Below are 57671 nucleotides of genomic sequence, written 5' to 3'. Positions count from 1 at the left end.
CGCGCTGTGCGGGTGCGCCATCGCGTGCGTCGCCGGGATGCTGGCGTGGTGGTCGCGGAACACGCCGGGCGTCGGTGGCGTCGAGCCGCCGTCGGGCGTCGGCATCGGCCTCGTGCTGGGCTGGATCGCGGTCTTCGTGCTCACGTTCCACTGGTCCCGCGTCGTGTGGGCGCGGAGCTCTTACCAGCTCGCGCTCGAGGACGAGCGGCGCCGGCAGGCCGCCGAGCAGGAGGCCTACGCCGCAGCGCTGTACCGCAAGAACCCGCACGAGGACTGATCCGGCCGGCCCCGACCGGACTCAGCGGTCGGTGACGGCACTCTCCGCGGCGGCGGCCCACTCGCGCCACTGCGCAGCCTGATCGCGCAACTTCGCGGCGTCGCGGTCCTTTCCGCGTTCGGCCGCCTTGCGTGCCTGGTCCTCGAGTTGCGCTGCGCGATCGGCGAATTGCGCCGCCCGCGCCAGTGCCTCGGGATCGGTCCGTTGCCACTGAGCGTCCTCGGCGTCGCGGATGCGCTTCTCCAGGGCCCGCGCGCGGGCCTCCAGGCTGTGCATCTGATCGCGCGGGACCTTGCCCAGTTCGTCCCACTGATCGCGGAACGACCGGAACTCGCGGCGGGCCGCGTCGAGATCGGCGGCCGGGTCGATGGCCTTCTCGGCGGCATTGAGCAGGGCGACCTTGGCGGTCGCGTTCGCGGAGAATTCCGCGTCGCGTTCCGACGACGCCGCGTTGCGGGCGCCGAAGAAGACGTCCTGTGCGGCCTTGAACCGCTGCCAGAGGGCCTCGTCGGTGTCCCGCGGGGCGCGGCCGGCCGCCTTCCACTCACCGAGCAGTTCCCGGAACTTGGCCGACGTCGGACCCCAGTCGGTGGAGCCGGACAGCTCCTCGGCGCGGGCGATGAGTGCTTCCTTGCGTTCCTTCGCACCGGCGCGCTCGCGGTCGAGTTCGGCGAAGTGCGCACCTCGCCGGCGATTGAAGGCGTCGCGCGCTTTGGCGTACCGCTTCCACAGCGCGTCGTCGGTCTTGCGGTCGACGCCCTTGATGGACTTCCACTCGTCGAGGATCTCGCGCAGCCGGTCGCCCGCGCTCTTCCAGTTGGTCGCGTCGGCGCCGATCTGCTCGGCCTCGGCGGCGAGGACCTCCTTGCGCGCGATGGCCTCCGACCGGGTCTTCTCGCGCTCGGCGCGGATGGTCTCGGCGACCTCGTCGGCGCTGCCGACGATGGCCTCGAGGCGGCGCTGCAGCGCGGCGACGTCACCGATCACATGCGCGTTGGGCAACTCGTCGAGCAGGTGTTTGGCGGCTTGCTGGGCCTTACGCGGGTCTCCCGAGCGGGCGGTGAGCCGTTCCTCGAGGATCTCGACCTCGGTGGCGAGGTCGTCGAACCGGCGTCCGAAGTGCGCAAGCCCCTCCTCGACTGTGCCGGCCTGCCACGAACCGATCTCGCGTTCGCCCTCGTCGGTCTTGAGCCACACGACACCCGACTCGTCGATACGACCGAAGCGGTGCGGATCGCCGGTGACGAGATGCGTGACGACCGGTTCGGACGCGATGCCGGGGCGGGGTCCGGGCTTGGGCCGGGGTCCCGGCTTGGGTCCCGGCTTCGGTGTGTCCTGCCCGGCGGGTGCCTGCTGGGGTTCGGAAGCCGATTCGGTCGGGTTGCTCATGTGCACGTGTCCTGCCGCTCAGTGGTGCCGCGCGTCACGGCTGCCGGTCGCTGGAGTCGGTTCTCGCCGGGCATCCTACGCCCGCGATCGCCGACAAGTACCGTTCCATTCAAGCAGTTCAGGCCCGTCGATGTGGCGTCCGTGCCGAGTTGGTGGGTCGCGGCGCGGGGTAACCGGCGCCGGGAGCGGAGCGAGCGGGCCGAATGTCACCGGCGCCGGGAGCGGAGCGAGCGGGCCGAATGTCACCGGCGCCGGGAGCGGAGCGAGCGGGCCTCGTGTTGTCGACTAGCGTCGTGGTGTGCTTGCGGCCGTCGTCTTCGTTCCGAGTGCCCCGCTGCTCGTTCCTGAGTTGGCCGGACCGGCCGCCTCCGACACCGAGCCGGTGCGGCGCGCAGCTCTCGACGCGGTCGCGGGCGCGCTCGGCATCGACCGCTGGGTGGCGGTCGGAACCGCCGACGGGTCGACCGCGGGCCTCGTGGGCGAGCCCCTGCGCGGCACCTTCGCGCGCTTCGGCGTGGACGTCCCGGTCACGATCGACTCCGCGATCACCGATGTTGCTATCGCCGATGTCGCGGTCACCGACCCGCTGCCCCGGATGAGTCTGTCGGCGCTGATCGCCGGGTGGATCGCCGAGCGGATGTCGCTGGGTCCGCTGAGCGTGTGCAGCGTCGGTTCGGCCACGCCGCCCGCGGAGTGCGTCGCCCTGGGTACCCGGCTGGCCGCCCGTCTCGACGAGGGCTCGGACGCCGTCGGGGTCCTGGTGGTGGGGGACGGGTCGACGGCGCTGACCGACAAGGCCCCGGGCGGGGGCCGCCGGGAATCGGCGGTGGCGCTGAACGACACGATCGCGGCCGCACTCGGATCGGCGGACACGGACACGCTGGTGGCACTCGACCCTGCGAAGTGCGATGCCGAGGGCGTCGGCGGCCGGGTCGCGTGGCAGGTGGCGGCCGGCCTCGTCGGCGACCGGTCGGTCCGGGCGGTGCCCGACTTCGCCGACGCGCCCTTCGGCGTCGGTTACGTGGTCGCGACCTGGACCGTCGACGACGGCGAGCACGCCCGATGACCGCGCCGCCCACCCCGATCGCTGTTGTCGGACCCACTGCCGGCGGCAAATCCGATCTGGCCCTCGACCTCGCCGAACGGCTCGGCGGCGAGATCGTCAACATCGACGCCATGCAGCAGTACCGCGGCATGGACGTCGGGACGGCCAAGCTCCCGCCCGACGAACGCCGCGGCATCCCGCACCACCAGCTCGACGTGCTCGACGTGACCGAGGTGGCGACCGTCGCGCGCTATCAGCAGGCCGCGCGGGCCGACGTCGACCGGTTGCGCGCCGCGGGTCGGGTCCCGGTGATCGTCGGCGGATCGATGATGTACGTCCAGGGACTCCTCGACGACTGGCAGTTCCCGGCCACCGACCCGGAGGTCCGCCGGCGTTACGAGGACCTGCTCGACGAGCGCGGAGTGGGCGAGATGCACCGGCTGCTCGCGGAGGTCGACCCGGCCGCGGCGTCGACCATCCTGGCCACCGACGGTCGCCGCATCGTGCGGGCGCTGGAGGTGGTCGAGCTGACCGGTGCGCCCTTCGCCGCGTCGCAGCCCACCATCGGCGAACCGCGCTGGGGCACGCTCATCCTCGCCCTCGACCGGGACACCGATGAACTCGACGACCGGATCCGCCGTCGTACGAGAGCGATGTTCGAGCAGGGCCTCGTCGAGGAGGTGGAGGACCTCTGTTCCCGCGGCCTGCGAGAGGGACGCACCGCGTCGCAGGCGATCGGTTACAAACAGGTCCTCGCGGCGCTCGACGGCGGGTACGACCTCGCGCAGGCCGAGGAGCTGACCTTCATCGGCACCCGGCGCTATGTCCGTCGTCAGCGCTCGTGGTTCCGCCGCGATCACCGGGCGCAGTGGCTCGATGCCGCTGCACCCGATCTGCTCGACCGAGCGCTGCGCATCGTCGACGCCCATTCCCCGTAGGCTGTGATCCGTGACTTCCGCCCCGCAGAGCAGTGCGAGCGACGGCCTGCACTTCGTCAAGGGTCATGGCACCCAGAACGACTTCGTGGTCCTCGCCGACCCCGACGCCGAGATCGCGCTCGACGCCGCGACGGTCGCGGCGCTGTGCGACCGGCAACGGGGGATCGGCGCCGACGGATTGCTGCGCGTCGCCCTCTCCGGCGCCCTCGTCTCGACCGGTGTCCTCGACGCCCTGCCCAACGACGTGTCGGCCGACGACTGGTTCATGGATTACCGCAACGGCGACGGTTCGATCGCGGAGATGTGCGGCAACGGGGTACGCGTCTTCGCCCACTACGTCCGGGCGTCGGGACTCGTCGACACCGACACGTTCTCCGTCGGTTCCCGTGCGGGTGCCCGCGGCGTCACCATCCACTCCTTCGACGCCGTGCACGCCGAGGTCACGGTGGAGATGGGTCCGGCGCGGCTCGACGGGTCGTCGGTGGTCCGCATCGGTGACGACATCTACCCCGGCGCGATGGTCGACGTGGGCAACCCCCACCTGGCGTGCGTCGTCGCGGACATGACCGCGGCCGACCTCGACGCGGTCGACTTCTCCGCCGGCGTGATCATCGAGGCCGCCGACTTCCCGCACGGCGCGAACGTCGAGCTGCTGACCCCACCCGCGGAAGGGCCCGACGGCAGCCTGACCGCGCGGATGCGGGTGTTCGAACGGGGCGTCGGGGAGACGCGCAGCTGCGGAACCGGCCTGGTCGCGGCGGCGCGTGCCGCTCTCGACGCCCGCGGCGCGGACACCGGCGAGCTGCGCATCGGCATCCCCGGCGGTGAGGTCACCGTGACGATCCGTCCCGATGGCTCGACCCTGCGCGGGCCGTCGATGCTGGTCGCCGACGGGGTGCTGCGGCCCGGCTGGGCGCGCTGAGCTCGATATTCGCGTGCTCGGCCCGGGCCGGTCGTGAGACCATGGTTCCCGTATGACCGAATCAGAAGCACAGATCATGTCCGCGGCCGATCTCGGGATCCGCGACACCGCGGATCCCACCACCGGCGAACTCCAACTGTCCGAGCGCGCCTCACTGCAGCGCATCGCGGGACTCTCCACCGAACTCACCGACGTCACCGAGGTCGAGTACCGGCAGCTACGACTCGAACGCGTGGTCCTGGTCGGCGTGTGGACCGAGGGCAGCGCGGCTGCCGCGAAGGCCAACATGACCGAGCTGGCCGCCCTCGCCGAGACGGCCGGTTCACAGATCCTGGACGCGGTGATCCAGCGTCGCTCCAAACCCGATCCCGCCACCTACATCGGCAGTGGCAAGGCCGAGGAATTGCGCGAGATCGTCCTCGCGACCGGCGCCGACACCGTCGTCTGCGACGGTGAGCTCACCCCCGCCCAGCTCAATGCGCTGGAGAAGGTGGTGAAGGTGAAGGTCATCGACCGCACCGCGCTGATCCTCGACATCTTCGCCCAGCACGCGACCTCTCGCGAGGGCAAGGCGCAGGTCTCCCTCGCGCAGATGGAGTACATGCTCCCGCGTCTGCGCGGCTGGGGTGAATCGATGTCCCGGCAGGCCGGTGGCCGGGCGGGCAGCAACGGCGGTGTGGGCCTGCGCGGTCCCGGTGAGACCAAGATCGAGACCGACCGTCGCCGGATCCGGGAGCGGATGGCCAAGCTGCGGCGCGAGATACGCGGCATGAAGAAGGCGCGGACGACGAAACGTGCTGCGCGCAAGAGTGGTTCGATCCCGACGATCACCGTCGCCGGTTACACCAACGCGGGCAAGTCCAGCCTGGTCAACGCGATGACCGGCGCCGGTGTCCTCGTGCAGGACGCGTTGTTCGCGACCCTGGACCCGACCACCAGGCGGGCGACGCTCGACGACGGCCGCGCGGTCGTCTTCACCGACACGGTCGGGTTCGTGCGGCATCTGCCCACCCAGCTCGTCGAGGCGTTCCGCTCGACGCTCGAGGAGGTCGTCGACGCCGATCTGCTGCTGCACGTCGTGGACGGTGCGGACGCCTTCCCGATGGAACAGATCTCGGCCGTCCGTCAGGTCATCAACGAGATCGTCGCCGAAGAGGGCGTCACCGCGCCGCCGGAGTTGTTGGTCATCAACAAGATCGACGCCATCGACGGCAACCGCCTCACCGAGTTGCGTGGCGCGCTCGGTCCGGATGCGGTGTTCATCTCCGCCCGAACCGGTGAGGGACTGCCCGAACTCTTCGGGCGGGTGCGCGAGTTCGTCGGTCGCGAGGACGTCGAGATGACCATCGAGGTGCCGTTCGACCGGGGTGATGTCGTGTCTCGCGTCCACAGCGAGGGCGAGGTCATCTCGTCGGAGCACACCGAGACCGGTACCACGATGAAGGTCCGCGTCCCGGCCGCTTTCGCGGGCGAGATCGCGGACCTCCGGATCTGAGCGCTTCGCCGGCTGTACGGACCCAGTCGGCTGTACGGACCTAGTCGGCGTCGAGATCCTTCTCGACGAGACCGACGATGGTGTCGAGTGCGGCCTGGTCGTCGGCCGTCACGACCACGCGGGTGCCCTTCTCGGCCCCGAGCGTCATGATCATCAGCGCCGACCCCGCGTCCACCGGGTCACCGCCCTCGAGGCCCAGCGTCACCGGGCTGCCGGTCTCGGCGACCGCCTCGGCGATGATCGTGGCGGGGCGGGCGTGCAGTCCGACTGCGGAGCCGACGGTGGCGGTGGTGCTGGGCATGGGAACTCCTTCGAGTGTTGTCGTGCGATCTGTGGTGGTTGTCGGGCGATTCGGTGCCGGGGACCGCCCCGGATGTCAGGTGGTCGTGTGATCGGGTGTCAGACGGCGACCGCCTCGAGTTCCTCGAAGGCGACGGCGTCGCGACTGCGATGGACCTGCTTGGCCGCGACCACCAGGACGGCGGACAGCACCGTACCGGCGACCAGCGCGACGAGGAACAGGACCCAGTTGTTCATGGCGAAGAAGACGAAGATGCCGCCGTGCGGGGCGCGCAGTTCGACGCCGAAGGCCATGATCAGCGCACCGCTGAGGGCACCACCGGCCATCATCGACGGGATGACCCGGAAGGGGTCGACCGCGGCGAACGGGATGGCACCTTCGGAGATGAACGACGCCCCGAGGAGCCATGCGGCCTTGCCGTTCTCACGCTCCGGTTCGGTGAACAGGCCCGGACGGACGACGGTGGCGAGAGCCAGGGCGAGCGGGGGCACCATGCCGGCACACATGACCGCAGCCATGATCTGGAACTGCGCGGGTCCGGCAGTCGCCGCGTCGGCGATCCCGGCGGTGGCGAACAGGTACGCGCTCTTGTTGACCGGTCCGCCGAGGTCGAAGCACATCATCAGGCCGAGCACGATGCCGAGGGCGATGGCCGATCCGCCGGACATGCTCTCGAGGCCGCTGTTCATCTGCTCGGTCAGCCAGGCGAGCGGTTTGCCGAGGACCATGTAGAGCAGTCCGCCGACGATCATGCTGCCGAACAGCGGGATGACCACGACCGGCATGAGACCACGAGCCCACCGGGGCACCGGGGTCCGCGCGATCCACAGGCACACCACGCCGGCGATGAGACCGCCGATCAGCGCGCCGATGAAGCTGGCGCCCACGGCGAGCGAGACGATGCCGGCCACGAAACCGGGTGCGATACCGGGGCGGTCGGCGATCGCGAACGAGATGTAGCCCGCGAGGACCGGTACGGCCAGACCCATCACGCCCGATCCGATCGCGAAGCTCACCGCGCCCAAGTATTGCAGCAGCCCGCCCGCCGGCAGATCCCAGAGGCTGTTGTTCAGGGCGATGAACGCGCCGTCGCTGAGGGTGCCGCCGTCGTCCAGGTTCGTGTTGGCGACCTCGTAGCCGGCGAGCAGGAAGCCGAGCGCGATGAGCAGTCCGCCCGCCGCGACGAACGGGATCATGTAGCTCACACCGGTCATGAGTGCCTGGCGTGTACGGCCGGCGAGACCGATGCCCGACTTCGACGAGTCGGCCGCGTCCGCGTCCGCGCCGTCGCCGGTGACGCGCGCCGCGTTCGGGTCGCGCCCCGCCGCGACCGCCTCGGCGATCATGGCGTCCGGTTCGTTGATGGCGCGCTTCACCCCGGATGCGATGACGGGTTTGCCGCGGAACCGGTTGCGATCCTTGACCCCGACGTCCGTGGCGAAGATGACGGCGTCGGCCGAGGCGATCACGTCCGGGTCGAAGGCCGTGGTCGCCGAGGACCCCTGGGTCTCCACCGCGAACTCGACGCCGGCCCGCTCGGCGGCGTACTTCAGGGCGTCGGCCGCCATGTAGGTGTGGGCGATGCCGGTCGGGCATGCGGTGATCGCGACGATGCGCGGCGTGGCCGGTCCCGGGTCCGCGATCCGGTCAGAGTCCGGGTGGGCCGGCGCACCTTCGGATTTCGTGGTCGACGTCAGCGGTGCTGCCGCGGCGGCCGGGGCAGTGGTCGACGGGGCAGTGGTCGACGGGGTGGCGGTCGGCGCGGCTGTGCTCGCGGCCGGCGGCGCGGGGTCGATGGCCTCGTTGACCAATTCGATGACCCGCTCCTCGTTCTCGGCCGCGCGGAGCGAGGCCACGAAGTCGGGCCGGACGAGTGAGCGCGCCAGCGAGCTGAGGAGCTTCATGTGCGCACTGGCACCCCCCTCGGGGGCGGCGATGAGGAAGACCAGGTCGGCCGGCCCGTCCGGTGCGCCGAAGTCGACCTTGCGGGACAGCCGCGCCATGGCGAGACTGGCCGCGGTCACCGACGCGGTACGGGCGTGCGGGATGGCGATGCCGCCGGGAAGTCCGGTGGCGGACTTGGCTTCTCGGTCCAGTGCGGCCCGCGCGAGGTCGGCGGGATCGGTGGTCCGGCCGGCCGCGGCGAGGGCGTCGGCGAGCGTGGTGATGACGGCGGCGGGATCGCCGCCGGCGTCGACGTCGAGACTCACCGTCTGCGCGGTGATGATCTGCTCGGTCATGGCATGTCCTTCGGTGGAAAGGGTGGGGTCGGTGCTGGGTGGGTCGATGGTGGATGGAGTCGGTGCTGGATGGGTGCGGTGTTGGATGGATGTGGGGACCCGCCGGGACGGTGCCGTCAGGTCATGCGCGCGGCTCCCGACAGTTCGGTCACCCGCACGCCGGGGAGGTCGAGGTGGTCGGGCGTGGGGGCCTGGGTGCCGGCGAGCGATGCGGCCGCCGCGCCGTACGCCACGGCCGACCGGAGGCAGTCGGCGGGCGCGGCCCCGGTGCTCTGCGCGATGAGGTAGCCGGCCAGTGACGAGTCGCCGGCGCCGACGGTGCTGCGCGGGACGATCGGCGGCGGGGTCGCCGACCACACGCCGGACGCGGTGACCAACACGGCCCCGACGGCGCCGAGGGTGGCGAGGACGTTGCCCCCGATCTGCTCGGCGATGGTCGCAGCGGCGTCGATGACCGGTCCGAGATCGTTGCGCGCGAGCGCTTCTCGGAGCTGTCCGGGGTCGGCGCCGGTCAGTTCGGCGAGCTCGTCCTCGTTGGGCTTGATCAGGTCGACGCGACCGGTGACGCTGGCACGGAGGGGTGCGCCCGAGGTGTCCACCGCGACCCGGCAGCCGGCGAGGACGAGGTCGTCGGCGATCGAGCGGTACCAGTCGTCGGGGACGCCGGGAGGCAGCGAACCGCAGAGGGTGACCCACTGCGCGGAGCCGGCGTGCTCACGGATCAGCCCGACGAGCGCCTCGCGATCCGCGCCCGTCAAGGTGACGCCCGGTGCGTTGATCTTGGTGGTCGTCCCGTCGGATTCGGCGATGGTGATGTTGGACCGGACCTCGCCGTCGACCGGCACGGCGTCGTAGGGGAGTGCGAGGTCGTCGAGTGCGGCCCGCAGCGGGTCGCCCGGTCGCGCCGGGAGCAGTGCGCGGGTGGCCAGGCCGGCGGCCGCGACGACCCGGGCCACGTTGACGCCCTTGCCGCCCGGCTCGGTGCGGACCACGCCGGCGCGCTGCACCTCGCCGCGGGCGAGCGGTGCGCCGAGTTCGAGGGTGCGGTCGAGGCTCGGGTTGGCGGTGACGGTGACGATCATGCGATCACGACCTCGACGCCGCGCGCGGACAGGGCCGCCGAATAGGCCGGGTCGATCCCGGAGTCGGTGATGAGGACGTCGACGTCGTCGAGTCCGGCGAAGGAGGTGAGGTCCTCCCGGTCCATCTTCGAGCTGTCGGCGAGGACCACGACGCGTTGTGCGGCCGCGACCATCGCCGCCTTGACTGCGGCCTCGTCGGGGTCGGGTGTCGACAACCCGTGGGCCTCGCTCAGCCCGTTCGTCCCGATGAAAGCGGTGGTCACGCGCAGTCGGCGAAGCGCGTCCACGGTCTCGACGCCCACGGTCGCCTGGGTGAGACCGCGTACGCGTCCGCCGAGGGCGTGCAGACCGTCGGGATGGGTGCCCGCGAGCAGGCCGGCGATGGGCAGGCTGTTGGTGAACAGGGTGAGCCTCCGATCGGGTGCGGTCGCCTCGGCCGCACGGTAGGTGGTGGTGCCGGCGTCGAAGAGCACCGAACCGCCGTCGGGCGGCAGGAACCGGATGGCCGCGCGGCCGATCGCGGTCTTCTGCTCGATCTGGCTCGACTCCCGTTCGTCGATCCCGAGCTCGCCGAGGGTGCGCATGATCTCGGCGCGTACGGCGCCGCCGTGGACCCGCTGGAGATGTCCGGCGCGTTCCAGTACCGCGAGATCGCGTCGGACGGTCTCGCTGGTGACGTCGAATTTCTCGGCGAGCGCGGCCACGGATGCCCGCCCCGCGAGGCGCACCTCGTCGACGATCGCCTGTTGTCTCTCCTCGGCGTACACACGGCTCCGATCTCCGGTTTCGACCACCCCGCTTGTTGAGGCGTGTGGGATTGGATGTTGTAGTAATTGTGTTTACGCCTGTTTGTGTTGACAAGTCAAGCACTTTTTGTAACGGTGGTCACATCGATAGTCGAGTGAGAGGCAAGACGATGGCGCAGATCCTGACGGGAACCCCGGTGGTCGGCGGGTTGGCCCACGGTCCCGCGCTGTGGCCGGGCGAGCGACCCGACCACTCGCCGGAGAAGCTCGGCGTCGGTGTGGAGATCGCCGAGGAACGGCGCGCCGACGAGGTCACGCGCTTCGCCACCGCGTCCGGCGCCGTCGCCGCGCGGCTGCGCACGCGCGCGTCGCAGAACACCGGGGTGACGGCCGAGGTGCTCGCCGCGACGGCGGGCCTGGCCGAGGACCGCGGCTGGATCGGTGCCGCGACCGCGCTCATCGGCAAGGGCGCTCCCGCCGAGGCCGCTGCCGTCGCGGCCACCGAACAGTTCGCGGCGGTGTTCACCAAACTCGGCGGACTGATGGCCGAGCGGGTCACCGATCTCAACGACGTGCGCGACCGGGTCCTCGCCGAACTGCTCGGCCTACCCGAACCCGGTGTGCCCACCCCGGAGGTGCCGTCGGTCCTGCTCGCCGACGACCTCGCGCCCGCCGACACCGCGGGCCTCGACCCCACGAGCACCATCGCCCTCGTCACCCGCCTCGGCGGACCGACCAGCCACACCGCGATCATCGCGCGCCAGCTGGGGATCCCGTGCGTGGTGGCGGTGGCCGACCTGGATGAGATCGAGCCCGGCACAACCGTTCTCGTCGACGGCAGCACCGGGCGGATCGAGGTGGAGCCCGATGTCGAGGCGGCCCGGGCTCGCGTCGACGAGGATCGGCGTCATGCCGCACTCGTCGCCGGCTGGACCGGTCCGGGGCAGACCGCCGACGGGGTGGCCGTGGCGGTGCTCGCCAACGTCGCCGACGGGTCGTCGGCACGCGCCGCGGCCGGGTACCCCGTCGAGGGCGTCGGGCTCTTCCGCACCGAACTCGCGTTCCTCGAGCGTGCCGACGAACCGTCGGTGGACGAGCAGGCCGCGATCTACCGGGAGGTGCTCGATGCGTTCGACGGGCAGAAGGTGGTCATCCGCACCCTCGACGCCGGGTCCGACAAACCGCTCCGGTTCGTGACCCATCCCGACGAATCGAACCCAGCGCTCGGCGTGCGGGGCGATCGGATCGCGCTGGCGCACCCCGAGATCCGCGCGCATCAGCTCGACGCGATCGCGCAGGCCGCGTCGGGGTCGGCCGTCGCGCCGTGGGTCATGGCGCCGATGATCGCCTCGCCGGCGGAGGCGCGCACGTTCGCCGCCGAGGTCCGCGGCCGTGGTCTGGTCGCCGGGGTGATGATCGAGGTGCCCGCGGCGGCGATCCTGGGCGAAGCCGTCCTCGCCGAGGTGGACTTCGTGTCCATCGGCACCAACGATCTGACCCAGTACACGATGGCGGCCGACCGGATGTCGGCCGATCTCGCCGGACTGACCGACCCGTGGCAACCGGCGGTGTTGAGCCTCATCGCGGGTGTCGCGGAAGCGGGCGCACGTCAGGGAAAGCCGGTCGGGGTGTGCGGCGAGGCCGCCGCCGATCCGAACCTCGCCTGCGTGCTCGTCGGTCTCGGGGTCACCTCGCTGTCCAGCGCGCCGGCTGCTGCCGCGGCCGTGGGGGCCCGGCTCGGCGAGGTGTCCGCACCGGACTGCCGGGCCGCCGCCGAGGCCGCCCTGGCCACCTCGGATCCCGCCGCGGCGCGCGAGGCTGCCGCGGCGGTGCTCGACGGTTCGGTCGGTGGAGAGGTCAGACTCGCCGCATCACGGTGACGACCTTGCCGAGGATGACGGCATCGTTGCCCGGGATCGGATCGAACAGTTCGTTGTGCGGCATGAGCCAGACGTTGGGGCCCTGACGCTTGAAGGTCTTCACGGTGGCCTCGCCGTCGATCATGGCCGCGACGATGTCGCCGTTGTCGGCGACGTTCTGCTGCCGGACCACGACCCAGTCGCCGTCGCAGATCGCGGCGTCGATCATCGACTCGCCGACGACGCGCAACAGGAAGAGCGATCCCTCGCCGACCAGCTCACGGGGCAGCGGGAAGACGTCCTCGACGGCCTCCTCGGCCAGGATCGGACCGCCGGCCGCGATACGGCCGAGAACCGGCACGAAGGTCGGCTCGGGCAGCTGACCGGCCGACGGGGTGTCCGGCGACGGGGTGTCACTCGGGGCGATGTTGACCGCACGGGGACGGTTCGCGTCGCGCTTGAGCAGCCCCTTGCGTTCCAGCGTCCGCAACTGATGGGCCACCGACGACGTCGAGGCCAGGCCGACCTCGTCGCCGATCTCCCGGATGCTCGGCGGATAACCGCGCTCGCGCACCGAGCGGCGGATCACCTCCAGGACCCCGGCCTGTCGCGGGGTGAGTGAGGCCTCGGCGGCGGCGGCGTCGAACGGGGCCTCGTCGTCGGCGCCCTGCGCTCGGCCGCGCCTATCGCCGGTGTCACTCATGTTCGGTTCCTCTCGTCTTCGGAACGTGCTGGTAGATGGCTTGCACCGGGTCCGAGCCTAGCCGAGTGCGACCGGCACCTCAAACATTTGTTCGATGTGTCGCGAGACTTTGTCGGGACGTCGTGCTACAAATTCGAACATCAGTGCATCGAACATCTGATCGATGTTCGAACACCGACCGTCACACCCCGCACGATCCCAGACACCCGAACACCGGAGGGCACCATGCGCACCGCCACTCTCGTCGCTCCCGTCCGCACCGACCGTCCCGACGCTGTCCGGCCCCCCACCGACCGCGCCGATGGGGTCCGGACGCGCGCCCCGCTGTCCGACGGCGGCCGCCCGGTAGACAACCGGCCGGCCGGCACCCGACCGCGGGGTGCGTCGCCGGTGACCCCGCGGGTCGGCGGCACCCACTGTGGCTCTCCGGTCGGGGTGCGCGGGCGTGGCCCGGTCGGACCCGACGCGGCGGTGTTCCGTCGCCGCCGCACCGCGGTCGCGCTCCTCGCCGGCGTCGGGCTGGCGTTCGTCGTGTGGGTGTTCGGTGTCGTCGGCCAGAACTACTCGGACTCGCTGACCCCGTCCGTCGTGAGTGCCGAGGTCGTCCATGTGCGCTCGGGGGACTCGCTCAGCTCGATCGCCGGCCGGGTGGCACCCGAGATGCCGCGCGAGGTCGTGATCGACGAGATCGTCGCGATGAACGATCTCGGCTCGAGCGCGCTGCAGGTGGGCCAGCCCCTGCTCACCCCCCGGTACCGCTGAGGCCGGACGGTATCCTCGATGTCACAGGGGCCGGCCGACAAGCGGCGGGGCGCACGCTTCGGGTGCGTTCCAGCGTCCCGCGACCTGCGTGAGGACACGATGCGCTGCCCCTTCTGCAAGAACGACGACACCAAGGTCATCGACTCGCGTGTCGCAGATGAAGGGCAGGCCATCCGCCGCCGTCGCTCCTGTGTGGAGTGCGGTCGCCGGTTCTCGACCGTGGAGAGCGCCGTGCTCGCGGTGGTCAAACGCAACGGCGTGACCGAACCGTTCAGCCGGGAGAAGGTCATGCGCGGCGTGCGGCGAGCCTGTCAGGGCCGCCACGTCGCCGAGGACGCACTCGCGCAACTCGCCCAGCAGGTCGAGGACACGGTGCGCGCCAGTGGATCGGCCGAGATCCCCAGCAACGAGGTCGGACTCGCCATCCTGGGCCCGCTCCGCGATCTCGACGAGGTGGCGTATCTGCGTTTCGCCTCGGTGTACCGGTCGTTCGACTCGGTGGAGGACTTCCAGCGTGAGATCGACGACCTGAAGGCGGCATCGGGTTCCGGGAGCGCGCTCGCCGAACCCGTGTCAGCCGAGTCGGTCCAGAGCTCGTAGGACCCGTTTCTCCGACACCGGGAACGCGGTACCGAGACGCTGGGCGAACAGCCCCACGCGCAACTCCTCGACGAGCCACTGTGCTTCGTCGTCGACCGCCGCCCGCCGGTGCTCGGGTACCTGTTCGAGACGCTGGGTCCACCGTTCGACGACGCGATCGACGGCGGCCACCCCGGCCAGGTCGCGTGCCGCGGATGCGGGTAGTGCCTCCAGACGTGCCTGCGCGCCGTCGAGATAGCGCGGCAGATTCTCCAGGTGGCGTCGCGCGGTGGCCGCCACGAATCCGTCGAACACGAGGTGGGCGACCTGTTCGGCGACGTCGTCGGCAGCCAGCGAACCGGCGTGCCGGTCGATCGCCGCCCGCAGCGGGGCCATCCGTTCGAGGGCCGCGACGGCCAGCGAGAAGTAGTCCGGTGCGGCCGCGGCGACCCGTGGCCGGATCTGTTCGAGCAGCGCCGAGAAGGACTGCGGTGAGCGAACCGCGGCGAGCTCTGCGTCGTCGATGTCGGCGACCGTGTCCCGGGTCGCCCGGCGGGTGCAGTCGGCGAGCAGTGCCTCGATGGTCGAGTACGGGCTCTGGCTCAGGGCGAGTCGGTCGACCGGACTCAGCGAGCCGGCGATCCGCTTGTGCAGCGGAGGTATCGCGAGGTCGAGGAGGGCGACGATCCCTCGTCGCAGGAGGCGGTCTCGTGTCTCGGGGCTCGCCGCATCGACGACGACGACGCCCCGCGCGTGGCCCTTCGCATCGGAGACCACGTCGATCGTCGGGTACCGGGTCAGCCGCTGCCCCGCGACATCGACCGTGGTCTGCTCGGCGAGCGAGCCGATCCCGTCTGCGGTCCAGGTCCGATACAGGGTGCGCGACACCGTCTTCGGCGCCGCGGGCGTTCCGGTCTGCTGAAGTTCGGGCAACGAGTCGGCGCGGGAGACGATCCGCCCGGAGTCGTCGGCCACCGCGAAATGCATGCGCAGGTGCGGCGGTACCCGGTCGGTGTCGAAATCGCCCGCGGTCACCCGCATCCCGGTGATCGCGGAGAGCTCGCGGGCCAGCCCGGTGGTGAGCGGCTCCTTGCGCGGGGTGAGCCGGCCGAGCGCGAGTTCGGCGAATCGCTGCGCGGGCGACATGCTCTTGCGGAGCTGTTTCGGCAGCGACTTGACCAGTGCGGTGGCCAGTTCGGCGCGCATGCCCGGGACCGACCAGTCGAAGCCGGCCGGTCGGACATGGGGTAGCAGTGCCTGCGGGATCACGACGGTGACGCCGTCGTCGGGTGCGCCCGGTTCGAACCGGTAGCGCAGTTCGAGTCGGGTGTCGCCCTGCTGCCAGGCGCCGGGATAGTCCGTCGGGGCGACGTCGGTGCCTCCCGTGACGTCCTCGGGGCGCAGATCCAGCAGATCCGGTTCGGCCCGGCGGGCCTTCTTCCACCAGGTGTCGAAGTGCCGAGCGGAGGTGACGTCGGCCGGTAGCCGCTGGTCGTAGAACTCGAAGAGCTGGTCCTCGGTGATCACCAGACCCCGGGTGCGCGTGCGGTTCTCGACGTCCGAGGCGGCCTCGAGAAGCGTGCGATTGCGGTCGAAGAAGGCGTGCTGCGTCCGCCAATCGCCCTCGACGAGAGCGTGCCGGATGAACAGCTCCCGCGAGACCACCGGGTCGATGGGGCCGTAGTCGACGCGCCGGCGGGCGACGAGCGGGACCCCGTACAGGGTCACGCGTTCGTAGGCCATCGCCGCTCCGCGTTTCGCCGACCAATGCGGCTCGCTGTGGGTCCGCTTCACCAGATCCCCGGCGAGTTTCTCGGCCCACAGCGGATCAATCCCGGCGACGGTGTGGGCGAACAGGCGCGACGTCTCGAGAACCTCGGCCGCCATGATGAAGGCGGGCGGCTTCTTGGCGAGCGGAGAGGCGGGGAAGATCATCAGCGTGGTGTTGCGCGCACCGGTGAACTCGCGGCCCTCGGTGTTGCGGGCGGCGATGTTGCTGAGCAACCCGGACAGGATGGATCGGTGGACGGCGTCGGCGTCGAGTTCGGTGGGCGCGACCGACCAGTCGAGGTCCTTGACGATCTCGGTCAGCTGCCGATGGAGGTCCTGCCATTCCCGGATGCGCAGGAAGTGGAGGTACTCGCGCTCACACATGCGCCGAAAGCGGCTGCCGGACAACTCCTTGCGCTGTTCGCCGAGGTACCGCCACAGCTCCACGTAGGACAGGAAGTCCGACTGCGGGACGACGAAGCGCCGGTGCTGGGCGTCGGCGGCCTCCCGGTGCTCGGCCGGCCGTTCCCGTGGATCGGGGAGCGACATCGCGGCGGCGATCACGAGAAGGTGGTCGAGACAACCCAGTTCGTGTCCGGCGATGAGCATCCGGGCGACCCGGGGATCGACCGGGATGCGCGACATCGACCGGCCGATCGGGGTCAGTCGCGGGGGCCCGCCCTCGCGCGGGACGGTGATGGCGCCGAGTTCGGTGAGAACACCCATACCGTCGCGGATCGCGCGGTCGTCGGGCGGCTGGACGAACGGGAACTCGGCGATCTCGCCCAGTTTCAGCGAGGTCATCTGGAGGATGACGGCCGCGAGGTTGGTGCGCAGGATCTCCGGGTCGGTGAAGGCCGGCCGTGAGTCGAAGTCGTTCTCGCTGTAGAGACGGATGCAGACGCCCGGGGCGACACGACCGCATCGACCGGCCCGCTGCCGGGCACTGGCCTGTGAGACCGGTTCGATGGGAAGACGATTGACCTTGGTCCTGGTGGAGTACCGACTGATACGGGCGGTGCCGGTGTCGATGACGTAGCGGATGCCGGGCACGGTCACCGACGTCTCGGCGACGTTGGTCGCCAGCACGATCCGGCGTCCGTCGGAGGGGGAGAACACCTTCTGCTGCTCGGCGATCGACAGTCGCGCATAGAGCGGCACGATCTCGGCACCGGGACCCTTGCCGCCGCCGGTTCGTCGACGGAGCGCCTCGGCGGTCTCTCGGATGTCCCGTTCGGTGGGCAGGAACACGAGGATGTCGCCGCGGCCACCGGCCCACAGTTCGTCGACGGCGGCGTCGATGCCCTGTATCTGGTCGAGGTCGGCATGTTCGCCGCCGCCGGCGTCGTCCCCGTCGTCGGGGCGTTCCTGCAGGCTCAGCGGTCGGTACCGGATCTCGACCGGATAGGTGCGCCCGGATACCTCGATGACCGGGACCGAGGTCTTCGGCGTGCTGAAATGCCGTGCGAAGCGCGCCGGATCGATCGTCGCCGAGGTGATGATCACCTTCAGATCGGGGCGTCGGGGCAGCAGGCGGCGCAGATAGCCGAGGATGAAATCGATGTTGAGGCTGCGCTCGTGGGCCTCGTCGATGATGAGGGTGTCGTAGCGGCGCAGCATGGGGTCGGTGGCGATCTCGCGGAGCAGGATGCCGTCGGTCATGACCCGGACGAGGGTGTCGGCGCCCGACCGGTCGGTGAACCGGACGGAGTAGCCCACCGCGTCGCCGAGTTCGGTGTCGGTCTCGTCGGCGATGCGCTTGGCGACCGAGCTCGCGGCGATGCGCCGGGGCTGGGTGTGCCCGATCGACCCGCGGATGCCACGCCCGAGTTCGAGGCAGATCTTGGGGAGCTGGGTGGTCTTGCCCGAGCCGGTCTCGCCCGCGACGACCACGACCTGGTGGTTGCGGATCGCCTCGGCGATCTCGTCGCGTGCGGCGGAGACGGGTAGTTCGTCGGGGAAGCGCAGAATCGGCACGGTCGCGCGCCGCCGGTCGAGACGAGCGCGTGCCTTGTCGACATCGGCGACCAACTGTCGCCACTTCGCGGCATCCGGGCGCGCGGCGAGCCGATCGATGCGACGACGCAACCGGTCGGCGTCGACGAGGCCCACGTCGTCGAGTGCGCGGAGCAGATCCGAGCGGGGGATGTCCGATGCAGCGGTGTCCGGTGGAGACGGGGACGGGTCAGGTGACGAGGACGGGGCCGACATGATCACTCCAGGATATGGGGAAGCGCCGAGGCCGGTTCACCCCAGTGGCCGCGTGGGCCGCGTGGACCGGCATCATGGGGCCATGGCTGATGGTTCGAGCACTGGTACTGGATCGTTGTGGCACGGTTTCGCCGACATGGGTGCGGTGACCGCGAGCGGGCCGTTCGTCGTGACCAGGGGAGAGGGTGCGCGGATCTTCGACCGCGACGGCAACTCCTACCTGGATGCGACCGCCGGACTGTGGTTCACCAACGTCGGGCACGGCCGGACCGAGATCGCCGATGCCGTCGCGCGCCAGCTCGGCACCCTCGCGCACTACTCCAACTTCGGTGACTTCGCGAGCGACGTCACCCTGCGGCTCGCCGAGGAGCTCGGCGCCATCGCGCCGGTACCCGGATCGAAGATCTTCTTCACCTCCGGCGGCAGCGACTCGATCGACACCGCGGTCAAACTCGCCCGCCGCTACTGGGTGGAACACGGACGCGAATCCAAGCGGGTCGTCGTCAGCCGCACCAAGGCTTATCACGGGATGCATGCCGCGGGTACCTCGCTGGCGGGCATCCCGCTCAACCACGACGGCTACGGCGAACTCATGCACGACGTCCAGAACGTCGAATGGGACGACGCGAAGAGCCTGCTCGGTCTCATCGAGCGCGTGGGCGCCGACAACATCGCCGCGTTCTTCTGCGAGCCCATCATCGGGGCCGGCGGCATCTATCTCCCGCCGGAGGGCTACCTCGCCGAGGTGCGGGGCATCTGCCGCGACCACGACATCCTCTTCGTCGTCGACGAGGTCGTCACCGGCTTCGGCCGCATCGGCGGCGAATCCTGGTTCGCCTCCGCACGATTCGGCCTCGAACCGGACATGATCACCACCGCCAAGGGGCTCACCTCGGGGTATGTCCCGATGGGCGCGGTGTTCATCGCACCGCGGATCGCCGAGCCGTTCTTCGCCGGCGGCGTCTGGTGGCGGCACGGGTACACCTACGGCGGTCACGCGGGCGCGGCGGCCGCCGCGCTGACCAACCTCGAGATCATCCGGCGCGAGAACCTCCTCGCCGAGGCGACACGGCTCGAAGGCGACCTCGCCGCAGCGCTGTCGCCGCTCGCCGACCTCGACACGGTCGCCGAGGTCCGGACCGGCCTGGGCGCGGTCACCGCGGTACAGCTGGCCGACCCCGCGACGGCGCCGGCGACGGTGGTCAAGCTGCGCGAACACGGGGTGAGCACCCGGGCCGCAGGTCAAGGGGCGCTGCAGATCTCGCCCGCGTTCGTGATGACGACCGCCGAGGTCGGCGAACTCGCCGACCGGATGCGCGCGGCGCTGAGCTGACGACGCAGGCCACGGCCTTGTCGTGGTCATCCCGACGATCCGGTGGTCATCGCCGGACCGCGGTGAGTGCGCCTGAGAACGACAGGGCCCGGCTGCGTAGCGCAGCCGGGCCCCGTCGTCGTCTCACATGCGACGGATCAGGCGTTGGCGAGCACCTCGGTGGTCGCGATCGCCTGGGCGACACCGCTGACGATCGACGCGACCTTGAGCGCCTCGAGGATCGCCTCACGGTCGACGCCGGCCTCGCGCAGGGTGTTCTCGTGCGCGGCGACGCAATGACCGCAGCCGTTGATCGAGGACACCGCGAACGACCACAGCTCGAAGACGGCCTTGTCGACGCCGGGGTTGCCGATGATGTTCATCCGCAGGCCCGGACGCAGGTCGTCGTACTTGCCGTCGAGGAAGCCGCGACCCCGGTAGAACACGTTGTTCATCCCCATGATCGACGCGGCCCCGAGCGCGGCGTTGTAGGCCTCGGCGGACAGCGTGTCGGCGGCCTCGTCGGCGATCTCGCTGAGCACCTTGGCGTTTCGCGTGGCGGCAGCGGTCGACAGCAGGGTTCCCCAGAGCTGCTCCTCGGTCAGCGCGGTGGTGCGGCTGATCGAACCGAGGTTGAGCTTGAGGTCCTTGGCGTACTCGGGAAGTGCTTCCTTCAGGTTGTCGATGCTCATCTGTTCTCCTCTCAGACGCCGGCCGTCATGAGCTCGCCGGCGTCGATCGTCGGGTCACCCTTCTTCCAGTTGCAGGCGCACAGTTCGTCGGACTGCAGAGCGTCGAGGACGCGCAGGACCTCGTCGACATTGCGGCCCACGGAGCCCGCGGTGACCGACACAAACTGGATCTCGTTGTTCGGGTCGATGATGAAGGTGGCGCGGTCGGCGACGCCGTCGGCATTGAGAACGCCTGCGGCGGTGGCGAGTTCGCGCTTGAGGTCGCTCAGCATCGGGAACGGGAGGGTCTTGAGGTCCTCGTGCTGTGCGCGCCACTGGAAGTGGACGAACTCGTTGTCCACCGAGGCGCCGAGCACCTGGGTGTCGCGGTCGGCGAACTCGTCGTTCAGCTTGCCGAACGCGGCGATCTCGGTCGGGCACACGAAGGTGAAGTCCTTCGGCCAGAAGAACACGACGCGCCACTGACCGGGGTGATCGTCGGACGACACGGTGGTGAAGTAGTCGTCGGGCTGCTGGGCATTGACCTTGCTGAGATCGCCACCGATGACGGCGGTGAGGTTGTAGGCAGGGAACTGGTCACCGATGGTGAGCAGGGCCATGTATCGCTCCTTCAGCTGGTGAATGTACGGAATCTGCGCGCGAATGAGTTTCGCGACGTACGAGTACCATCGTGCCGGATTCCGGTCGAAAACGAAACGTGATGACTAGCACTATACTGATAAGCATGTCCGATAGAACTTATCAGCCGACCGTGGCCGGGTTGCGTGCCTTCGTCGCACTCGCGCATAGACGCCACTTCGGCACTGCGGCAGCCGATCTCGGTGTCAGTCAGCCATCGCTGTCGCAGGCGTTGTCGGCGTTGGAGTCCGGTCTCGGTGTGACCCTCGTCGAACGCACCACGCGGCGTGTCCTGTTGACCGCCGAGGGTGACGAACTCCTCCCGCGAGCGATCGCGGTGACCGAGGCCATGGACGAGTTCACCTCGGCGGCCGCCGGAACGGGCCGACCGCTCAGCGGGCCGCTGCGGCTGGGGGTCATCCCGACGGTGGCGCCCTACGTCCTGCCGACGCTGCTGCGCGGACTCGGGCAACGGCTCCCGGACCTCGTACCCCGGGTGGTGGAGGAACAGACCGCCCGCCTCATCGAACAACTGCGCACCGGCACGCTCGACGTCGCGCTGCTCGCTCTCCCCGTCGACATGCCCGGCATCGTCGAAGTTCCCATCTATCGTGAGGATTTCGTTCTCGCACTCCCGTCCGGTCACGCGCTGGCCGGACGCCGCCGCGTCGATCCCACCGCGCTCGCCGACCTGCCGCTCCTCCTCCTCGACGAGGGGCACTGTCTGCGCGATCAGGCGCTCGAGGTGTGCCGGCTCGCGGGCGTGCGGCCCGATCTGGGTCAGACCCGGGCCGCCTCGCTGACCACCGCGGTGCACTGCGTCGTCGGCGGACTCGGCGTGACGCTCATCCCGCAGACGGCGGTGGCCTCCGAGACGGCGTCGGGTGATCTGGCCACCGCGACCTTCGCGGCCCCGCGGCCGGGGCGGCGGATCGGCCTGGTCTTCCGGGCGTCCGCGCGCCACGACGAGGCCTACCGCGAACTGGGCTCTCTCATCGGCGATCTCGTCGGCGCGACCGGTGCCGTGACCGCGCTCTAGACCGTGCCGCCGGCCATCTCGGCCGCGGCCGCCTGTGCGGCGAGAGCCTCCCACTCGTCGACGAGACTCGAGTCGACCTCGCGGACCATGGTGCCCAGCTCCTCGACGATCCGCTCGATCTCGGGGGTCACGACGCTCGTCGGAACGCCCTGCCGGAGAACGCGATAGCAGTCCGACAGATAGCGCAGCAGCACGCCCTCGCTGCGCGCCAGCCCGTACGCGGAGATCAGCTCGGTGAAGGTCATGGCCTTCTCCAGCATCTCGCGGAGCACCGACTTCGGCGCCGGCGGGAACGACGACACCCACGGGTGCCCGCGACGATAGATGTCGAACGCGGCGTAGATCTCCTCGGCCAGCGGCTGCGGCCAGGTGATCTCCTCCAGGCGCGACATCCGCTCCTCGTACTCGATGCCGTCGGCCTTCATCTCCGCGATCGCGGCGTCGCGCGCGACCTTGCGCTGGGCCAGCAGCAGCGGTCGCGGGTTCTCCAGGGTCGATTCGAGGATGGAGACCACATCGAGTGCGTGAGTGGACGACTCGGGGTCGAGGATCTCGAACGTCGCCAGCGCGAAGGCGGACAGCGGGTTGGTCAACGCGAAGTTCTCCGGCATGTCCACGCTCAGGGCGATGTGCCGGCCGGTGTCGTCGGGTTCGGCGAGTTGCACGACGATGCCCGCGTCCCGGAGCCCCCGATAGAGCTCGATAGTGTGCTTGATGGTGCGCAGCTGGCGGTCGCGCGGTTCGTGATTGTCCTCGAGAAGGTGGCGGACCGCGGCGAAACAGTCGCCCGGTCGGCCGAGTACCTCGAGGAGCATGGCCGTCGTCATCTGGAAGTGGCTGCGCAGGGGCTCGTCGGGCGCATCGACGAGCTGGAGGAAGGTCTTCTCCCCCCACGAGACGAAACCCTCGGGAGGCTTCTTGCGCACCAGCTTTCGGAGCTTCTTGGGATCGTCGCCGGCCTTGGCCACCGCACGGGCGTTCTCCACGTCGTGGTCGGGAGCCTGCGCGACGACGTAGCCGATCGTGTCGAAACCGGCGCGCCCGGCCCGGCCGGCGATCTGATGGAACTCGCGTGCCCGCAGGCGACGGACCCGCCGTCCGTCGTATTTGCTCAGGGCCGCGAACAGGACCGTGCGGATCGGCACGTTGATGCCGACGCCGAGGGTGTCGGTGCCGGCGATCACCTTCAGCAGCCCTTGCTGCGCAAGACGTTCGACCAGACGGCGGTAACGGGGGAGCATCCCGGCGTGGTGGACGCCGATACCGGCGCGCAGCAGTTTGGACAGCGTGTTGCCGAAGCCGGTGGAGAACCGGAAGTCGCCGATCGCCTCGGCGATCGCCGCCTTCTCCGCCTTGTCGCAGATCCGGACGCTGAGCAGCGCCTGCGCGCGCTCCACCGCGGCGGCCTGGGTGAAGTGCACCACGTAGATGGGCGCCCGTCCCCGGTCGACGAGCTCCTCGATCGTCTCGTGGATCGGGGTCATCGCGTAGGCATGGTCCAGGGGGACCGGACGCTCGGCGCCGGTGATCTCGACCGTCTCGCGTCCGGTGCGCCGGGTCAGGTCGTCGACGAAGAACGACACGTCGCCGAGCGTCGCCGACATCAGCAGGAACTGCGTCGACGGCAATTCGATGAGCGGGACCTGCCAGGCCCAACCGCGGTCGGGTTCGCCGTAGTAGTGGAACTCGTCGGCGACGAGGGTGCCGATGTCGCTCGCACCGCCGGCGGCGAGGGCGAGGTTGGCGACGATCTCGGCGGTCGCACACACGATGGGCGCGTCGGCGTTGACCGCGGCGTCGCCGGTCAGCAGTCCGACCTGGTCGGCGCCGAACATGGCGCACAGCTCGAAGAACTTCTCGCTGACGAGCGCCTTGATGGGTGCGGTGTAGAACGCACGCTCGCCGCGGCAGCGCGCGAAGTACAGCGCGCCCGCCGCGACGAGTGATTTGCCCGAGCCGGTCGGCGTCGCCAGGATCACGTGGCTGCCGGCGAGGAGCTCGAGAAGCGACTCCTCCTGATGCGGGTAGAGGTCGAGGCCGCGTCCCGTCCACCACTCGGTGTACCGCTCGAGTGCGGTGTCCTCGTCGTCGGTGGGGACCAGGACGTGCGGCGCGGGTATCGGTGCTGTGTCCGGGATCAGATCGGTGATCGCGGACCCTCGTCCCCGCCGGGGCCGGCCTCGCCGTCGCCGGTCTGCTCGGCCAGGAACCGTTCGAGTTCGGCGCCGAGTTCGTCACCGCTGGGCAGCGATTCCTCGGCGGCGAGCAGCGACGAGCGTTCCTGCGCGGCCTGGGTGAACGTGTCGTATTGGGTCTCCAGCGCCGCCACCACGGACTCGATCTCCGAGTTGCCCTCGACCTCGTTGTCCACCTGTGCGCGCACCTTCTCGGCGGCGCTGTCGAGAGCGGCAAGAGGGAGGTCGAGTCCGGCGAGCTCGGCGACCGCCGCCAGCAGGCGTGCGGACGCCGCCGGGTAGTTGGTCTGCGCGAGATAGTGCGGGACATGTACCGACAGGCCCGACGCACGGTAGTCGTGTTCGCCCATCCGCAACTCGAGGAGCATCGACGCGCTGGCGGGCAGCTTCATCGCCGATCCCCACCGGGGCAGGTCACCGAGGGCGTCGGGATCACTGCCGTGCGCCGTGATCGACGGCGGTCGGGTGTGTGGCACGGCCATTGGGATCGCGTTGAGGCCGATGACATCGGTGACGCCGAGTCCGTCGCTCAGGCGTCGGACCGCGTCGACGAACTGCTCCCACCGGAGGTCGGGTTCGGAACCGGCGAGCAGGAGAAAACCCTTGCCCGAGTTGTCGCGGATCGCGTGCAGCGCCAGCGTCGGCATCTCGACGTCGGTGAAGGTCTCGCCGCTGAACGAGATGGTCGGCCGGCGTGACCGGTAATCCATCAGCTCGTCGGAGGAGAAGGTCGCGACCAACTCGGACTCGAGGCTGTCGCGGAGGTGCGTCGCGGCCAGCGCGACCGCGTGCCCGGCGTCGGCGAAGCCCTCGAGCGCGTGGATCAGTACCGGACCCGTGCCGTCGGGCCGGGTCACCTGCGGAGCGGGAAAGGCGAGTTCATACAGCGCGTCGTTGCGCGCGGGCTGCTCGTCCACGTCGTCCCTCCTTCTGCTGGCAGCTGTCCCGGAAGAGACAGCTGAACGTCCATCTTCTCGCACCGCACCCGGCGATGGCCACTCGCCTCGGTGCAACCACCGCGACACACCGGTGATTCCCCCCGTTGGTGTTCCTGTTTTGTTGTTCCCCAGGGGTGTGTCCTCGACACCTGGCGAAGACGCCGGTGGCACAGTAGACCGTTGTGATCGAGCCGCATGCGCCCCGACTGCGCCTGTCCCTGCCCGGCCGCCTCGTTCCCGGCACGGTGGCCGGTCTCGTCGCCGCGGCGCTCGTGCTGTCCGCCTGCTCCGTCGGCGGTCAGCCGGAGCCGTCGAGTCCGGACCTGTCCGCGCGATCGGTCGAGGCCGCGGACTTCCCGGACGGCGCCGCGAGTCCCATCCCGACGTCGGCGGTCGCGAACGCCCTGGCCGACGTGACCGGGGCGCCGATGCCCGGACAGGCGGGCACCGAGGTGTCGCCGCCGGAGTGTGCACCCGCGTCCGTCCCCGCGGACGGAGCGGTCGCGTTCCTGGGTCCCGGCCCGGGGGAGCGGGCCACCCTCACCTCGGTCGTGGCCGGTGTCGAGACGCCGCTCGACGACGTGGTCGAGTTGGCCGAGCGCTGCCCCGAGACCACCACGACCACGTTCGGGGCGTCCTCGACGATCACCACCGAGGTGCTGCCCCCGCCGCCGGCGCCGGACGGGGTCGACACCGCGACGCTCCGCCGCACGATCGTGACCGGCGGCGGTGTCCCGTCCACCACGAGCGCTCTCACGCTGCTCGGCGAGCGGGACGGCGTCCGGGTGTACACCGAATACCGTTGGCCCGCAGCAGGTCCCGTACCTCCCGAAGCGTCCGCCGCGCTCGACACGCTGTTCGGAAAGGCGCTCGCGGCCGCGTTCGGCTGACCAGTACCGCCCTGTGGATGACCTCTCCTGGTTGTCCACAGCGTGTGTCGACCGCCGTTCGAGCGGCTCGGCCACGGGTGACGCTGTCGCCATGCAGATCCTCGAACCGCCACCGCATGGCCCCCACGACCCGACGACGCTGCTCACCTCGATCCCCGCTCGACTGGGGTTCGTCCCCGAGCGGTCGATCATCGCGATCGCCGTCGCCGGCGACCGCACGGTGAACGCGACCATGCGGCACGACCTCGCCCTCGCGCCCGACGGCAGCCCCACGCGCGAACTGGTCGTCGTCCTCGCCGGACTTGGTGAGATCACGTCCACCTACGGCATCGAGGAGATCCTGGTCGTGATCGCCGATGACCGCTACCCGGCGGACGACCGTCGTTATCGGCGGATCCTCGCAATGAGCGACCGGTACTTCGGCGATGTCGGTGGTGTGGCCGCCGGGTTCGTGGTGCCGGGCTTCGATGCCGGCGTGCACTGGTCGACCATCTGGTGTCCGGAGGACCGAGCCTGGTCGGTCGACGTGTCCGCGGGGTCGGCCGGACAACTCGACGATCCGCACACGAGTCCGACCGCGGTCGCGGAGGCGGTGCGTTCGGGACGGCGGATTCTCGCCCGGCGCTCGGAGATGCGGACGATGCTCGAACCGCTCGACGGCGAATGCGGTCCGGGACGTCCGCTGCCGGACTGTCGGGCATGCCGGGGCATCGACCTGGATCAGAGCGATCTCGACTTGTTCGATCCCGACGAGGAGGACGTCGAGGCCTCGACGCGCGCACTCGACCTGGTCATCAGCGCGATGATCGAAACGGAACAACCACTGGATTGTGGCGAATTGGACCGACTGGAACAGGCGATCCTGCGCCCCGACGTCCGCGACGCCGCGCTCGCCCTGTCGGTCACCGAACTCCGGGGAGCCGCCGAACACCTCTGGCGAGAACTCACCCGGCGGCTGACCGGACGCGGACGGTCCACCGCCGCAACACTTCTCGCGCATCTGCACTACATCGGCGGGGATGGCGCCTACACCGGTGTCGCCCTCGACGTCGCGCTTGCGGGCACGGACACCGACCACCTGGCCACGCTGCTCGACACCGCCCTGCGGGCCGGTGTCCGCCCGGCCAGGCTGTGGGGCACCATCGAGAAGTCCTACGACGCCGCGAAACGCCTCGGCGTCGTCATCCCGGCGGCGACACTGCGTACCGCCGGGTGACCACTGCAGACCTTGCTGTGTCAGACCTTTGCTGTGTCAGACCTTTTCGACGACCTTCTCGACGAACAGCGAGTGCGCCATGTCGGACGAAAGTTCGAGGCCGTCGTGACCGGGTGTGTCGATCGTGATCGTGCCGGCCGTGTTCGACACCGTCACACGGGCGTTGGGAACCACGCCCGCCTCGCGCAGCGCGCCGATCAGTTCGGTGTCGGACTGGGCGTGTTCGGACAGGCGACGCACGATGACCGGCACCGTCTCACCCGGCGGGAGGTCGGCGAGGCGGGTGGCGCCGTCGTCGGAGCTCGGCACCTCCACGCCCAGCAACTCCAGTCCCGGGATGGGGTTTCCGTAGGGCGAGGTCGTCGGGTATTCGAGGACCGCGAGCAGGCGGCGTTCGACGTTCTCACTCATCACGTGCTCCCAGCGGCAGGCCTCCTCGTGGACCTGATCCCAGGGCATTCCGATGACGTCGACCAGAAGGCGTTCGGCGAGGCGATGCTTGCGCATCACCGCGACGGCGAGCGTGCGTCCGCGGTCGGTCAGTTCGAGGTGTCGGTCCCCGGCGACCCGGAGGAGGCCGTCGCGCTCCATGCGGGCAACGGTCTGCGACACGGTGGGACCGGACTGGTCCAGACGCTCGGCGATCCGCGCCCGCAGCGGCACGATGCCCTCTTCTTCGAGATCGTAGATCGTTCGCAAGTACATCTCGGTGGTGTCAACCAGGTCGTTCACTGTGCGCAATCCCTTTCGTCCCCGCCAAGATTACCCTCTTCGGGAGTGGTGACCGCGATCTCACCGCGACCGGGGAGTCCCGGGGCGGCGGTACGTGGCGCGCACTCGTGTCCGACGCGACATCCGTGGCCGCTGCGCGATGTGTACCACTAGCCTGAGGTCGTGATCAACACTACGAGCGCCCGATGACGACGGCCGTCATCTGGAGCGAGGACTTCCTGTCCTACCGATGGGCCCACACGCACCCGATGAACCCGGTCCGACTCGCCCTCACGATGACCCTCGCGCAGAGCCTCGGAGTCCTCGACGACGTCGAGACGATCCCGCCGCAGGCCATCGACGACGACGCCCTGACCGTCGTCCACAGCCGCGACTACATCGACGCGGTCCGTGCGGTCGGTTCGGGGACGGCGTCGCTGTCGGGGCCGTTGCTCGAGCGGTTGTTCGGCCTCGGCGACGCCGACAACCCGGTCTTCACCGGGATGCACGAGGCCGCGCGCCTGCTCGTCGGCGGCACGCTGGCCGCGGCGCAGACGGTCGTCTCCGGGGCGGCGACGAGAGCGGTCAACATCGGCGGCGGCATGCATCATGCGATGCGCTCGCGCGCCGCCGGATTCTGCATCTACAACGACTGCGCCATCGCGATCAGATATCTGCTCGACCACGGTTTCGACCGCATCGCCTACATCGACGTCGACGCCCACCACGGCGACGGCGTCCAGGTCGAGTTCTCCGCCGACCCGCGGGTGATGACGGTCTCGCTGCACCAGCACCCGGCGACCCTGTGGCCCGGCACCGGATGGCCGACCGAGGTCGGGGACGGCGACGCGGCGGGCAGCGCGGTCAACCTGGCCCTCATGCCCAACACCGAGGACCGGTTGTGGCTGCGCGCCTTCCACGCCGTGGTGCCGTCGCTGATCGCCGAGTTCCGGCCGCAGATCATCGTCAGCCAGTGCGGTGCCGACAGCCACCGCGCCGATCCGCTGACCGACCTCTCGCTGACCGTCGACGGACAGCGGGCGGCGATGATCGCCATGCGCGACCTCGCCGACAAGTACTGCGAGGGCCGCTGGATCGCGGTCGGCGGCGGTGGCTACGGCGTCGTCAACGTGGTGCCGCGCAGCTGGACGCATCTGCTGGGCGTCGCCCTCGGTCGCGAGGTCGATGTATCGTCGGTCATCGACGAATCCTGGTGTGCCACAGCCGAACAGATCTCCGAGCAGGTGCACTCCGACTATGCCGCCCCGCCCGTTCGGGTCATGGGCGACGGGGGCATCGTCGACTACCAGCCGTGGGCCGGCGACGCCGGCCAGGAACCACCCGACGGTGTCGCGGCCAACGCCCAACGCCAGACCGACCGCGCGATCCTCGCCACCCGACGCGCGGTCTACCCGCTTCACGGTCTCGACCCGGAGGACCCCCGTGACTGACGACACCTCGACCGCCGACGCCACCGCGCCCGCAGGCACTCCCGCCATGGCCGATCAGCCGGAACCGCGTAGCCCGTGGGATTATCCGCGGCACTGGATCGCAGATGTGCTGGCCTCCGATGGCGGCGTCGTGCACCTGCGACCGATCGTGCCCGACGACGCCGACCGCATCGTGGCCTTCCACTCCAAGCTCTCCGAGCGCACCCGGTACATGCGGTACTTCGGTCCGACTCCGACCCTGCCGCCGCGCGAGGTGGCCCGGATGACGACCGTCGACCACCAGCAGCGTGTCGCGATCGTCGCCGAACTCGGGGGCGAGATCATCGCGGTCGGCATCTACGAGGGTCTCGGCTTCGACGGCAAACCCGAATCGGCCGAGGTGGCGTTCGTCGTCGCCGATGAACACCAGGGCCGCGGCCTCGGACCCATCCTGCTCGAACACCTGGCCGGTGCGGCGGCGGAGAACGGTTTCACCCGTTTCGAGGCCGAGGTCCTCAGCGAGAACCCGAACATGGTCGCGGTGTTCCGCGACGCGGGGTATCAACTCGCACGGAGCTTCGACGGCTCGACCGTGCACGTTGAGTTCCTCATCGACCCCACCGAGGCGCTGCTGTCGGTGCGCAACGCCCGTGAACGCGCGTCGGAGGCCCGCAGCGTCGCCAATCTGCTGCGACCCGCCTCGGTCGCGGTGATCGGGGCCTCGACCGACCCGAACAAGGTCGGAAACGCCCTGTTGGCCAACATCATCGCCGGGGGATTCACCGGGCCGGTGTTCCCGGTCAACGGCCCCGCCCGGGTCGAGGAGGAGCCCGAGCCGGGACGGCCCGGTGTCGGCCGCGAACCGACGCCGGCGCGTCGTCGCACCCGGGAACGACCGCCGTCGGTGCGGGGGATCCGGGCCTACGAGACCGTCCGCGACATCCCCGACCCCGTCGACCTCGCGGTGGTCGCGGTGCCGGCCGCGCGCGTCGACGACGTGCTCGACGACTGCCTGGTCAAGGGTGTGCGCACGCTCGTCGTGGTGTCGTCGGGCTTCGGCGAGTCCGGCGAGGAGGAGGGCCTCGAGAACGAGCGCCGCCTGGTCGCCCAGGTCCGCGAGCACGGGATGCGACTGGTCGGGCCGAACGCGCTGGGCGTTGCGAACAACGACCCGGCGGTCGCGCTCAACGCGACCCTGGCGCCGCGCATCCCGGCCGCCGGCCGGGTCGGGTTCTTCTGTCAGTCGGGCGCCCTGGGCATCGCGATCCTCGACACCGCGGCCCGTCGCCAGATCGGCCTGTCGACGTTCGCCTCGGCCGGCAACCGCGCGGACGTGTCCGGCAACGACCTCCTGCAGTACTGGGACACCGACGCCACCACCGACGTCATCCTGCTCTACCTGGAGAGCTTCGGTAACCCGCGCAAGTTCTCCCGGATCTCGCGGCGGGTCTCACGCTCGAAGCCGATCATCGCGGTAAAATCCGGCCGGGGTGCGATGACGCCGGTCCGGGCGGCGCGCTCGGCGGCCACCCTCGACGACCAGATCGCCCGCATGATGCTCGAACAGGCCGGCGTCATCCAGGTGGACACGATCCCCGAGTTGTTCGACTGCGCGGCCGTGTTCGCCTATCAGCCGCTGCCGCGCGGCCCGCGCGTCCGCATCATCGGCAATTCGTCGGTGCTGGGCAGCCTGGCGGCGGACACCGCGCGCAACGGCGGCCTCGAGGTCGTCGACACCGTCGATCTCGGTGCCGGCGCCTCGGAGGAGGAGTTCGAGTCGACGGTCTCGGCGGCCATGGCCGACCCGGGCGTGGACGGGATCATCGTCGTGTTCGTGCCGCCGGTCGCGGTCGGCGCCGACTGGCACGCCCGGGCGCTCATGGCGGCGGCCAACACCCCCGACGCCGACGCCGACAAGCCGATCGTCACGACCTTCCTAGCCGTCGACGGCATCCCGCCGGGGTTGACTCGGCCCGGCCCGAACGGCATGCCGACCAAGGGGTCGATTCCGTCGTACGGCTCGCCCGAGCGCGCGGCCGCCTCACTGGCGAGGGCGTGGCAGTACGCCCGGTGGCGCCTGCGGCCGGAATCGGTGGTCCACCGTCCCGACGGCACCGATCCCGAGGCCGCGCGGATGTTCGTGCGCGAGGCGATGGTCGGCGACGGTGCGACCGGTCGTCCCGCCGAGCGGTTGCTGGGGCATGTGGAGTCGGCGAAGCTGTTGCGCTGGTACGGGATCGACGTGGTCCCGTTCCGCGAGGTGACCACGATGCACGAGGCATCCGCGGCGGCCCGTGAACTCGGGCTGCCGGTGGCGGTGAAGGCGACGTCGGACAAGTGGCGCGGTCGTCTCGACCGCGAGGGCGCGCGCCTGGACCTACCCGACGCGACGACGGTGGTGACGGCGTTCGCCGAACTGACCGAACTCACCGGCGACCGCGTGCTGCACGTGCAGAAGATGGCGCCGAAGGGCGTCGGTACGGTCATCCGGGTGCGCGACGATCCGTCGTTCGGTTCGGTGATGTCGTTCGGTCTGTCCGGGCGGACCTTTGACCTGCTGGGCGACCACGGTTACCGCGCCGTCCCGCTGTCCGAACTCGATGCACGGGAACTGATCGAGGAGCCGCGTTCGGCACCGCTGCTGTCGGGCTACCGCGGGGAGGAGCCCGCCGACAAGGAGGCGCTCGCCGATCTGCTGCTGCGCATCTCGACGCTCACCGACGACATCCCGGAGGTCCGCGAGGTGGTCTGCGATCCGATCCTGGCCTCGGTCGACGGCGCGGCCGTTCTCAATGCCCGGATACGCGTGGGCCCGGTGCCCGACAGGCGGGACACCGGACCCAGGCGACTCGGGTGACCGAGTGGACTCAGTGAAGGAGGCGGCGGAGCGTGCGGGGACGCTCAGCTGGCGTAGGCGCGCAGGCGCTCGGCACGGTCGCCGTGGCGGAGCTTGCCCATGACCTCGCGCTCGATCTGGCGCACGCGCTCGCGCGACAGCCCGAACATGCGGCCGATCTGATCCAGGGTGCGCGGCTGGCCGTCGTCGAGGCCGTAGCGCATCCGGATGACCTGCTGCTCACGCTCGTCCAGCGTCGCCAGGACGGCGCGGATGTCGGAGTGCAACAGGCCGGCGATGACGGCGTTCTCGGCGGAGGTGGCCTCGGCGTCCTCGATGAAATCGCCCAGGGGAGCTTCCTCGTCGCTGCCCACCGGCATGTCGAGGCTCACCGGATCGCGGCTGTGGTCGAGCAGGTCGGCGATCTTCTCCGCGGGGATGCCCGATTCGTTGGCCAGCTCGTCGTCGGTCGCTTCGCGGCCGAGCTGCTGGTGCAGCTCGCGCTTGATGCGGGCCAGTTTGTTGACCTGCTCCACGAGATGGACGGGGAGCCGGATCGTGCGGCTCTGGTCCGCCATTCCGCGGGTGATCGCCTGACGAATCCACCAGGTGGCGTAGGTCGAGAACTTGAAGCCCTTGGCGTAGTCGAACTTCTCCATCGCCCGGATCAGACCGAGGTTGCCCTCCTGGATCAGGTCGAGGAGAGGCATGCCGCGGCCGGTGTAGCGCTTGGCCAGCGACACGACCAGGCGGAGGTTCGCCTCGAGCAGGTGGGCCCGGGCGGCCTCGCCTTCACGGACGATGACCGCGAGGTCACGCTTCTTGGCCGCGGACAGCCGCTTCTTGGTGGCCAGAACGTGTTTGGCGTAGAGCCCGGCCTCGATCTGCTTGGCGAGTTCGACCTCCTGCTCCGCGTTGAGAAGGGCGGTGCGACCGATTCCGTTCAGATAGACACGGACCAGATCCGCCGCTGGAGACTGGGCGTCGAGATCCTGTTCGGTCATCGCCGGCCGGGTACCCGGAGGGGTGACTTCGGCGAAACCTTTGGTCGGGGTCGAACGTGCAACTGTCGAGCGTGACATGCGGCCTCCTGACTTGAGTGCGTTCACTGGGTCCAACGCCCTTGTGTGGGCGATAGTTCCCGAGAGTGGTTCGGAGCAAACCTCGCCGAGGCTTGGTGACCTGCGCATTCTTTTTCGCGACTCGACAACCGGCTGAGAAGTTGCTGAGATGTCGCGCGCGGGGGAACCCGAGGGAACGCGGGAACGCACGGGGCCGCGGTGCCGACCCGTCTGGTCCGGAGGTGTCAGGCGCGGGGGTCGTCGGGATCGACGACCTGCCCGTCGATGGTGCGCGACAGCTGGTGGTCGGTGCCGGTATCGGTCAGTGCCGGGGGTCCGACGACGTGATGGTCGGCGCCGTACTTGTACTGGGGGACCTCGCCGCGCTTGCGCGGCGGACGGTCGTTGGCGATCAGGACCGCCGCCCATGGCAGCGGGATGGAGATCGCGACGATGGCCAGCGCCAGTAGTCCGGACCCGGTGATGCCGTAGGCGATACCGGCGATGACGAGCGCCGGCACGCGGAAAGCCATGAGGAACAGATACTTACGCACACGCGCTCGGTGCTGGGCCTCGAGCGAGTCCGGTGCGTCGGTGATCAGGTACGCCTCGGCGCCCGGACGTTTCGACGCGGGATGTCCGTGCTCGTCGACGTGCGGCGACGTGCTGTTGCGGCCGTGCTGTCCGCGAGCGGACTCACCCATGGATTCCCATTGTTCGAACACCCTCTCCACTGTCCTCCTTTTGGCGGTCTATTGCACCCACCGCCGGGAGCGTAGTGAGCGGGGCGAATCGGGTCCCGCCGCCGGGAGCGTAGCGAGCGGGGCGAATCGGGTCCCGCCGCCGGGAGCGTAGCGAGCGGGGCGAATGAGCACTCGGGTGTTCCGTCGGCCCGGTTGTGACGCACAATGGACGAATGGGAACCGAAACCATCGAACGCCCGGACCTCGACGAATGGTCCGACACCAAGACCGACGAGCGTCCCGATGCCGACGCGACCGACCGGGGTGACGACGACCGCCCCAAGTTCTTCCACTACGTGAAGAAGAACAAGATCGCCGAGAGTGCGGTCATGGGTAATCATGTCGTCGCCCTCTGCGGCGAGACCTTCCCGGTCACGCGGTCGGCCAAGCCCGGGTCGCCGGTCTGCCCGAAGTGCAAGAAGATCTACAACAAGATGCGCAAGTGACGCGAGGCGGCTGATCGGCGGGCGTCGCCGGTCAGCCGCGGTCGCGGTGCCGCGCCTGCCGGCGGATCGGGCCGGAGGACAGCCGGTCGGGCAGGGTCCGGAGTTGGCCGGTGAAGTCGGAGGTCTGGGAGTTCACCCAGTGCCGGACCTGCGTGGTGGTCGACGCCTTCGCGGGCCAGAATTGTTGCACGGCCGCGTTGAACTCGGCGCCGATCACGATGCCGAAGCCCAGCGAAAACGTGAAGAGCAGGAACGCGATCGGTGTGGCCAGCGCCCCGTAGGAGACCCCGGCCTCGGTGATCTTGGTCAGATAAATGCGCAGCACGTAGCTCGCGACCCAGAAGAACACGCCGGCCACGATCGCCCCGCCGATGAGCCGATGCCACGGCAGGGGATTGGGCAGCGCGAGGTGGTAGAGCGTCGTCAGGACGAACAGCAGGAGGACGGCGACGAACGGGAAGTAGCCGTAGTCGATGAGGGTGGTGACGAACGATCCCCACGACTCCGGCACGATCGCGCGCAGGTAGTTCGGTCCGAGCGCGACGAGGGGCAGCAGGAACACCGCGACGCTCAGGAAGCCGACGTAGAGGAACAGCGCGAAGAACCGCTGCCACACCGGGTGTCGGACCTCGTGCTGGTCGTGTGCGTGCGCGATCGAGGCGATGAAGCACGAGACGGCCGACGATCCCGCCCACAATGAGATGACGAACCCGACCGACATGAGGCCGATCCGGCCGCGCCCGAGCACGCTGTCGACCGTCGGGGTGATCAGGTCGTCGACGACCGTGGGGGTGAAGGTCCGGCCGGCGAGGTCGATGATGCGGGCGTAGACGACGTCGACGGTGTCGGGGCCGAACCAGCCGGCGACGTAACCGACCGAGCCGAGCAGACCCAGCAGCAGCGGCGGCAGCGACAGCGCCTGCCAGAACGCGGCCTGTGCGGCCCAGCCGATGATCCCGTCGTCCCAGGACTTGACGATCGTGCGCCAGACCACGCGATGAATGTTCGGCAGGACCGGCAGGCCCGGTCCGGACGCCGCCTCGGTTCGTTCCGGATCGTCGTTCCCGGTCTTCTCCGACCCAGCGTCCGGTTCGGTCGACCCCTTCGCGCCGCGGAGGACTTCGACGTCCCCGGAGGCCGGGGCGGACCGCAGCGGCGCGCGCAGGGGTTCGGTCGCGGCCCCGACATCGGCGAGTGGGTCGCCGATCGGCGCGGTGACCGCAGTCGACACGGGACCCGGCGGGACGGCGGGCGGGCTCGCGGCAACCACCGACGACGGGTCGTCGGCCAGTGGGACCGGATTCCTCTTGCGCGTTGTGATGTGTTCAATATCCCCGATCGGGAGGCCGATTGGGTACCCGGGTCACCAGGCGAGTCGTTCGGATCGCCCACGGGCGCCCGTCGCGGCGGACGCCGCGGCCCGGTGTCGGGATGCGGGAGCTGTCGCGCTTCGGCGGTACCATTGGCGGGTCCCCTCGGGCGCGGGCCCCGCACGCGAGGGGTCGTTTCATGTCCGGCCGGAAACCCGCACGCGTGGAGGAGCAGCCCAGAAGGTGACGTCAGCCGAACCCTCCGGATCCACCGCCGGCCCGAAACTCCAGCTCCGCGCTTGGCAGCGTCGTGCGCTGACCAAGTACCTGACGCAGAAGCCGAAGGACTTCCTCGCCGTGGCGACGCCGGGCGCCGGCAAGACGACGTTCGGCCTGCGTATCGCCCGCGAACTCCTCGATGACCGCACCGTCGACAAGATCACCGTGGTCGCCCCGACCGAACACCTGAAGCACCAGTGGGCCGAGGCCGCCGCGCGGGTCGGGATCGCGCTCGACTCGCGGTTCACCAACGCCGCCGGACAGACCAGCTCGGACTTCCACGGCGTCGTCGTCACCTATGCACAGGTGGCCGCCCATCCGGCCCGGCACCGGGTGCGCACCGAGAACTACCGCACCCTGGTAATCCTCGACGAGATCCACCACGGTGGCGATGCCAAGTCGTGGGGCGAGGCGATCCGGGAGGCCTTCGACGACGCCGAGCGCCGGCTCCTGCTGACCGGTACACCCTTCCGCTCCGACGACTCGCCGATCCCGTTCGTCACCTACGAACCGGAGGCCGGCGGGCATCAGCGCTCCAAGGCCGACCACACCTACGGCTACGCCGACGCACTGAAGGACGGCGTCGTCCGTCCGGTCGTGTTCCTCGCCTACTCCGGTGAGGCCAGCTGGCGCGACAGCGCGGGCGAGGAGTACACCGCCCGGCTGGGCGAACCGCTCTCCGCGGAGCACACCACCCGCGCCTGGCGTACCGCGCTGGACGCCCACGGCGACTGGATTCCGGCGGTCCTCACCGCCGCACACACGAGGCTGGGACAGCTCCGTGCGACCGGCACACCGGATGCGGGCGGGCTGGTCATCGCCACCGATCAGACCGCGGCCCGCGACTACGCCGAACTGCTCACCGCCATCACCGGCAAGCCGCCGACGCTGGTGCTCTCCGACGACCCGAAGTCGTCGTCGAGGATCGGCCAGTTCGCCGCGTCCACGGACGAGTGGATGGTGGCGGTCCGCATGGTGTCCGAGGGTGTCGACGTCCCCCGCCTGGCCGTGGGTGTGTACGCCACCAGCTCGTCGACGCCGCTGTTCTTCGCCCAGGCCATCGGACGATTCGTGCGATCGCGTCGTCCGGGTGAGACCGCGAGCGTCTTCCTGCCGTCGGTCCCGGTGCTGCTCGACCTCGCCAGCCAGATGGAGGTCGAGCGCGATCACGTGCTCGGCAAGCCGCACCGCGAGAGCGACGGCCTCGACGACCAATTGCTGATCGACGCCAACAAGCAGGAGGACGAGCCGGGGGAGGACGAGCCGAAGTTCCAGTCGCTGCATGCCGACGCCGAACTCGATCAGGTCATCTTCGACGGCACCTCGTTCGGCACGGCCACGTTCGCCGGTAGCGACGAGGAGTCGGACTATCTGGGGTTGCCCGGGCTGCTCGATGCCGACCAGGTGCGTGCCCTCCTGCGCAAACGCCAGGAGGAACAGGTCACGGCGCGAACGGTCGCGTCGTCCTCGGAGTCGTCGGCTGCCGAGCCGCCCACTCCCGGCCGGCCGGCGGGAACCACCGGCGAGAATTTGCACGCCCTGCGCAAGGAACTGAATACGCTCGTCGCGATGCATCATCACCGCACGGGCAAACCACACGGCATGGTGCACAACGAGTTGCGGACTCGGCTGGGCGGGCCCCCGACCGCCATGGCGACCGCCGATCAGCTGAAGGAACGGATCGCCGCACTGCGCGAGTGGCGCTGATAGACACTGCGCGAGTGGCGCTGATAGACACTGCGCGAGTGGCGCTGGTCGGGCGGCCCGGAACAGGCCCGGACACGACAGAGCCCGGCCGGTTGCTCCGGCCGGGCTCTGTGCGCGTAGGGAAAGCCCGCGTTCGATCGTCGGAGGTGTCAGACCAGCTCGCCGGCGGATTCGACGACGGTGGCGCTCAACTCGACAAGGCGGGCCTCGTGCTCGTTGAAGTGGTGGCGGCAGAAGAGAAGTTCGCCGCCCTTGGGCAGGACGGCCCGTACCTTGGCTGCGGCGCCGCAGCGATCGCAGCGATCGGCGGCAGTGAGCGGCAGGTAGATCGGGGCTGTGGTGGCGATGTCAGTCATGGTTCGTTCCTCCGTCCCGGTCCGGCGCCGGGTGTCCGGTCGCCTTCCCTTCGAGCCGACACATCCGGGCGATGCGTCAACCTCACTCTGTCAGACGCTCGGGGCGTTCGTATTGTTCCGACGGTGCTCTCGGTGTGTCGTCACTCACCGTTTACACCAGGCAACAACTCGACAACGATCGCCCGAACGCAATGCGACCCGGCCATGGGGCCGGGTCGCACCACTCTACGCGTTGTGCGCGGGACGAGTCGTTCGGTCAGCTCGTCCGCGTGGGGGTGTGTGTTCCGCTCGCACCCGCATCGGGTTCGGGTGCGGAGTCGGCGGCCGGGATGTCCGACGTCGACGTTCCCTCGGAGCCGGGGCGTTCCGCGCCCTCGGCGCCCACGAGCGCCTCTTCCTGCTCCTCGCGCAAATGGGTGACCGCGTCGGAGGACTCGTTCTCCCGGTCGCGCAGGTACTCGCGGAGCGAGTAGGCGAACGCCGCGGCCCAGGCGATGGCGATCACGATGTAGAAGACGTTGCGCACCGAGCCGGGGGCGTCGATGAAGTCGCTCTTCAGCAGGCTGCGGGTGTTCGTGAGGACGATCAGGCCGCCGACCGAGGCGCCCAGCAGGCGCGGCGGGATGTGACGCACGAGCCACGCCGCGATCGGTGCGGCGATCACGCCGCCGACGAGGATGGCGGCGACCCATGCGAAGTTGATTCCCTGCGAACCGAGACTGAACAGGAAGCCGAGGCTCGCGGCGACGGCGATGATGAACTCGCTTGTGTCGATCGAACCGATGACCTTGCGGGGCTCGAGACGGCCGCTGGCCAGGATGGCCGGGGTGCCGACCGGACCCCAACCGCCGCCACCGGTGGCGTCGACGAATCCGGCGACGAATCCGAGCGGGCTGAGGAATCGCTTGCGCAGCGGCTTGCCGAGGTTGTGGCGGGGGATGCCCTGGAAGGTGAACCGCACCAGGATGTAGAGCCCGAGCAGCAGCAGGATCACGGCCATGACCGGCGCGGCGGTCTCGGTGGAGAGACTCGACAGGATCGTGGCGCCGAGGAAGGCGCCGATGGCTCCCGGGATCGCGATACGGCGCACGACGCGCCAGTCGACGTTCCCGAACTTCCAGTGCGAGACGCCGGAGACCAGCGTGGTGCCGATCTCGGCCAGGTGCACGGTGGCCGAGGCGGCAGCCGGGTTGGTGCCGATGGCGAGGAGGAGGGTCGTGGTGGTGACGCCATAAGCCATGCCGAGACTGCCGTCGACGAGCTGAGCAGCGAAGCCGACGAGGCCGATCAGGACAATCGTTCTCATAGTGGGTCTTTCCGGGAAGTCACGCCGTCAGGGACGTGACGAGGCTGGGGCAGGCACTCGGTGCCCGCGACGAAGTGGAACGCGGAGGAGGGGATCGCAGGTGGCGTTCTCGCCCTCGGGTGGGGTCTGTCGCGTCACAGACACAGCATCGATGCTGTGCGCAGCAGGTCGACGGTGGCACGGCGCACCAGCATGGCGCCGCGTCTGCTCCCGGTCACTGCGTAAGTCACCGCGCCATCCTATGTAGTGCGTCCCCGAAAGCCCGAGAATCCGGTCGTGTCCAAATCGGAGCGCGCAGAACTATTGACAGATCGATGTCGATGTGGATGACACAACGACATCGCCCCCGGAACCGTGAGGTTCCGGGGGCGATGAGGCTGTTGTCGTCACCGACTAGTCGAGATAGTCACGCAGGACCTGGGAGCGCGACGGGTGGCGCAGCTTCGACATCGTCTTCGACTCGATCTGACGGATGCGCTCGCGGGTCACGCCGTAGACCTGCCCGATCTCGTCGAGGGTGCGGGGCTGGCCGTCGGTCAGTCCGAAGCGGAGGCGGACCACGCCGGCCTCACGTTCGGACAAGGTCTCGAGCACTGACTGCAGTTGATCCTGCAACAGCGTGAAGCTGACCGCGTCGACCGCGACGACGGCTTCGGAGTCCTCGATGAAGTCGCCGAGCTGGCTGTCGCCCTCATCGCCGATGGTCTGGTCCAGCGAGATGGGTTCCCGGGCGTACTGCTGGATCTCCAGCACCTTCTCCGGGGTGATGTCCATCTCCTTGGCGAGTTCTTCCGGCGTCGGCTCGCGGCCGAGGTCCTGGAGGAGTTCACGCTGGATGCGACCGAGCTTGTTGATGACCTCGACCATGTGCACCGGGATACGGATGGTGCGGGCCTGGTCGGCCATGGCGCGGGTGATCGCCTGACGGATCCACCAGGTGGCATATGTCGAGAACTTGTAGCCCTTGGTGTAGTCGAACTTCTCGACCGCGCGGATCAGACCGAGGTTGCCCTCCTGGATGAGATCCAGGAACGCCATACCGCGGCCCGTGTAGCGCTTGGCCAGCGACACGACGAGGCGCAGGTTCGCCTCGAGCAGGTGGTTCTTGGCGCGGTTGCCGTCGCGGGAGATCCAGTTCAGGTCACGCTTCTGGGCGGTGCTGAGCTTCTCGCCGGCATCCATGATGCGCCGAAGACGTTCGGTGGCGAACAGCCCGGCCTCGATGCGCTTGGCCAGTTCGACCTCTTCCTCGGCGTTGAGGAGGGCGACCTTGCCGATCTGCTTCAGGTACGCGCGGACACTGTCGGCGGAGGCGGTGAGCTCGGCGTCCTTGCGGGCCTGACGCAGCGCCTCGGACTCCTCTTCGTCCCAGACGAAGTCGCCGGACTTCGCGGCGGCGGCCTCGTCCTTGGACGCGGCCTTCGCGGCGGCCGGGGTTGCGCCGCCGGCGGCGGGCGCGGTCGCCTCCTCGGACTCGTCGTCGTCCTCCGACTCGTCCTCGGAGTCGTCGTCGACCTCCAGGTCGTCGTCGATCTCGACGTCCTCGAGTTCGGCGTCGGGACCGTCGATGTCGTCGATCGAGTCCGGGTCGTCGGGCTCGGCGTTCGGATCGTCGCCGGAACCCTCCGCGGACGCGGCCTTCTTGGCGGCCTTCTTCGGTGCCGCCTTCTTGGTGGCCTTCTTCGCCGGGGCCTTCTTGGCGGGGGCCTTGCGGGCAGCGGTCTTCTTCGCAGCCTTCTTGGCGGTTCGCTTCGCCGGGGCGTCGGTCGCGGCTGGGGTCGACTCCGTCGACTCGGCCTCTGCATCACCCTGGTGGGTCGTGATGGCTGCCACGTACAACCTTTCGAACTGTCTTCTGTGGTGTCTTCTGTCGTCTGTCACCAGACGCGACACGGCAGCATGAGCCGCCGTGGACGAGGTCTTGGTTTCTCGGTTGGAATGACCGGTGACGACCATTGTAACGACATCGCCGTCCCCGGTGTGTCAAAGCCCTGGTCACGCCCTGCGCGGCGTCACGTCTTCAGTCCCTGGGACACTGCCATGGCCGCACCGACGATGCCGGCGGTGTTCAACAGCGTCGCCGGTACCACGGGCGTCTTGTTGGTCAGCAGCGGAATCCACTTGTCGGACTTGCGGCTGATACCGCCGCCGGCGATGAAGAGATTCGGCCAGAACAGCGCCTCGTAGGTCTCGAGGACCTCGGAGACCTTCTCGGTCCACTTCTCGTACGACCAGCCCTTCTCCTCGCGGACACGCGAAGACGCCTGGTGCTCGGCTTCCTTCTTGCCGACCTGTAGGTGACCGAGCTCGGTGTTGGGCACGAGGGTGCCGTTGATCAGGATCGCCGACCCGATACCGGTTCCGAACGTCAGCAGCATCACGACCCCCGCGACGCCCTTGCCCGCGCCGTACGCGTCCTCGGCCATACCCGCGGCATCGGCGTCGTTGAGGACCGACACCTGCCTACCGCCGAGGTATCCGCTGAAGAGGTCGTAGACGTCGGTGCCGATCCAGGCCTTGTCGATGTTCGCCGCCGTGCGCATGATCCCGTCGGTCACGACCCCGGGGAGGGTGACACCCACCGGGCCGGTCCAGTCGAAATGCGCGACCACCTCGGCGACGCCCCGGGCCACGGCCTCGGGTGTCGCGGGCTGCGGGGTGAGCACCTTGAACCGTTCGCCGACGAGTTCACCGGTGTCGAGATCGACGATGCCGCCCTTGATCCCGGAACCGCCGACGTCGACCCCGAAACCGAGGTTCGTCGGAGGTGTTGGATCATCGGGGCCGGCGACATCGGAGTCGGACGATCCGGGGACGGACGTGTCGGTCATGGCGGGGCTCCCTGTCCGGGTCGGTGTCTGAGGGTGGGGGCAATCCGAGACCAGCCTATTCACGCGACCGGCGCAACGCCCGTCATCGCAACGCATGTCGACACGATTCGACCACCCGGGAGGAGAGATCGGTCACCGCGATCGGTGGTGCGCTCCGGCCATGTGCTCACATGGAGGGCGTGGATCAGACAATTCCGGTGGACGAGCTCGCCGCGGTCGCCGGCGCCGTGGCCCGGGAGGCCGCCGCGCACGTACGTCGCCGCCGGCCCGAATTGTTCGGTGCGACACCGGGACACGGCGAGCCGCCGCAGCCCGCCGCGGTGGATTCCACCGTCCGGCCCGTCTCGACGAAGTCGACGGTGCAGCCCGTGTCGACGAAGTCGACAGTGCAGCCTGTGTCGACGAAGTCGACGGAAACCGATCCGGTCACCCTCGCCGACACCGAGACCGAACGCCTGATCCGCTCGCTGCTGCGTGAGGCGCGCCCCGACGACGAGGTGCTGGGCGAGGAGGACGGCGGGAGCCGGGCGGTGCCTACCGGTGTCCGATGGGTGGTCGATCCGATCGACGGGACCGTCAACTTCATGTACGGCGTGCCGGCCTATGCGGTGTCCATCGCGGCCCAGGTCGACGGACAGTCGGTCGCCGGGGTCGTCGTCGACGTCGCCCGCGACGTCACGTACGGCGCGACCCTCGGCGGGGGAGCGTGGGCGGCGGACTCCGCCGGGGTACGCCGGCCGCTCCGCTGCAATCCGGTCGACAGGGCCGAACTCGCGCTCGTCGCAACGGGCTTCGGGTACGACGCGGCGCGCCGCCGGCAGCAGGGACGCATCGTCGCCGAACTGCTCCCACGTGTCCGCGACGTCCGACGCATCGGCGCCGCGGCCCTCGACCTCTGCATGGTCGCGGCCGGCGCGGTCGACGCCCACTACGAACACGGTCTGAGCCCGTGGGACTGGGCCGCCGGCGGACTGATCGCCGCCGAGGCCGGCGCCGTCGTCCAGACTCCGCCACCGGATTCGCGGGCCGACGAGGGACACATCACCGTCGCTGTCGCGCCCGGGGTGGCCGACGAATTCCTCGCGCTGCTCGACGAATTCGACGCTCGCAGCCCGCTCACCTGACGGCCTCCCGCTTCTCGCCAGAGGTCGCCGGCCGCCGCACTGCGTGCGGAGCTCAGCAGGGGGCGGAGTGCACGGCCTCGACGAGGACCGGGTCGACACCACTCGCCGGATTCTTCGGATCCGCCGACCGCAGCGCCTCGAGGGCAGCCTGCGCGTCCTGCGACATCTCGCCACCCGAGTGGTGGACCCCGAGTGCGACGTCGACGGCCGTGCCGCGCCGGCCGTCGTCGACCAACTGGGCGCACGGGAACGCCAGCCATGTGGCCGCCGCCGCCGCGCGACCGGCCGGCCCGAACCGGATCTGTGCGACACAGTTGAGATCCCGGTTGGGATAGACCGGGTCATCGGCGTACGGCGTGTCCGGCACCGGGCTGAACCCCTGCGCGGTCAGGTCGTCGGACACCGTGCGGGCCGCGCCTCGTTCGTCGGAGGCGTTGAGGACGCGGACGCCGAAGGTCGACAGCGGGGCCGGAGCGACTCCGAGCATCTCGTCCCGTCCGACGACGGTGAGGGTCGGCGGGGCCGGCGGAGGTGGCGCGCCCGCTTCCACCGACGTCGGCGGAGTCGGTTGATTGCACGCTGTCGGAACGGATTCGGACTCGCCGCCGCCCAGCGCAACCGCCCACACCACCACGCCGACGACCATCAGGACGACGACCGTGACGATCGCCGGTGCGTAGCGCCGCCGACGGTAGGGTCGGCCCTGCTCGTCGGTCGGATAGCCGACCGTAATCTTCGACACCACCGTGGACTGACTCCTCACTGGGCGTTGCGTGATCTCGGATCACTGTAGAGGGTGACCCCGCAGTCCCCCGCGAGCCTCGCCGGGAGCGGTACGACTGGGGTGTACCGGGGCATGGATCGGGCGCCGAACCGAAACTTACCGACGAGTTGGGTCCCGGGTATTGACCTTCGATAGTGTGTCGACTATACTTCGGGCGCCCGCGCTTCCAGACCCGGGGTGCGCCCGATATGAAACCGTGATCGAAATCACGCAATACGTCTGATCCTCTGGTACGAATCTCGCCCGAGACGACGTTGCAGTGACCCCATCGGTAAGACAATCCCGGCGGAGTCGTGCGCAATAACACCGGGTGGCGACGCCAGCGCCGTCACCGTGAGCGCCCCTCACACTCTCGACAAGTTAGGCAAGGAATGGCTACAGATTACGACGCGCCACGACGGACGGAGACCGAGGACCTCAACGAGGACTCGCTCGAAGAACTGAAGGCTCGACGCAGCGAGGCGCAGTCCTCGGCAGTGGATGTCGACGAGAGTGATACCGCGGAGTCCTTCGAACTCCCGGGCGCCGATCTCTCGGGCGAGGAACTGTCCGTGCGTGTCATCCCCAAGCAGGCCGACGAGTTCACCTGTACCAGCTGCTTTCTCGTCTACCACCGCAGCCGGTTGGCCGAGGAGAACGGAAGCTCGCTCATCTGCGTCGACTGCGCGTGAGATGAACTGAGTCCAGCTGTCACAGCTGATGAAGGGGGCCGACGCCGAATACGGCGCGGCCCCTTCGTCGTGTCTCGGGTAGAGAGTCGTGCCCGGGTCAGGCGGTGGGTGCGGGACGGTCGGCCGCGGCGTCGTCGACGCCCAGCGCCGCAAGGAGTTCGGCGGGCCGACGTGTCGAGACCAGCCAATACGGTGTCGGGTCGTCGGGGTCGTCGAGCACGATGAGGACCATCGTCTTCACCCAGGAGCGGTGCACGAGATAGGCCGCCGGGTCGAGCTGCCGCCCGAGTGCGGCGCTCTTCGCGGTCGCCGGGACCGTCGCCGCCCGCGCGACGACGGCGCGCGGCAGGACCGCACGGTGGGCATGCAGCTCCCGATCCGCGGTCACCCGGATGCGGGTACGGCTCATCGACCACAGCATCACGACGCACAGCACGCCGGTGGCCACGTATCCGATGATGCTCCAGGCGCTCCCGCGCGCCGACAGCTGGATCTCGTAGCCCACCACGCCGGTGAGGACCACGGCTGCCAACCACCACCACCACGGCACGTACAGGCGCTCGTCGAACAGATCGGCGGTCGAGTCGGTGACGCCGGCGTTCCGCCCGGTGGGTGCGGGGGAGGCGTCCGAGGGTCCTCCGGGGCGCTCGGGCGAATGATCTGCGGTCACGTGACCAGCGTAGTCTGCCTGCGTGGCCTCAGATCTCCCCCCTGCGCACCCCGCTGACCCGGCGCCGATCGCGCTCCGACGCCTCGATCCCGACCTACCGCTGCCGACCAGGGCGCACCCCGGGGACGCGGGGGTCGATCTCTATTCGACGATCGATCTCGAACTGCCCGCCGGACGCCGTCAACTCGTCGGGACCGGGATCGCCGTGGCGTTGCCGATCGGCACCGTGGGGCTGATCCACCCGAGGTCGGGACTGGCCGCCCGGGCCGGCCTGTCGGTCGTGAACACCCCCGGCACCATCGACGCGGGCTATCGCGGGGAGATCAAGGTCTGTCTGATCAACCACGATCCGGAGCAGACGATCTCCATCTCGCGGGGAGACCGCATAGCCCAGCTGATCGTGCAGCGCGTCGAGCTGCCCGACTTCGTCGAGGTCGACGAACTCGACGACACCGCACGCGGCGACGGCGGGTACGGATCGAGCGGGGGATCGGCGATTCTCGCCTGACCGCTGCGGTGAACCGTCGCCCGGGGCTCTCCCCGACGGGAGTCGATTAGTGTTTCCCGTGTGTCCGGCGGATCGCTGTCGCCGGCGGTGACGAACGAGGAGTGACGCGATGGCACAGGACGGATCAGAGGAGCTGCGGGTCGGTCAGGCGCGCGGCCCCTACGACATCGACGCACTGGCGACCCGGCCGCAGGAGCTCGAGAACTCCCATCTGGACCTCGGATCGGTGCTGGTCCCGGTGGTCGAGGGCGGACAGGTCACCGTCGAGATGTCCGAGGCCCACCAGCCGCAGAACGTGTACCTGGTGACCCCCATCGGCCGGATCTCGGTGAGCGCCTTCGCCGCACCCAAGTCCCCCGGGATGTGGCGTGAGGTGGTCCGTGAGCTGGCCGCTTCCCTCCGCGACGACGGCGCGGCCACGAGTGTCGAAGACGGGCACTGGGGGCGTGAGGTGGTCGCCGAGACGGACGGTGCGACCCACCGGTTCATCGGGGTCGACGGCCCGCGCTGGCTCGTCCGGTGCGTGGGCAGCGGACCCACCGAGCATGCGGACGACCTCGCACGGTTGAGCCGCGCCGTACTGGCCGAGACGGTGGTCCGACGCGGGTCCGAGCCGTTCCCCCCGCGGGATCCGCTGCCCGTCGTGTTGCCGCCGGTGCTCGCCGAGCAGGTCGCGGCCGCCCAGCAGCAGATGTTCGCCGGCCCCCCGGCCGGACAAGAATCCCCGGACCCCTCCGCCCAGAACCCCACCGCCCCGAACCCCACCGCACAGGACGCGGGCCCGGGTGCCGCGACCACCGAGGACGCGACCGACGATTCGGTACCCGTTGCCGGGGGTGCGCTCGATCAGGTAGCCCACGCCACCGTCTATGGGGAGAACGCCTACCGCGACGAGCCGGAGGCGGCCGCCGCCCCGGAAGTGGAGTCCGCGGCTCCCGCCGATCCCGAGGTCGACGAGGAGCCGTTGCCGCCGTCGTCGGGCTCGGCGATGCAGCGCTTCCGCCGCCGCCGCTGAAGCTCCGGCCACACCGGGCTCCGATCACCCCGGCGGGTCGGTGAGTGCGACAAGCCCGGCCCGGAGCTCGTCTCCCAGCACACCCGGATCGTGGCCCCAGTCGTCGAGCGTGATCTCGACGAGGGTCGATTGCGGTGCGGCAGCATGCCATTCGCGGGCGACGGCGATGGGGTGGACCGGATCGTCGGCGGCCGCGACGATGGCCAGCGGCACCGTGAGCCCGGCGATCTCGGCCGGCGTCGGCGCCCGATGACGAGCCGCCTCGCGCAACATGCCGGCGAGGCCCGGGTACAGACCCCGCCACGACCGGGTCAGTTCCGCGGCCAGCCAGGCCGGGCTGCTGCTCGCCATCGCCGCGATGGTCGCCTCGAGTCCGTCGCGTTCGAGCGCCTCGGCGGTGGCGCCGGCACTCGCGGCCGCGGGTGCCGAGTGGGCGTCGCCGCTCCATGCCGGCAGTGCGGCGAGCACCCCGGCGCAGCGTCGGTCGGTGTCCTGCAGGGCCCACTCGAGCGCGATCGCGGCCCCGATCGACACCCCGCCCACGAGGATCGAGCGGTGGGCTCCGGCGGCCCGCTCCAGCCCGCGGAGGTGGCCGTCGATCAACGGCGTTGTCGGGTCCAGCGCGATGAGCTCTACCTCCAGGTCAGCTGCGGCGCGCTGAAAGGAACGGGTGACGTGATCGGCGTCGGAACCCGTTCCGGGTATGCCGACCAGAGCCGTCGGGCGAGGGCGGTGCGGACCGTCGGTGCCAGGCATCAGGGCATCATCCCCTAGTGGTGTGTCTCGAAAAGAGGCGGCCGATATCCGGTGGAGCGATCGGTGGTCTGGCAAGGCGGAGGAGGGAGGGATAGCGGAGCTATCTCGACCGACGACAACGCGGCCAGGCGCCGATCGAACGGCGGAGACCAGTCGCCTGTTTCTGAGACACACCACTAAGGTGTCCCGAGGCCCCCGCGCAGACCTGGACAGCGGGGGTCCGGCGACCACGGAATGGCCCCGCGGTCGCCGACGTTGTCACTGGCCGAGGCCGAGGTCTACGCTGGCGGGCAGGTCACCGATCACTCGTTCGGCGACCCACGGACACCGCTCTGTACAGCCCTGCGGTGCCGGCCGAAATCCATTGGGAGGGTCGAGATGCCCACTGCCGGCTATCTCAAACGACTGACCCGTCGGCTGACCGAAGATCTCGGTGACGCCGACGCAGAGAAGATCGCCGAGGAATCCAAGGCGACAGGCGCTCAGCGCGCGTCCGAGTGCTGCCGCGGTGACGAGGTCACCATGCACGGCGAACTGCGTGCCGTCGAGACCTGTTCGCGGTCGGCCAAGGCGGGGGTGAAGGCCGAGTTCTTTGACGGCTCCGACATCGTGATGCTGAAGTGGCTGGGCCGTAACCGCATCACCGGCATCGAGCCCGGCCGCAAGGTCACCGTCCGGGGCCGGCTCGCCGAGCAGGACGGCCACAAGGTGATCTACAACCCTTATTACGAGTTGCACGGCGTCGACGAGTGACCGGTCCGGTCCCCGAGCATCCGGCCTCGAGACAGCCGGACGCCGAACCGTCGGCACCCGGACAGTCAGCACCCGAGCAGGCGGCGCCCACGGTGCTCGAACAGATCGGTGGCGTCTCCGGCCTGGTCAATTCGACGGTGCCCGTCGTGGTGTTCGTCCCCGTCAACTCCTTCTTCGACCTCCGGACCGCCATCTACGCGGCGCTCGGCGTGGCGGCGCTGCTCTTCGTCGTACGGCTCGTGCGCCGCGAACCCCTGACCCCCGCGATCTCGGGTCTGCTCGGCGTCGCCATCTGCGTCTTCATCGCCGACCGGGTGGGGGATGCCAAGGGCTACTTCCTCTTCGGGATCTGGAGCACCCTCGTCTATGCGATCGTGTTCGCCGTCTCGATCCTGGTGCGGTGGCCCCTCATCGGGGTGGCCTGGCATCTGATCAACGGCGAGGGTTCCGGCTGGCGCAAGCAGCGTTCCATCCTCCGCGCCTACGACATCGCCACCGCACTGTGGGCAGTGCTCTTCGCGGCGCGCTACCTGACGCAGTCGGAACTGTACGACGACGGGGCCACCGGGTGGCTGGCGTTCGCGCGCATCGCGATGGGGTGGCCGCTGACCGCGCTCGTGGTGCTCGCGACGATCCTCCTGGTCCGCCGGGCACAGCGAGCCGAGGCGGCGCGCGCCGGCACCCCGCCGGACGCGGACGTCACCGCGCGATCTGCATAGCCTCGTAGAGGGCGGGCTCGGCCTCGGTGGGCGCGATGAAGACCAGTTCGTCGCCGCCCTCGAGGGGGTCGTCGCGCTGCGGGACGATGACGCGGCCGCCGCGCAGGATCGCGACGAGCGCGGCGTCGCGCGGCAGTTCCAGCTTCCGGACGGGCTTGCCGGCGAGGGGAGTGTTCGACGGCAGGGTGAGTTCGACGAGGTTGGCCTGCCCCTGACGGAACGTCATCAGCCGGACCAGATCGCCGACGGACACCGCCTCCTCGACCAGGGAGGCGAGCAGGCGCGGGGTCGAGACGGCGACGTCGACCCCCCAGTCCTCGCCGAACAGCCACTCGTTACGCGGGTCGTTGACGCGGGCGACGACCCGGTTGACGGCGAACTCGGTCTTCGCGAGCAGGCTCACGACGAGGTTGGCCTTGTCGTCGCCGGTCGCGGCGATCATGACGTCGTAGGTCTGTAGTTGCGCCTCTTCGAGATTGGCGAGTTCACACGCGTCGGCGAGCACCCAGCCCGCGCCGACGACCGCGTCGGTGTCGATGTGGCCGGCGTTGCGCTCGAAGAGCGTGACCTCGTGGGCGTTCACCAGAAGTTCGCGGGCGATCGAGCGCCCGACCGCGCCGGCTCCGGCGATGGCGACCTTCACTTCGGGACTCCTTCGGCCCGGGTCATCCGGACTCGTTCTGGGTGAACGGCCGCGCAGCGACGCCGCGGGCGTTCTTGAGGTTGTCGAGCATGACCGCTCCGTAGACCACATCATCTTGTTGCAGAACGGTTTTCGCCTCGGGGAGGACCGGACGTCCGACGCGGCTGAGGAAGGCCACCCGCGCGCCGGTCTGCTCCTGGAACTTGCCGACCGAGATCCCGATCCACGAGTCGTCGACGTCGATCTGGGCGACCGCCAGCGAACCCGACGGGTCGCGCCACTCCATCGTCGTCGTCTCGCCGAGCGCCGAGACGAACCGCTCGGTCGTCCAGGGGACGGTCGCCACCGTGGGGATGCCGAGCCGCTCGTACACCTCGGCGCGCTTGGCGTCGTAGATCCGGGCGACGACGCGCTCGACGTCGAAGGTCTCGCGGGCCACCCGCGCCGAGATGATGTTCGAGTTGTCCCCGGAGGACACCGCGGCGAACGCGTCGGCGTGCTCGATGCCCGCCTTGACGAGGATCTCGCGGTCGAACCCGACCCCGGTGATCGTGCGGCCCGCGAAGTCGGGACTCAGCCGCACGAACGCGCTCGGATCCCGATCGATGATCGCGACGTCGTGTCCGCGCTTCTGCATCGACATCGCGAGCGCGGATCCGACCCGCCCACAACCCATGATGACCACCTGCACGGCATTCCTCTCCACACGCGGCTCGTCTGCCGCGAGTCGAACCTACCCGCCTCGGCGCCAACGCTCTAGGGTTGCCTGGTGTCCACCGTCTCCAAGGTGTCCGTCGCGACGAAACGCCTCCTGCTCGGCAGGCCTTTTCGCAGCGACACGCTCGGTCACACGCTGCTGCCCAAGCGGATAGCCCTGCCGGTGTTCGCCTCCGACGCGATGAGCTCGGTGGCGTACGCGCCGCAGGAGATCTTCCTGGTCCTGTCCGTCGCCGGCATCAGCGCGCTGGCGTTCACGCCGTGGGTGGCGATCGCCGTCGCCGTCGTCATGGCCGTGGTCGTCGCGAGCTACCGCCAGAACGTGCACGCCTATCCCTCGGGTGGCGGCGACTACGAGGTCGCGACCGTCAATCTCGGTCCCAACGCGGGCCTGACCGTCGGCAGCGCCCTGCTGGTGGACTACGTGCTCACGGTGGCGGTGTCGGTCACGTCGGCGGCGGAGAACATCGGTTCGGCGATCCCGTTCGTCGAAGAGCACAAGGTGTGGTTCTGCGTCGGTGCGATCATGCTGCTCGCCGCGGTCAACCTGCGTGGCATCAAGGAGTCCGGGGCCGTGCTCGCGATCCCGACCTACGGGTTCATCATCGGTGTCCTGGGCATGCTCATCTGGGGGTTTACCGAGATCTACGTGCTCGGTCAGGACATCCATTCCGAGACCGCCGACTTCGGCATCGTGCCCGAACAGGACAATCTCACCGGGCTGGCGCTGATCTTCCTCGTCGCCCGGTCGTTCTCCTCGGGCTGTGCGGCGCTCACCGGGGTGGAGGCCATCAGCAACGGGGTGCCGGCCTTCCGGAAACCGAAGTCGCGCAACGCCGCGACGACGCTGCTGCTGCTGGGTGCGTTCTCCATCACCCTGCTGATGGGCATCGTGCTGCTGGCGGAGAAGATCGGCGCGAAGTACGTGATGAACCCGGAGCAGGATCTCATCGGGGCGCCGGAGGGTTACCAGCAGAAGGCCATGATCGCCCAGCTGGCCCATGCCGTCTTCGACTCGTTCCCGCCGGCCTTCTTCTTCGTCGCCACCGTCACCGCGCTGATCCTGCTGCTGGCCGCCAACACGGCGTTCAACGGTTTCCCGGTGCTCGGCTCGGTACTCGCGCAGGACCGCTACCTGCCGCGCCAGTTGCACACCCGAGGCGACCGCCTGGCGTTCAGCAACGGCATCCTCTTCCTCGCGATCGCCGCGATCGTCTTCGTCGTCGCGTTCGGGGCGCAGGTGACAGCGCTGATCCAGCTCTACATCGTCGGCGTGTTCGTGTCGTTCACCCTGAGCCAGACCGGCATGGTGCGGCACTGGACCCGCCTGCTGCGTACCGAGACCGACCCGAGCGCGCGGCGTCGGATGATGCAGTCCCGGGTGGTCAACACGGTCGGCCTGGTGATGACCGCGACCGTCCTGGTCGTCGTCCTGATCACCAAGTTCACCGAGGGTGCCTACATCGCGGTGATCGCGATGGTCTCGCTGTTCGTGATCATGAAACTCATCCATCACCACTACGCGTCGGTGCAGCGCGAACTCGACCGCGCCGAGGACGACGACGAGGCCGTCCTGCCCAGCCGCACGCATTCGATCGTGCTCGTGTCCAGCCTGCACATGGCGTCCAAGCGGGCCCTGCGGTACGCGCGGGCCACCCGTCCGGACGTGTTGGAGGCGATCACGGTCAACGTCGACGACCGCGACACCCGCAAGCTCGTCTCGGAGTGGGAGGCCAGCGACATCACCGTCCCGCTGAAGGTCATCGCCTCGCCCTATCGCGAGATCACCCGGCCCGTCATCGAATACGTGCGCCGGGTGCGGCGTGAGTCGCCGCGCGACGTCGTGACCGTGTTCATCCCGGAGTATGTCGTCGGGCACTGGTGGGAGCAGATCCTGCACAACCAGTCGGCGCTGCGCCTCAAGGGCCGGCTGCTGTTCGAGCCCGGCGTGATGGTGACCTCGGTGCCGTGGCAGCTCACCTCGTCGGACCGGCGCAAGGAAGACCGCGCGTACTGGGCGCCGGGGGAGACCCGTCGTGCGCTCGGCGAACCCGAACGGCGACCGTGAGCGGCCCGGCAACACCGCGCCGGGTCGAGGTGACCGTCGACCGTCCGGCCAACGGCGGTGAGTCCGTGGGCCGCGCCGACGGCCGCGTCGTGTTCGTCCGCGGGGCGATCCCCGGCGAACGGGTGGTCGCCGACATCACCGACGACCGGCACGACTCGTACTGGCGGGCTGAGGTGGCGGAGGTGCTCGACGCCTCGCCGCACCGGGTGGCGCCGCGGTGTCCGGCGGCTGCGGCCGGGGCCGGGTGCTGTGATCTCGCGCACGTGACGCCCGACCATGCGCGGGACCTGAAACAGGATGTGCTGCTCGATGTCCTGGATCGCGTGGGTCGTCTACCGGGCGAGATCGTGGCCGGCACCGAGCTGGCGACCGACGGCGTGCGGCGTCTCGGGGACGCCGAGGTGGGGTGGCGAATCCGGACCCGCCTGGCCGTGGACGGCCGGGGGCGCCCGGGGCAGTCGGCGTTCCGCGGCCGCGGCGTCGTCACCGAGGCCTGCGTCCAGCCCGCCCCGGGAATGCTCGACGGACTCGCCGACCGCGGTTTCACCACGCACTCCGAACTCGCCGTCGTGCTCGACGCCGACGGCGCGCGCCACATCACCGAACTCGCGCCCGTGGCGGAGCCGCGCCGGGGCCGCGCCGACAGCCGGCGCCGGGCGCAGCAGAACCGCGCCCGGCACGCACGGCCTCGTGCCCAGCGGGTCGTCGAGGGCGAGGCGACGGCCGTCCAGCGGGTCGGCGGGCGGTCGTGGGACATTCCCGTCGCGGGGTTCTGGCAGGCGCATCGGAACGCGCCGCGGACCTATGCGGAGACCGTCGTCGACTTCGTCGGTGCGCATCTCGGGGGACCGCCGCGGGTGGCGTGGGATCTGTACGGCGGGGCAGGGGTGTTCGCGGGTGCACTGCTCGACGGCCCGGCCGGTGCGCCGGACACGGTGCACATCGTCGATTCGGATCCGGCCGCACTCGACGCCGCCGAGCGGGCCTTCGCCGGCGACGGCGATGGGGTGCACACCCACCGCGGGGAGGTGGCGGCCCGGATCACGGACCTCACCGCGCGGCCGGACGTCGTCGTCCTCGATCCCCCGCGTACCGGAGCCGGGGAACGGGTGATCGGGGCGATCGCCGACGCCCGGCCCGGCATCGTGGTCCACGTGGGCTGCGACGCCGCCCGATTCGCACGTGATCTCGGATACTTCGCCGCACGCGGATACCGTGTCGTCGACATACGCGGTTTCGACGCTTTCCCGCTGACACACCACGTGGAGGCGGTGGCCTGCCTCATTCCGGCCGCCGACGGGTGAGCGGGGCGCGCTCGCGAGGTCCGGATCCCGACGCGTCGGCCATCCGTCGATCGGGCTCGCGACGAATGCTTCCGTAGACTGACCAGACATGTGCCGGACGTTCTCCGGCTCGACAGCCGACCTGGCGTCTCGCCGGTGATGGAGGAAACGATGGGTGTGCTCGACCGGATCAGCTCGCCGGCCGATCTCCGGCCGCTGTCGGACGAGGAGATGCAGGTCCTCTCGGCCGAGATCCGGACGTTCCTGATCGAGAAGGTCGCCGCCACGGGCGGACATCTCGGACCGAACCTCGGAGTCGTCGAGTTGACGCTCGGCATCCACCGCGTCTTCGACTCGCCGTCGGATCCGATCCTGTTCGACACCGGCCACCAGTCCTACGTCCACAAGATCGTCACCGGACGCAAGGACGGCTTCGATCAGCTGCGCCAGCGCGGCGGGCTCACCGGCTACCAGGAGCGCGCGGAGTCCGACCACGACTGGGTGGAGTCCTCGCACGCGTCGGCGGCGCTGTCGTATGCGGACGGGCTCGCGAAGTCCTTCGAACTGACCGGTCAGCCGGATCGCACGGTGGTCGCGGTGGTCGGCGACGGCGCCCTGACCGGCGGCATGTGCTGGGAGGCGATCAACAACATCGCCGCCTGCAACCGCCGGGTCGTCATCGTGGTCAACGACAACGGTCGGTCCTATGCGCCGACGATCGGCGGACTCGCGAGTCACCTGTCGGGGCTGCGCCTGCAGCCCGGGTACGAGAAATTCCTCGACGAGGGTCGCCGCGTCGTCAAGCAGGTGCCGGTCGTCGGGGAGCCGGCGTACGCCGTGCTGCACGGGATGAAGAGCGGGCTCAAGGACCTCCTGGCCCCGCAGGCGATGTTCACCGATCTCGGCCTGAAGTACGTCGGGCCCGTCGATGGTCACGACATCGACGCGGTCGAGTCGGCGCTGCGGCAGGCCCGCGACTTCGGCGGCCCGGTGATCGTGCACACCGTGACCCGCAAGGGCATGGGCTACGCCCACGCCGAGAACCACGTCGCCGACCTCATGCACGCGACCGGCATCATCGACCCGGTCACCGGCCGGCCCACGAGCGTCTCACCCCAGGACTGGACCGCCGTGTTCTCCGCCGCACTGCTCGACGCCGGCGCCAACCGTCCCGACGTCGTCGCGATCACCGCGGCGATGCCCGGGCCGACGGGGCTCACCCCCTTCGGCGAACGCTACCCGGACCGCATGTTCGACGTCGGCATCGCCGAACAGCATGCGATGACCTCGGCGGCCGGACTCGCGCTCGGCGGACTGCATCCGGTTGTCGCGATCTACTCGACGTTCCTCAACCGCGCGTTCGATCAGCTGCTGATGGACGTCGCGCTGCTGAAGCAGCCGGTGACGCTCGTCCTCGACCGTTCCGGCATCACCGGACCCGATGGCCCCAGCCACCACGGCATGTGGGATCTCTCGCTGATGGCGATGGTGCCCGGCCTGCGGGTCGCCGCACCCCGTGACGCCGTCCGACTGCGCGAGGAGTTCGACGAGGCTCTCGGCGTCGCCGACGGCCCCACAGCCCTCCGATTCTCCAAAGGTGCTGTCCCCGAAGACATCCGGGCGGTCGAGCGGCTCGACGACGGTGTGGACGTTCTGCACCGGACGGACCGGGACCTCGGTCCGGCGGGCGGCGATGTGCTCATCGTCGCGGTCGGTGCCTTCTGCGGGCTGGCCGTCGACACCGCCGAACGCCTGGCCCGTCAGGGAATCGATGCGACGGTCGTGGATCCGCGCTGGGTACTGCCGGTGCCCACCTCGGTGGTCGAGGTCGCGCGCCGCCACCGGCTCGTCGTGACGCTCGAGGACGGGTGCACCAGCGGCGGCGTCGGTTCCGCGGTCGCCGCCGCGCTGTCGGCGGCGGAGGTGCTCGTACCGGTCCAGATCAAGGGCATCCCGCAGGAGTTCATCGCACACGCCTCGCGCAACGAGATCCTGGGCGATCTCGGGTTGACCGCGCAGGACCTCGCCCGGTCGATCACCGCGACGGTCTCGGGCATGCAGGCCGGTCCCGGCCTGGACCGGGCGATCGAGAACACGCCCGATCCGGCGGAGAGCCGCGCCGAGGACTGACGTCCCGTTTGACCGATGCCGCCGCTGGGCATTTTCTCCGTGTGAACGACGAGTACGGTTCCGCGGGCGGGGATTTCCGGGGCATTCCGGCGCCGACCCTCGGGGTCGAGGAGGAGTTCGTCCTCGTCGACCGGGAGACCGGACGGCCGGTCGGGAGCAACCGCGAGGTCGCGGCCGCGGCATCCGCGCGCGGCCTCGACCTCGAGTTGGAACTCACCTCGTCGCAGGTGGAGATAGCCACGCCGACCGCGGCGACGAGTCAGGAGATCGGCGACCACCTGCACCGGCTGCGGGGCATCCTGGCGGCGGCCGCCGACGACGTGGGCGTCGACGTGGTCGCCTGCGGGGTGCCGCCACGCGTGCCCGAGTCGTTTCCGGTGACCGACACCGGCCGCTACCGGGCGATCGCCGCGCGGTACGGCATGCTGGCCCACGAACAGGGCATCAGTGGCTGTCACGTCCACGTGGGTGTCCCGGACACCGACACCGCCGTCGCGGTGTGCAATCGCCTGCGCCCGTGGCTACCGATACTGCTTGCGCTGTCGGCGAACTCGGCGATCTATCGCGACGCCGACTCCGGCCACGCCAGTTGGCGCTCGGTGCTCTGGTCGCGATGGCCGGCGGCGGGACCGCCACCGCACCTGCGGTCGGCCGAACACTTCGCCGAGACGGTCGAACTCCTCGTGGCCACGGGCACTATTCTCGACCCGCACATGCTGTACTGGGACGCTCGGCCGTCGGATCACCTGCCCACGGTCGAGGTGCGGGTCGGGGACGTGCAGATGCGGGTGGAGGAGACGCAGACCTTCGCCACCCTCGTCCGTGCGGCGGTGATGATCGCCCTCGACGACCTGCGCGCGGGGGACCGGCGGTTCCCGGCCGCGGACCTCGATCCGGCGCTGCTGTCGGCCGCGTACTGGATCGCCGCCCACGACGGCGTCGACGGGCGTGCGCTCGACCCGACGACCGGCGCGTTGGTGCCGGTCTGGACGCGGGTCGAGCAGCTACTCACCGTGCTCGCACCCGCACTGGACCGACTCGGCGAGCGGGACGGCGTCGCACAGACGCTGGACCGGCTGCGTCTGCAGGGCAACGGGGCCTCTCGGCAGCGGCGCCTCTTCGAGGAGTCCGGATCGGCTCTCGCCGTGGTCCGGGCCGCGACGCTGCACCCGCCCGTCTGACGACGGACGCCTGCCCTTCGTGGGGCTCGTCGCTAGGCGCTCCTCGCACCTCAGTACCAGCGGCCTGACGGCCGTCCTGGACTACGAAAGAAACCTGTGTGCTCGCGGCGAGCCCTACTACTGCTCCCTGAGGAGGCCGGAGCTTGCGGAGGCCGTCACGAAGGGTCCTGGTGAGATGCGTCGCGAACCCTTCGTGGCAGTGAGAATGGGTGTGGGTGGTTGACCGGGTTTGGGTCTGACTTACTTCGTGGCTGACGGTGCTGTCATGGGCGAGATGTGTCGGCCCGGAACTCCGGTCGATCACCTGCACCAAGTGACCTGTGAGGACCGGGGCGGGTGTGACCTGATTAGGACCCTGTCTGGCTGGTAGGCCGTGACTCTTCACTGTCCTGTCCACCCGCCCCGGTGAGGTCA

At 69.8% G+C, this 57671-nt stretch carries 50 protein-coding genes (1 of these 50 running past the window's edge); 26 read left to right on the top strand and 24 right to left on the bottom strand.

The genetic code is table 11. The features are described 5' to 3' along the window. Nucleotides 1–277 carry the end of a hypothetical protein gene (locus JW364_RS16230; protein ID WP_374100843.1) on the top strand. 359 nt of this gene lie to the left of the window's left edge, so only the last 277 of its 636 coding nucleotides appear in the window; its start codon lies off the left edge, out of view; it ends in the stop codon at nt 275–277. Nucleotides 278–298: 21 nt separating this feature from the next. Here the strand turns inward: JW364_RS16230 and JW364_RS16225 are convergent, their stop codons facing one another. Continuing rightward, nucleotides 299–1666 (bottom strand): DUF349 domain-containing protein, encoded by a 1368-nt coding sequence (locus JW364_RS16225; protein ID WP_189340020.1) that lies wholly within the window; start codon nt 1664–1666, stop codon nt 299–301. Between the two features lie 298 nt (nt 1667–1964). On the opposite strand from JW364_RS16225, the gene JW364_RS16220 reads away from it, so the two are divergent. Genes JW364_RS16220 through hflX form a run of 4 tightly spaced genes read left to right on the top strand, consistent with a single transcriptional unit; the run spans nt 1965 to nt 6066 of the window. After that, complete coding sequence (locus JW364_RS16220; protein WP_068969886.1) at nt 1965–2732, top strand: hypothetical protein; 768 nt, start codon at nt 1965–1967, stop codon at nt 2730–2732. Beyond that, the gene (gene miaA, locus JW364_RS16215; protein ID WP_205333970.1) at nt 2729–3649 is read left to right on the top strand and encodes a tRNA (adenosine(37)-N6)-dimethylallyltransferase MiaA; all 921 of its coding nucleotides are present in this window, start codon (nt 2729–2731) and stop codon (nt 3647–3649) included. The genes JW364_RS16220 and miaA overlap by 4 nt, the downstream gene beginning before the upstream one ends. Before the next feature lie 10 nt (nt 3650–3659). Then, nucleotides 3660–4571 (top strand): diaminopimelate epimerase, encoded by a 912-nt coding sequence (gene dapF / locus JW364_RS16210; RefSeq protein ID WP_205333971.1) that lies wholly within the window; start codon nt 3660–3662, stop codon nt 4569–4571. 52 nt (nt 4572–4623) lie between these two features. After that, nucleotides 4624–6066, top strand: coding sequence for a GTPase HflX (gene hflX / locus JW364_RS16205; RefSeq protein ID WP_205333972.1), 1443 nt, complete (start codon nt 4624–4626; stop codon nt 6064–6066). 40 nt (nt 6067–6106) lie between these two features. On the opposite strand, the gene JW364_RS16200 is transcribed toward hflX, so the two are convergent. From JW364_RS16200 to JW364_RS16185, 4 genes are all read right to left on the bottom strand, one after another. Next, nucleotides 6107–6367, bottom strand: coding sequence for an HPr family phosphocarrier protein (locus JW364_RS16200; RefSeq protein WP_058250193.1), 261 nt, complete (start codon nt 6365–6367; stop codon nt 6107–6109). Between the two features lie 98 nt (nt 6368–6465). Then, the gene (locus JW364_RS16195; protein ID WP_205333973.1) at nt 6466–8607 is read right to left on the bottom strand and encodes a fructose-specific PTS transporter subunit EIIC; all 2142 of its coding nucleotides are present in this window, start codon (nt 8605–8607) and stop codon (nt 6466–6468) included. 116 nt (nt 8608–8723) lie between these two features. Then, a complete protein-coding gene (locus JW364_RS16190) occupies nt 8724–9689 on the bottom strand; it encodes a 1-phosphofructokinase family hexose kinase (protein ID WP_068969891.1) in 966 nt (321 codons plus the stop codon). Continuing rightward, nucleotides 9686–10456, bottom strand: a complete 771-nt coding sequence (locus JW364_RS16185; protein ID WP_068969892.1) for a DeoR/GlpR family DNA-binding transcription regulator — start codon at nt 10454–10456, stop codon at nt 9686–9688. Before JW364_RS16185 ends, JW364_RS16190 begins: the two co-directional genes overlap by 4 nt. Before the next feature lie 149 nt (nt 10457–10605). Here JW364_RS16185 and JW364_RS16180 point away from each other — a divergent pair, with 149 nt between their 5' ends. Further along, nucleotides 10606–12315, top strand: coding sequence for a phosphoenolpyruvate--protein phosphotransferase (locus JW364_RS16180; protein ID WP_205333974.1), 1710 nt, complete (start codon nt 10606–10608; stop codon nt 12313–12315). Here JW364_RS16180 and lexA read toward each other — a convergent pair. Then, a complete protein-coding gene (lexA, locus tag JW364_RS16175; protein ID WP_068969894.1) occupies nt 12293–12997 on the bottom strand; it encodes a transcriptional repressor LexA in 705 nt (234 codons plus the stop codon). The two genes, JW364_RS16180 and lexA, sit on opposite strands and share 23 nt — an antisense overlap. Before the next feature lie 225 nt (nt 12998–13222). Here lexA and JW364_RS16170 point away from each other — a divergent pair, with 225 nt between their 5' ends. Further along, the gene (locus tag JW364_RS16170) at nt 13223–13759 is read left to right on the top strand and encodes a LysM peptidoglycan-binding domain-containing protein (protein WP_205333975.1); all 537 of its coding nucleotides are present in this window, start codon (nt 13223–13225) and stop codon (nt 13757–13759) included. Nucleotides 13760–13858: 99 nt separating this feature from the next. After that, the gene (gene nrdR, locus JW364_RS16165) at nt 13859–14359 is read left to right on the top strand and encodes a transcriptional regulator NrdR (protein ID WP_058250310.1); all 501 of its coding nucleotides are present in this window, start codon (nt 13859–13861) and stop codon (nt 14357–14359) included. Here nrdR and hrpA read toward each other — a convergent pair. Next, nucleotides 14333–18319, bottom strand: coding sequence for an ATP-dependent RNA helicase HrpA (gene hrpA, locus JW364_RS16160; protein WP_068969903.1), 3987 nt, complete (start codon nt 18317–18319; stop codon nt 14333–14335). The two genes, nrdR and hrpA, sit on opposite strands and share 27 nt — an antisense overlap. Before the next feature lie 82 nt (nt 18320–18401). Here hrpA and JW364_RS16155 point away from each other — a divergent pair, with 82 nt between their 5' ends. Then, a complete protein-coding gene (locus JW364_RS16155; RefSeq protein ID WP_068969895.1) occupies nt 18402–19652 on the top strand; it encodes an aspartate aminotransferase family protein in 1251 nt (416 codons plus the stop codon). 137 nt (nt 19653–19789) lie between these two features. On the opposite strand, the gene JW364_RS16150 is transcribed toward JW364_RS16155, so the two are convergent. Together JW364_RS16150 and JW364_RS16145 are read right to left on the bottom strand one after the other, a co-directional pair. Continuing rightward, a complete protein-coding gene (locus tag JW364_RS16150; RefSeq protein WP_058250203.1) occupies nt 19790–20323 on the bottom strand; it encodes an alkyl hydroperoxide reductase in 534 nt (177 codons plus the stop codon). Between the two features lie 11 nt (nt 20324–20334). Next, a complete protein-coding gene (locus JW364_RS16145) occupies nt 20335–20922 on the bottom strand; it encodes a peroxiredoxin (protein WP_058250204.1) in 588 nt (195 codons plus the stop codon). Between the two features lie 125 nt (nt 20923–21047). Between JW364_RS16145 and JW364_RS16140 the strand changes: the two genes are divergently transcribed. Continuing rightward, nucleotides 21048–21980 carry a hydrogen peroxide-inducible genes activator gene (locus tag JW364_RS16140; RefSeq protein WP_175404260.1) on the top strand — a complete coding sequence of 311 codons (933 nt, stop codon included), beginning with the start codon at nt 21048–21050 and terminating at the stop codon, nt 21978–21980. On the opposite strand, the gene JW364_RS16135 is transcribed toward JW364_RS16140, so the two are convergent. Together JW364_RS16135 and JW364_RS16130 are read right to left on the bottom strand one after the other, a co-directional pair. Beyond that, nucleotides 21977–24100, bottom strand: a complete 2124-nt coding sequence (locus JW364_RS16135) for an RNA helicase (protein ID WP_189340021.1) — start codon at nt 24098–24100, stop codon at nt 21977–21979. The genes JW364_RS16140 and JW364_RS16135 overlap by 4 nt on opposite strands. A gap of 17 nt (nt 24101–24117) precedes the next feature. After that, nucleotides 24118–25092 carry a proteasome assembly chaperone family protein gene (locus JW364_RS16130; RefSeq protein WP_205333976.1) on the bottom strand — a complete coding sequence of 325 codons (975 nt, stop codon included), beginning with the start codon at nt 25090–25092 and terminating at the stop codon, nt 24118–24120. Nucleotides 25093–25295: 203 nt separating this feature from the next. On the opposite strand from JW364_RS16130, the gene JW364_RS16125 reads away from it, so the two are divergent. Continuing rightward, a complete protein-coding gene (locus JW364_RS16125) occupies nt 25296–26003 on the top strand; it encodes a hypothetical protein (protein ID WP_374100842.1) in 708 nt (235 codons plus the stop codon). A 91-nt stretch (nt 26004–26094) separates the two neighbouring features. Continuing rightward, nucleotides 26095–27219 carry a DUF4192 domain-containing protein gene (locus tag JW364_RS16120; protein WP_159370680.1) on the top strand — a complete coding sequence of 375 codons (1125 nt, stop codon included), beginning with the start codon at nt 26095–26097 and terminating at the stop codon, nt 27217–27219. Between the two features lie 36 nt (nt 27220–27255). Here the strand turns inward: JW364_RS16120 and JW364_RS16115 are convergent, their stop codons facing one another. Next, nucleotides 27256–27951: a metal-dependent transcriptional regulator gene (locus JW364_RS16115; RefSeq protein ID WP_065628906.1), complete on the bottom strand. Its 696-nt coding sequence runs from the start codon at nt 27949–27951 to the stop codon at nt 27256–27258. Nucleotides 27952–28136: 185 nt separating this feature from the next. On the opposite strand from JW364_RS16115, the gene JW364_RS16110 reads away from it, so the two are divergent. Beyond that, the gene (locus tag JW364_RS16110) at nt 28137–29381 is read left to right on the top strand and encodes an acetoin utilization protein AcuC (protein ID WP_205333977.1); all 1245 of its coding nucleotides are present in this window, start codon (nt 28137–28139) and stop codon (nt 29379–29381) included. A gap of 46 nt (nt 29382–29427) precedes the next feature. Continuing rightward, entirely contained in the window at nt 29428–32217 is a 2790-nt protein-coding gene (locus JW364_RS16105) for a bifunctional GNAT family N-acetyltransferase/acetate--CoA ligase family protein (RefSeq protein WP_240199188.1), read from the top strand. A gap of 44 nt (nt 32218–32261) precedes the next feature. On the opposite strand, the gene JW364_RS16100 is transcribed toward JW364_RS16105, so the two are convergent. Both JW364_RS16100 and JW364_RS16095 read right to left on the bottom strand, forming a co-directional pair. After that, on the bottom strand, nt 32262–33200 hold the full coding sequence (locus JW364_RS16100) for a sigma-70 family RNA polymerase sigma factor (protein WP_175401036.1): 939 nt from the start codon (nt 33198–33200) through the stop codon (nt 32262–32264). 302 nt (nt 33201–33502) lie between these two features. Next, the gene (locus tag JW364_RS16095; protein WP_065628902.1) at nt 33503–33961 is read right to left on the bottom strand and encodes a DUF3099 domain-containing protein; all 459 of its coding nucleotides are present in this window, start codon (nt 33959–33961) and stop codon (nt 33503–33505) included. Nucleotides 33962–34173: 212 nt separating this feature from the next. Between JW364_RS16095 and JW364_RS16090 the strand changes: the two genes are divergently transcribed. Then, complete coding sequence (locus JW364_RS16090; protein ID WP_058250213.1) at nt 34174–34446, top strand: DUF3039 domain-containing protein; 273 nt, start codon at nt 34174–34176, stop codon at nt 34444–34446. A 31-nt stretch (nt 34447–34477) separates the two neighbouring features. On the opposite strand, the gene JW364_RS16085 is transcribed toward JW364_RS16090, so the two are convergent. Further along, on the bottom strand, nt 34478–35716 hold the full coding sequence (locus JW364_RS16085) for a YihY/virulence factor BrkB family protein (protein ID WP_065628901.1): 1239 nt from the start codon (nt 35714–35716) through the stop codon (nt 34478–34480). A 283-nt stretch (nt 35717–35999) separates the two neighbouring features. Here JW364_RS16085 and JW364_RS16080 point away from each other — a divergent pair, with 283 nt between their 5' ends. Next, nucleotides 36000–37742: a DEAD/DEAH box helicase gene (locus JW364_RS16080; RefSeq protein ID WP_065628900.1), complete on the top strand. Its 1743-nt coding sequence runs from the start codon at nt 36000–36002 to the stop codon at nt 37740–37742. 149 nt (nt 37743–37891) lie between these two features. Here JW364_RS16080 and JW364_RS16075 read toward each other — a convergent pair whose 3' ends face one another. The 4 genes from JW364_RS16075 to ppgK form a co-directional block, all read right to left on the bottom strand. After that, nucleotides 37892–38098: a hypothetical protein gene (locus tag JW364_RS16075; RefSeq protein ID WP_004018852.1), complete on the bottom strand. Its 207-nt coding sequence runs from the start codon at nt 38096–38098 to the stop codon at nt 37892–37894. A gap of 256 nt (nt 38099–38354) precedes the next feature. Beyond that, nucleotides 38355–39404 carry a sulfite exporter TauE/SafE family protein gene (locus tag JW364_RS16070; protein WP_205333978.1) on the bottom strand — a complete coding sequence of 350 codons (1050 nt, stop codon included), beginning with the start codon at nt 39402–39404 and terminating at the stop codon, nt 38355–38357. Between the two features lie 393 nt (nt 39405–39797). Next, complete coding sequence (locus JW364_RS16065) at nt 39798–41360, bottom strand: RNA polymerase sigma factor (protein WP_083207184.1); 1563 nt, start codon at nt 41358–41360, stop codon at nt 39798–39800. 56 nt (nt 41361–41416) lie between these two features. Beyond that, complete coding sequence (gene ppgK / locus JW364_RS16060) at nt 41417–42235, bottom strand: polyphosphate--glucose phosphotransferase (RefSeq protein ID WP_065628897.1); 819 nt, start codon at nt 42233–42235, stop codon at nt 41417–41419. A gap of 170 nt (nt 42236–42405) precedes the next feature. On the opposite strand from ppgK, the gene JW364_RS16055 reads away from it, so the two are divergent. Further along, nucleotides 42406–43359: an inositol monophosphatase family protein gene (locus tag JW364_RS16055; protein WP_065628896.1), complete on the top strand. Its 954-nt coding sequence runs from the start codon at nt 42406–42408 to the stop codon at nt 43357–43359. 52 nt (nt 43360–43411) lie between these two features. On the opposite strand, the gene cei is transcribed toward JW364_RS16055, so the two are convergent. Further along, nucleotides 43412–44104, bottom strand: a complete 693-nt coding sequence (gene cei / locus JW364_RS16050; RefSeq protein ID WP_065628895.1) for an envelope integrity protein Cei — start codon at nt 44102–44104, stop codon at nt 43412–43414. A 410-nt stretch (nt 44105–44514) separates the two neighbouring features. On the opposite strand from cei, the gene JW364_RS16045 reads away from it, so the two are divergent. Beyond that, nucleotides 44515–44814 carry a DUF4193 domain-containing protein gene (locus tag JW364_RS16045; RefSeq protein ID WP_004018846.1) on the top strand — a complete coding sequence of 100 codons (300 nt, stop codon included), beginning with the start codon at nt 44515–44517 and terminating at the stop codon, nt 44812–44814. Between the two features lie 97 nt (nt 44815–44911). Here the strand turns inward: JW364_RS16045 and JW364_RS16040 are convergent, their stop codons facing one another. Then, nucleotides 44912–45484, bottom strand: a complete 573-nt coding sequence (locus tag JW364_RS16040) for a DUF3093 domain-containing protein (RefSeq protein WP_065628894.1) — start codon at nt 45482–45484, stop codon at nt 44912–44914. A gap of 22 nt (nt 45485–45506) precedes the next feature. On the opposite strand from JW364_RS16040, the gene dut reads away from it, so the two are divergent. Continuing rightward, nucleotides 45507–45992 carry a dUTP diphosphatase gene (gene dut / locus JW364_RS16035; RefSeq protein ID WP_065628893.1) on the top strand — a complete coding sequence of 162 codons (486 nt, stop codon included), beginning with the start codon at nt 45507–45509 and terminating at the stop codon, nt 45990–45992. A gap of 109 nt (nt 45993–46101) precedes the next feature. Beyond that, entirely contained in the window at nt 46102–47007 is a 906-nt protein-coding gene (locus tag JW364_RS16030; RefSeq protein WP_205334525.1) for a DUF3710 domain-containing protein, read from the top strand. Nucleotides 47008–47031: 24 nt separating this feature from the next. On the opposite strand, the gene JW364_RS16025 is transcribed toward JW364_RS16030, so the two are convergent. Continuing rightward, a complete protein-coding gene (locus JW364_RS16025) occupies nt 47032–47763 on the bottom strand; it encodes an alpha/beta fold hydrolase (RefSeq protein ID WP_159370687.1) in 732 nt (243 codons plus the stop codon). Nucleotides 47764–48141: 378 nt separating this feature from the next. Between JW364_RS16025 and JW364_RS16020 the strand changes: the two genes are divergently transcribed. Both JW364_RS16020 and JW364_RS16015 read left to right on the top strand, forming a co-directional pair. After that, entirely contained in the window at nt 48142–48516 is a 375-nt protein-coding gene (locus JW364_RS16020) for an OB-fold nucleic acid binding domain-containing protein (protein ID WP_004018839.1), read from the top strand. Nucleotides 48517–48608: 92 nt separating this feature from the next. After that, the gene (locus tag JW364_RS16015; RefSeq protein WP_238995087.1) at nt 48609–49235 is read left to right on the top strand and encodes a DUF3159 domain-containing protein; all 627 of its coding nucleotides are present in this window, start codon (nt 48609–48611) and stop codon (nt 49233–49235) included. Here the strand turns inward: JW364_RS16015 and JW364_RS16010 are convergent. Together JW364_RS16010 and JW364_RS16005 are read right to left on the bottom strand one after the other, a co-directional pair. Beyond that, the gene (locus tag JW364_RS16010; RefSeq protein WP_205334454.1) at nt 49216–49878 is read right to left on the bottom strand and encodes a TrkA family potassium uptake protein; all 663 of its coding nucleotides are present in this window, start codon (nt 49876–49878) and stop codon (nt 49216–49218) included. The two genes, JW364_RS16015 and JW364_RS16010, sit on opposite strands and share 20 nt — an antisense overlap. 22 nt (nt 49879–49900) lie before the next feature. Further along, complete coding sequence (locus tag JW364_RS16005; RefSeq protein ID WP_205334458.1) at nt 49901–50569, bottom strand: TrkA family potassium uptake protein; 669 nt, start codon at nt 50567–50569, stop codon at nt 49901–49903. 78 nt (nt 50570–50647) lie between these two features. Here JW364_RS16005 and JW364_RS16000 point away from each other — a divergent pair, with 78 nt between their 5' ends. The 4 genes from JW364_RS16000 to JW364_RS15985 all read left to right on the top strand — a co-directional run bounded on the left by JW364_RS16000 (nt 50648) and on the right by JW364_RS15985 (nt 57257). After that, nucleotides 50648–52663, top strand: a complete 2016-nt coding sequence (locus tag JW364_RS16000; protein ID WP_137808743.1) for an APC family permease — start codon at nt 50648–50650, stop codon at nt 52661–52663. Next, complete coding sequence (locus JW364_RS15995) at nt 52660–53967, top strand: class I SAM-dependent RNA methyltransferase (RefSeq protein ID WP_205334455.1); 1308 nt, start codon at nt 52660–52662, stop codon at nt 53965–53967. The genes JW364_RS16000 and JW364_RS15995 overlap by 4 nt, the downstream gene beginning before the upstream one ends. Before the next feature lie 150 nt (nt 53968–54117). Further along, a complete protein-coding gene (dxs, locus tag JW364_RS15990) occupies nt 54118–56076 on the top strand; it encodes a 1-deoxy-D-xylulose-5-phosphate synthase (protein ID WP_205334456.1) in 1959 nt (652 codons plus the stop codon). Between the two features lie 41 nt (nt 56077–56117). Beyond that, nucleotides 56118–57257: a glutamate--cysteine ligase gene (locus JW364_RS15985; RefSeq protein ID WP_307814799.1), complete on the top strand. Its 1140-nt coding sequence runs from the start codon at nt 56118–56120 to the stop codon at nt 57255–57257. The last annotated feature ends 414 nt before the right edge of the window (nt 57258–57671 follow it).

Source organism: Gordonia sp. BP-119 (assembly GCF_016924115.1).
GTDB classification, from domain to species: Bacteria; Actinomycetota; Actinomycetes; order Mycobacteriales; family Mycobacteriaceae; genus Gordonia; species Gordonia hongkongensis.
This window is presented reverse-complemented; position numbering and strand designations above follow the sequence as displayed.

Excerpts from the sequence above, each read along its gene's own strand:
- JW364_RS16225 (WP_189340020.1), bottom strand. The coding sequence starts at position 1,666 with ATGAGCAACCCGACCGAATCGGCTTCCGAACCCCAGCAGGCACCCGCC.
- miaA (WP_205333970.1), top strand. The coding sequence starts at position 2,729 with ATGACCGCGCCGCCCACCCCGATCGCTGTTGTCGGACCCACTGCCGGC.
- hflX (WP_205333972.1), top strand. The coding sequence starts at position 4,624 with ATGACCGAATCAGAAGCACAGATCATGTCCGCGGCCGATCTCGGGATC.
- JW364_RS16200 (WP_058250193.1), bottom strand. The coding sequence starts at position 6,367 with ATGCCCAGCACCACCGCCACCGTCGGCTCCGCAGTCGGACTGCACGCC.
- JW364_RS16195 (WP_205333973.1), bottom strand. The coding sequence starts at position 8,607 with ATGACCGAGCAGATCATCACCGCGCAGACGGTGAGTCTCGACGTCGAC.
- JW364_RS16190 (WP_068969891.1), bottom strand. The coding sequence starts at position 9,689 with ATGATCGTCACCGTCACCGCCAACCCGAGCCTCGACCGCACCCTCGAA.
- JW364_RS16180 (WP_205333974.1), top strand. The coding sequence starts at position 10,606 with ATGGCGCAGATCCTGACGGGAACCCCGGTGGTCGGCGGGTTGGCCCAC.
- lexA (WP_068969894.1), bottom strand. The coding sequence starts at position 12,997 with ATGAGTGACACCGGCGATAGGCGCGGCCGAGCGCAGGGCGCCGACGAC.
- JW364_RS16170 (WP_205333975.1), top strand. The coding sequence starts at position 13,223 with ATGCGCACCGCCACTCTCGTCGCTCCCGTCCGCACCGACCGTCCCGAC.
- nrdR (WP_058250310.1), top strand. The coding sequence starts at position 13,859 with ATGCGCTGCCCCTTCTGCAAGAACGACGACACCAAGGTCATCGACTCG.
- hrpA (WP_068969903.1), bottom strand. The coding sequence starts at position 18,319 with ATGTCGGCCCCGTCCTCGTCACCTGACCCGTCCCCGTCTCCACCGGAC.
- JW364_RS16155 (WP_068969895.1), top strand. The coding sequence starts at position 18,402 with ATGGCTGATGGTTCGAGCACTGGTACTGGATCGTTGTGGCACGGTTTC.
- JW364_RS16150 (WP_058250203.1), bottom strand. The coding sequence starts at position 20,323 with ATGAGCATCGACAACCTGAAGGAAGCACTTCCCGAGTACGCCAAGGAC.
- JW364_RS16145 (WP_058250204.1), bottom strand. The coding sequence starts at position 20,922 with ATGGCCCTGCTCACCATCGGTGACCAGTTCCCTGCCTACAACCTCACC.
- JW364_RS16140 (WP_175404260.1), top strand. The coding sequence starts at position 21,048 with ATGTCCGATAGAACTTATCAGCCGACCGTGGCCGGGTTGCGTGCCTTC.
- JW364_RS16120 (WP_159370680.1), top strand. The coding sequence starts at position 26,095 with ATGCAGATCCTCGAACCGCCACCGCATGGCCCCCACGACCCGACGACG.
- JW364_RS16110 (WP_205333977.1), top strand. The coding sequence starts at position 28,137 with ATGACGACGGCCGTCATCTGGAGCGAGGACTTCCTGTCCTACCGATGG.
- JW364_RS16105 (WP_240199188.1), top strand. The coding sequence starts at position 29,428 with ATGGCCGATCAGCCGGAACCGCGTAGCCCGTGGGATTATCCGCGGCAC.
- JW364_RS16100 (WP_175401036.1), bottom strand. The coding sequence starts at position 33,200 with ATGACCGAACAGGATCTCGACGCCCAGTCTCCAGCGGCGGATCTGGTC.
- JW364_RS16095 (WP_065628902.1), bottom strand. The coding sequence starts at position 33,961 with ATGGGTGAGTCCGCTCGCGGACAGCACGGCCGCAACAGCACGTCGCCG.
- JW364_RS16090 (WP_058250213.1), top strand. The coding sequence starts at position 34,174 with ATGGGAACCGAAACCATCGAACGCCCGGACCTCGACGAATGGTCCGAC.
- JW364_RS16075 (WP_004018852.1), bottom strand. The coding sequence starts at position 38,098 with ATGACTGACATCGCCACCACAGCCCCGATCTACCTGCCGCTCACTGCC.
- JW364_RS16070 (WP_205333978.1), bottom strand. The coding sequence starts at position 39,404 with ATGAGAACGATTGTCCTGATCGGCCTCGTCGGCTTCGCTGCTCAGCTC.
- JW364_RS16065 (WP_083207184.1), bottom strand. The coding sequence starts at position 41,360 with ATGGTCGTCACCGGTCATTCCAACCGAGAAACCAAGACCTCGTCCACG.
- ppgK (WP_065628897.1), bottom strand. The coding sequence starts at position 42,235 with ATGACCGACACGTCCGTCCCCGGATCGTCCGACTCCGATGTCGCCGGC.
- JW364_RS16055 (WP_065628896.1), top strand. The coding sequence starts at position 42,406 with ATGGAGGGCGTGGATCAGACAATTCCGGTGGACGAGCTCGCCGCGGTC.
- JW364_RS16045 (WP_004018846.1), top strand. The coding sequence starts at position 44,515 with ATGGCTACAGATTACGACGCGCCACGACGGACGGAGACCGAGGACCTC.
- JW364_RS16030 (WP_205334525.1), top strand. The coding sequence starts at position 46,102 with ATGGCACAGGACGGATCAGAGGAGCTGCGGGTCGGTCAGGCGCGCGGC.
- JW364_RS16025 (WP_159370687.1), bottom strand. The coding sequence starts at position 47,763 with ATGCCTGGCACCGACGGTCCGCACCGCCCTCGCCCGACGGCTCTGGTC.
- JW364_RS16020 (WP_004018839.1), top strand. The coding sequence starts at position 48,142 with ATGCCCACTGCCGGCTATCTCAAACGACTGACCCGTCGGCTGACCGAA.
- dxs (WP_205334456.1), top strand. The coding sequence starts at position 54,118 with ATGGGTGTGCTCGACCGGATCAGCTCGCCGGCCGATCTCCGGCCGCTG.